Here is a 52,946-nt window from a genome sequence, read left to right as displayed (position 1 = left end):
CCTCCTAGATTCCGAAGGGCACCCCGGTCGTGCCTTGGGTGGCTTCGGTCAATCGATATGTTCAGTCCCTTAGGCTACCCCCCCACGGTGGGGTAGCGCGGATAGAGAGCTGATGGCTCAAGCATAGAAACTGTGTGGGTGCTGAGTCAAACACCCTCCCGAAAAACCGCCTGACAAGTGCCGATACCCCCTAGAGAACGCAAAAAGAGGGGCGACACCGCACGGTGCCGCCCCTCCTTTTAGGCATTAAATCTGCGCGCGTACAACGCGCGAAAGGCTATTACGCCTCGTGGCGCTCGCGGTACATGCCCAGCGGGCCCGCATCCGCGTACGCCTGAGCGTCGTTGTAACGGTACAGGCGCGGCGGGCGGTGACGGGTGCCCTCCACGCGGCGGCCGGTGTCAATAATCGACTTCGATGCCGCAATCTGGCGGCGGAAGTTCGCCGGATCCAGGGTGCGACCCAGAATCGCCTCGTACACCTCACGCAGCTGCGCCAGGGTGAACTCCTCGCCCAAGAAAGAGTGCGCAATACGCGAGTACTCGACCTTGTTCTGCAGGCGGTAGAGCGCGTACTCAATGATTTCGTTGTGGTCGAAGGCGAGCTCGGGCAGCTCATCCACCGGGAACCAGCGGATGTTCTCGTGCACGCGAGTGTTCGCGACCTCGGTGGCGGGAATCGACGCCCAGTACACCACGGAAACCACGCGCTCGTGATCAGTGCCGGGTGCCGGGTCGGGCTCGCCCACAACGCGGGCGGCGCGCGCCTCGGGGGTGCGCAGAACGTCACCGAATGCGTAGAGCTGCTCCAGGTAGCCGGGCTGCAGGTTAGTTGCGCGCTTCAGGGTCGAAGCGGCTGCCTCTTCGAGGGAAAGATTCGGGTTGAGCGGACCGCCAGGAAGCGCCCACTGGCCCTTATAAGGCTCGCGGAGGCGGCGAACCAGCGGCAGCCACAGGGGAGGGTGGGTTTCGTTTTCCTTGGGGCGCAGTGCCAGAATAACGGTCGAGACGGCGAGGGATACAGAGGTGTGGTCCACGTCGTTGTGCTCTTCAACGGCGACTGCGCCGGGAAGAGGCTGGGATGCGATGCTCATTCAGACCTCCTGTGCGAATGGGTATCGATAGGTGTGCATACTCTACCCATTTTAAGGGGTTAATAGGGTAAAAATGCACGCAAGGCACCCGCTGAGTCGAAAACCGGTACCATCCGCGTCGTGTCAAGGGGAAAAGTTCAGGTACCGGACACACCAAAGCGCCCCTCCTGCCTGTCCAATAGAACAGGCAGAAGGGGCGCCCAGAGTCTAACTATGCAATTCTAGGGTGCATGTCGGGGGTGCGGACTAGTCAATCTGCAGCTCGCCCATAGCGTCCCAGCCGTCGCCGTCAACTAGGCGAGAAACAATCTTCGGGGTTGCGGTCAGCATGGGGCGCATGTCCTTCAGAGCCTGCTGGAAGTGGTCAGAGTTCACGTGCGGGCCAGCTGCGTCGTCGTTGAAAGCCTCGAGCAGAACGAACTCGTTCGGGTCCTCGATGCTGCGGGACCACTCGAAGAACTTGTTGCCTTCCTCGGCGCGGGTTGCCTCGGTGAAAGCGCGGGTCTTCTCAATCCACTGGTCAGCGTATTCGGGCTTGACGGGGAACTTTACAGCAATGAAAATCATCGGAACTCCTTAGGTTGAAGAGTAGATACGTACCCTTCCAGTTTAAGCCCCGGGTGCTCGCCGGCGCTGAAGAATAGGGTTTGAGGTAGCGGTTTTAGCTTGTGGCTTTAACCGCTGTGTTGAGTGGCTTTTGTGGTTTAACGAGCCGCCGCCTTGAGAACCTGCAGGGCGCGTTCGAGTGCCGCACGGTCTGCCGTGATGGCGGCTGCCCTCTGCGGGTTGGCGGAGTCGCTTCCGAACGCCGCGTTGTAGTACATGCCGTCACCCAGAAGCAACACGGCGCGGGCAATCTGCTCATCACCCAGCTCAGCGAGGACGAGCGCATGCCAGCCATTCTGTACGCGGCTCATGGTCTGCTGGGCGAGCTCATTATTGTTCTGTGCCAGGCGGCTGAGGGCAATGAGGGCACGGTCGAAGGGGGTGTTATCCGGCGTGGAGGAATTGATGTAGTAGGCGCTTGCCCCCTCGGGTGCCTGCTCCATTGCCGCGAAGTCCTCTTCAGCCAGGGTGAGGATGCGTTCTGCGAGCGCCTCAAGGAGCGCCTTCTTGGATGAGAAGTGGTAGAGTAGCCCGCCCTTGGATACCTTGGCGGCGGTGGCGACGGCGTCGAGGGTTGCGGCGCGTTCTCCCGAGCGAATCAGCAGGTCGACGTAGGTGTCGAGGATGTGCTCGCTAGAGTTGTTGGCTCGTTGTTTGCGGTGGTTGGGGGTGCTCATGGATACCAGTCTAACCGCTTGAAACTATACCGTGCAGTTGGTATAGTTAATTTTCGTTTGTGGACCCACCCGGACACCTAAAACCCCCGGACAAGCCCCAAAACCTCACTAAAAGACTTACTAAAAGACCTAGTCCAAAAGACAGACCGAGCTGATGCCGCCGCGTCCGCCGCATCAGCCGATACCTTATAGACGCACGAAAACAACCCATGACGAATCACAACCCGCAGACCACGTCTCTGCCCATCCATGCCCCCGAGCAGAAGGCTAAGCGCTGGACCGCGCTCGCCGTCATCATGCTGCCGGTGCTCCTGGTCTCCATTGACAACACCGTGCTGGCCTTTGCCGTGCCTGCTATTGCTGAGGCGCTGCGCCCCTCCGCCGCTGAACAGCTGTGGATTGTTGACTCCTACTCTCTGGTTCTGGCCGCCCTGCTCGTGCCCATGGGTGCTATCGGCGACCGCATTGGTCGCCGCAAGCTGCTGCTCATCGGCTCGACCGGCTTCGCGGCCATCTCCGCGCTGGCGGCCTTTGCGCCCTCCGCGCTGGTGCTCGTGATAGCCCGCGCCCTGCTCGGTATTTTTGGTGCCATGCTCATGCCGGCAACCCTGTCGATTATCCGTAACGTCTTTGTGGATGCGAATGAGCGCCGCATCGCCATCGCCGTGTGGGCAACCGGCTTCTCCGCCGGTGCCGCGCTGGGTCCGATCGTGGGTGGCTTCCTGCTCGAGCACTTCTACTGGGGCTCCGTCTTCCTCATGGCACTGCCGATCCTGGTTCCCTTCCTGATCCTTGCCCCCATGACGGTGCCCGAATCGAAGGACCCGAACCCCAGCCCGGTCGACCCGCTGAGCATCCTGCTGATTATGGTCGGCATGACCGGCATTACCTACGGTCTGACCCACACCTCCGAGAATGGCTTTGACGCGGTGGCTATCAGCACCATCCTCGGCGGTCTGGTCTTCATTGTTCTGTTCGTGCTACGCCAGCTCAACCGCGAGAAGAACGATATTCAGCCCATGCTGGATGTGCGCCTCTTCCGCAACACCGTGTTCACCGGCGCGATTACCGCAAACCTCATCTCCATGATGGTGTACGTTGGCTTCATCTACTTCGCCTCCCAGCACCTGCAGTTGGTCTCCGGCCTGCCGCCCATGTACGCCGGTATGCTGCTGATTCCCGGTACCCTGGCGGCCATTATCGCCGGTCTGGTGATTGCGCGCGTGGCAGTGTACTTCCACCCGGCGCAGGTGGTGTCTTTCGGTCTGGCGCTCAACGCTGCCGCGTTCGCGGTGCTCGCCTTCCTGGGTGCGCACAACGACTTGGTGATTATCCTGATCTCCATTGTGCTCGGTACCGGCATCGGTATTGCGCAGACCATTTCGAACGACCTGATGCTCTCCAGCGTGCCGCCGCGTAAGGCTGGTGCGGCATCCGCGATTTCTGAGACCTCCTACGAGATGGGTGCGGTGCTCGGCACCGTCATTATCGGTGGCATGCTCACCGCCATCTACCGCGCGAACGTCGTCATGCCCGCCGGTCTGGATGAGACTCTCGCCGATAACGCCCATGAAACCCTCGGCGGTGCCGTGGCGGTCGCAAGCCACGTGGGTGGCGAGCAGGCAAACCAGCTGCTCTCCTCCGCATTCGCTGCCTTCGACTCCGGCGTGGTGGTTAGCTCCGCGTTCAGCGCCGTGCTCATGGGTGTTATGGCTGTTATCAGTTACCTCATGATCCGCAAGGCTCCTCGCGAAATGAAGCCTGCTGAACACTAATACAGCGCACTAAACCTCATAGATAAGCCCCGCCTGCCGTTGCTCTTAAGCATCGGGAGGCGGGGCTATTTTTACGCACCCACCTGCGCATTTAAAGGTTCAGCACAGGTGCCGGTGGTACGGTAAAACAGCGGGCATCAGCCCCGACCGCAGAGGAACCAGCGGCTCCACACAATCAAGGAAGAACGCCACCATGGGACTCAAAGACTGGATAGCACCCTTTATTACGCTACTCATTGGTGCTAGCACCATCTTCATCTCCTACAAGAACTACCAGGCGCAGGCGGCGGCAAAACCCTCCGAACTGGCGCGACTGGAACTGTGGAGCAAGCTCCTCACCGAAGCCGGCTTGGACCTCAACGCCCTACCCGACCCCGAAAAGCTCACCTCCGACCAGCGCGTCGTCCTCGAAAACTACCGGGTCTTCCTCAAGCGTGCGTCCCTCGAATCGAAGCTGCGTAAAGTTGGCATCGACAGCAACCGTATCTTCAGCCTGCTCATGAAGCGTGCGCACTCTTCCGTGAAGCCCACACCCATCCCCATTGGCGACTCGATTAGCTACTACCGCCTGATTCTACGTGCCCTGCTGTACATTTGGGTTCCGCTGGCCGTGATTTTCATCGGCGTGCCCATCATCGTGGTCACCATCGCCTACCTGATTGGCCTGTTCACGAACCACCGCGGCAATCTGTCTGACTTTGCACTCTCCCCGCTCGCCGTGGTGCTCCTGATTGTTGGTGCGGTCGCCGTCGGTGCCCTCGTGTACCTGCAGAACCGCATTATCTCCGCCATTATCGCGAACAATGTGTACTTTTACTTCTGGGATATTTACGGCTCCAAGAAGGGCGCTCGCGACTCCAAGGACGCCTACAGCGAGCGCCTGGCGGCTAAAACCTACGCCGACCAGCTGTTCCTCGGTCAGCAGGAGTTCGCTCACCAGTTCCGCGAGAACATGTACATGGCGGGTATTCAGGAGATTGATGAGTACCCGCGCGTGCTCAGCGACAGCGTGATGCTGCCGCGCAACTACCGGGTTGCGGAAACCACCGAGGGTGAGGACCGTATCGACCGCTTCGTGAACTGGGTGCGCTCCAAGATTGGTTTTGAGCGCCTGGAACCGCGCATCATCTACAGGCTCGAACATAAGGACGCGCACAAGGATGCGAAGAAGGAATCCGCGCACGGTGAGCCGGTAGCTACTGAGCAGGGTGTTTCTGAGCAGCCTGTAGAGACTCTGGCTCAGGATAAGCAGGAGGATGCGCAGAAGGCTCCGGAGGCGCCCGCCTCTGCGGAGTCCGCCTCGGATGAGCCCATCGTCGCGGAGGTGTCCGTCGAGGCTCCTGCCGAGGTACCTGCCGAGAATCTGGCTGAAGTACCCGTTGAGGATGCGCCCACCGAACCCGTCATCGGAGGCGCCACCGACTCTTCTGCCGCAGCTGGGGCAGACGACCCCACGGAGGCGTTCACCCGCATCCTGCACGATGCTGCCGGTCATGAGAACACCGGTGAAAAGAATGCCGCCGGAGAAAAACCCAGTACTGAGAAGCCTAAAAACTAAATAGCCCGCCCGAGGCACCGAAAACCGGGCATGAGAAAAGGGTCGCAGCCTACGAGTTCGCCATTGAACCGTAAGCGTGCGACCCTTTTCCTTTCCCTTCAAGGGCGAGCAGAATCGGAGGTACCACCCGACCAAGAAGAGCCAAATGATGCGCCCCTCCACCGGTAGAGGTTGCCTGGCAGAAGAACCCGCCGAAGCAGGTTGGCAGAGCGCCCGGCAGAGGGTGCATCACGCTTGAGGAACCGCCCCAGAGCCCACCGGAGAGGGGGCTGAGGGAACAGAAAACCCCGAGCTGGCGCATCTCTACATCTTCAGATTTCTTACATCATCAGAAAATAACTACATCTCGGGGTAGGGGAGGACGATTCGCGCTCCGGGTGGGACCTACCCACTCCCACCCGGAGGCGAATCCTAGGGATGTTCGCAGTGTCATGAATACATCCCACCGAAATCCCTCACAAACGTTCGGGGTTTCAGTATGAGCGGTATATGAGCCTACCGCAGTCTATGCCGCAACCTCCGGGTCGCGGGAGATAACAACCTTCACCACGTTGTGCTCAGCAGCGTGGGTGAACAGGTCGTAGGCTTCCTCGAACTGGTCGAACGTGAAGCGGTGGGTTGCCATCGCCTTAGCGTTCAGGCGGCCGGAGCGGACCATGTTCAGCAGGTTACCGACGGTGTTGCAGTTGACCAGACCCATGTTGATGCGAACGTTCGAAATCCACATGGTGTTCAGGGGCAGCTCAACGGGCTTGCCGTGCACGCCGGCGTTCGCGATGTTGCCATAGGGGCGAACAATCTTGGTGCAGGTCTCGAAGGTCTGCGGAACGCCCACAGCCTCAATTGCCACATCCACGCCCAGGCCGTCGGGGGAGAGAGCCTTAATCTTCTCGATGAAGTCCGGGTCGCCCGCGTTGACCTTATCGGTTGCACCCAGCTCCAGTGCCTTGTTCATGCGGTTCTCGTCGAAGTCGACGGTGATGACGCGGCCGGCACCGCAGAGGTTAGCGGTCATGATTGCGCCCAGACCCACGGGGCCTGCACCCACGACAGCGACGGTGTCGCCGGGCTTGGTGTTGCCGTTCAGAATACCGATCTCGAAGCCGGTGGGCAGTGCGTCGGTGAGGAAGAGGACGTCCTCATCGGTCAGACCCTCCGGAACCAGGTGGACCGAGGTCTCTGCGTAGGGAACACGCACGTACTCTGCCTGGGTGCCGTCAATCATGTAACCGAAAATCCAGCCGACACCACCAACGGTCTGGCAGTGCGAAGGCTGGTTCGCCTTACAGTAGGAGCACTTACCGCAGCTGGTCACGGCGGGAATGATGATGCGGTCGCCGACCTTCAGGTCAGTCACCGCGGAGCCAACCTCGGTAATGGTACCGACAGCCTCGTGGCCGAGGATGCGTCCGTGGTCCACCTCGGGGCAGTCACCCTTCAGGATGTGCAGGTCAGTACCGCAAATGGTGGTGGTGTCGACACGGGCGATAACGTCCGTGGGCTCAAGAATGGTGGGGTTCGGGACTTCCTCCCAGGCGCTTTTCTGGTCGGGGCCGTGATATACATATGCCTTCATGGTGACTCCTTCTTTGAAGCTCTAATGAGGGTGTAGTGACTGCTTTATCACTACATGTATCAACCCATAAGAAATATTTGATAGGTTGTATTTTCATTAAACCCGACGTGTTGAATTATGCGCTTTTATTACGCGGAGTGTATCTTTTGGTTCTTTAAACATGAACATGATTCACTTTGGGTATTTAAGACCTGTAAAAAACGCACGAGGCGCACCCCCCAAACAGGGATGCGCCTCGTGCGTTTACTCGTGCGTTTAATCGAGAAAAGTTGGATTGAGTCGAGGTTGAGCTGAGTTTAATTCTTCAGCTGGGCACGCGCTCGCGAACGAACCGCCGTCACCGCCCACACCAGCACAAAAGCCGCCACCATCGACAGCACAATCGTGCCACCAGTCGGCAGGTTAAACGCCCACGACAGGTACAAGCCAACAATCGAGCAGATACCGCCAAACACCGGCGAGAACACCATCATCGACCCCAGACGGCGGCACGCCAACCGGGCTGCCGACGCCGGAATCACCAGAAGCGCCAACACCAGCACATTACCGAGCGTCTGCAAACCCAGCACCACAGAAATGGTCACCAGAACGTACAGCACAATATCCAGGGCAAGCACCGGCAGGCCCATCGCGCGGGCACTCTCACGGTCCAGGCTGACCGTCACAATCTGGCGGTGGAACAGCCACAGCACCAGCAGAATAACGGCACCCATAATCGCGGCCTGGGTAATGTCCTCATTCGAAACACCCACAATCGAGCCGAACAAGAAATCCTGCACCGACCCCGAATAGCCCGGCGCCAACGAAATAATCACAATACCCAACGCAAAGGATGCCGCGAAGAAAATACCGATCACAGAATCCTCGCGTAGCCGCTGATTCTGGCTAAAAATAGCCACCAGAATAGCCGTCACCACGCCCGCAGTCAGACCGCCCATGACCAGGTTGCCGCCCAGCACGAACGCCACCGCAAGACCCGGGAACACCGAGTGCGCCACCGCATCGCCAATGAAGACCATGCCACGCATCAGCACGTGACAGCCCACCACGCCGGTAACCACCGACGCGAGCAGCACCGCCGCCAGGGCGCGCGGAAGAAACGCCAGAGACGGGTTGAACAGGTCGGCAAGAAAATCGATAGGAGTAATCAACGGGCACCCCCGGTAGAAGTAGTATGGGCGGGGGAGAGGGAAAGATCAGAAGCGCAGGAGTCGGGTAGCTCGTGGCCGTACTCATCCAGCGCACCACCGGCACAGGTGAAGCCCGTGCGGGCGTGACCCTGCGCCTCCTCAATATCGTGACCGTGCAACCACGTATGCAGCTGCTCCAGGCTAAAGGAGTCCGCCGGACCATCCAGGTGAATATTGCCGCGCACACCGCACAGACGCGAGCAGGACTCACGCGCCGCCAGCATGTCATGCGTAGACATCAGAATCGTGATGCCCTCGCCCGCCAACTCACGGTACAGGCGAGTCAGAGTGGTCTGAGTCGGCGCGTCCACGCCCGTAAACGGCTCATCCAGCAGCAGTAGGGAGGGGTTCGCCGCCAAAGCGCGCGCCAAAAGAACCCTCTGGCGCTGACCACCGGAAAGCTCCGCAATGGAAGCATCCTGCAGGTGCAGGACATCGGTGCGTTCCATCGCCGAAAAGACCTGCACCCAATCTTTCTTCGCCGGGCGGCGGAAGAACCCAATCTCACGCACGCGGCCGGTCATCACCGTATCCTTAACGGTCAGCGGAAAATCCCACTGGAACTGGTGTTTCTGCGGCACGTAACCGATGTGCGCACGCGCCGCGCGGGGCGACTCGCCCAACACGCGAACCTGCCCGGATGCGGGGCGAATCAGGCCCAAAATGGTGCGCAGCAGCGTGGTCTTACCGGCACCATTAGCACCAATCAGACCCGCAAACTCGCCGCGCTCCAGGGTCAGGGACAGATCCTTGAGGATGGAACGGCGCGCGTAGCCGGCGTACAGGTTTGAAATCTCTAGGACGGGCCCGGAGCTTACCGATGACTTAGTACCCGCTGTTACCGATGCGCTCACGAACGGTCACCGCGCACTTCATCCAGAGCCTCACGCTGAGCGGAGGCGCGGCGGCGACGGGAGGCGATGAACGCGCCCACGCCCACCACGACCACGATGCCAGCGACAATAGGACTCCAGGAAATCGTGAACTCAGCACGGAAACCGCTCTGGTCACTCGCTGCGGCGGCAGAAGAAGAACCGGACGCCTGAGTACCGGATGCCTGAGAAGCAGAAGAAGCCGAGTTCGAGGAACCGCGTGCCTGCGCCTCCATCGCGTACAGGGCATCAGCGCTCGCGGAGTCACCCACCGCAAACTTCAGGTAGCGGGTATCGGACACGGTCGAACCGTCAGAGAGCTCAGCGCTCGCGGTGACCTTCAGCAGGTACTCGCCGGGCGCGGTGAACACCCAGTTCGCGTGGGTGTGAGTGTTCTTCTCAACCCACAGCTTCTGCGGCTCACTCTTGGTCGAGGACCACAGCACCTGCGGCGCCGAGAAGTTGCCGTTCTCCAGGTACAGGCTGAACGTGCCGGGGCCACTCACCTGCTCCAGGGTCAGGTTCACGCCGCGGTTCAGCTTGGACACCAGCTGCGGATCCTGAGTGTTCCAACCCGGCCAAATCACGCCCTTAGTTTCGGTCTGCGGAATCACGTACACCTTAGAGCCGGCGGGCGCACCCACGAAGGAGTAGCGCGGGTCGTTCGGCACCTCAAGGATCGCCTGGTCGCTACCGCGGTAGATGACCTCGTCCAGGCTGCGCCAGACGGGGGTCTCGCCGTGGTCGTCGTGGAGCATGAGCTCAAACTTGCCGTTGTTGAAACGAGGACCCATATCCACGTGACCGGCAGAAATTTCGGTGCGACCGGATGCGACCGGCTGCTCCGCCGACAGGGTCTGGGTGAGGGCGCGATCGCCGCGGCTGAGGTTGCTGTCGCCCGGCTGAGCCGAGGCGCTCTCGGTGGTTGTCGGGGTGGTTTCCGCGTGTGCCATACCCAGGGGTGCGAGCATGAGGCTGGCGCCCAGAGCCAGGGCGGGCAGGGCGCGGCTACGTGAGGAGCGGGAGGGGGTGGTTGAGTTCATCATGAGGACTTCCTTGGATCATGACCGAAACGGTGTGTGAAAGATTATCTATATGCTGATACGACTATATAAGCTTGTGGGTAGCTTAAAACCGGGTTACGAGGTGCTTGCCTCCGAGCAGCTAGCACCCGAAGAATCGCCGCCAGAACTAGCCCCCGAGCACAGCGCAATCGTGTGAGCATTCGCCAACATCATCTGTGCGTAGTGAGGAGCCTGCGCATCCAGGGTGTCCGAATAGAGCACCCCGGTACGCACCTGAGCCTCCCGAGCCAGCTCCGTGAGAACCGGTGAACGCATCGCCGTGGACTTGTCCAGATAAATTGCTGGAACCTTCAAATCCTCGACCGTGCGACGCAGGCGCTGACGCTGCTGAATGCTCGGCTCGCCGCTGGCGCTGGCACTCACAAAACCGGCAATGTGCAACCCGTAGGTGCTCGCCAGGTAGCGGTAGCCGTCGTGCGTGGTGACCAGGTTGCGTGCCGACTCCGGCAGACCCCCGTACACCTGACGCAGCTGAGCGTCCAGGGCGTCAAGCTCCTTCATGACCTGCTCGGTGCGGGTCGCGTACTCGCTCGCACCCTCCGGGTCGGCGGAGATGAGCGCGTCACGAATGACCTGCACGCTCGCCTTCGCGTTCGGCACCGAATGCCAAATGTGCGGGTCGATTTCGCCGTGCACGTGCTTGCCCAGAACGGCCTGCGCCAACAGATACACCTGACCGCGATGCTCCGAAGCACCCGAACGCAGGAAACGGTAGCTGCCGCCGGCGGGCACCTCCTGCAGGGTGCGGGAGGGGACCGCGACCACGGTGCGGTTCAGTTCGTACTCTACGGCGCCCTGGGAGGAATCCGCGCGAAGCACGAGCCTGCCGTCGCCGGTGCGTGCCGTAATATCGGCGTGACCTGCGGAAAGAACCTTGATCTCGGCGGCAGAAACGTTCTGTTCTTTCGCCAGACGGTCCACCAGCTGTTGCGGGTCACGACCGACCGCGCAGTACAGGGTGCCGCGCGAAGAACGCACCGACTCCGGGGCCTTCACCGCGGTGGCGCTTAGCTCAATGGCGTACTCGCCGGCATCACTAAACGCCCACGACAGGTGCGTATGCGCCTGCAACGGAAGCTCCAGTGAACCCATATCGCCGGTGCGGATCGCGGTGTCCCCCTCACGGGTGAGGTTCACGCCGCGCGCATGCGAATCGCACAGCATCTCCACCGCGCCGAAGGTCTGCGTAATGAACGCCGCCAACTGCGCATTCGACGAATCGGTAGAGGTGCGCGCCCGCACGCTCTGCACCTCAAAGCGCATTCCTGCATCCGAAGAGTCGGCGGGGGCGGATTCGTTCTGCCCGCCCTCTTCAACACGCAAACCCAGCCAGATGGAGTCCAGGGAGGCATCCTCAACAATGGCTTCCAGCTTGCCGCCGTACTGCTCAATCTTCTCCGCAACCGCCACGGACACAACGCCTGCGGGCAGGTTCGCCTCAACCATTTTGCTGAGCTTACGCTGCTCCAGCAGCAGACCGTTCGTCAGGGCGCAGCGGGCGTAGGCGACATCGCGGATATCGCGCAGGCTCGGCTCATACGAGTGCGGGTCAGCACCGGCGGGCACCAGGGAGTGCACGCTGGCGCGCTCTCCTGCAATCTGCTGCGCTAAGTCCGCCAGGATCGGGGTCGTGGCGACCACGCGCATCCGGTCGGAGGAGGCGTTCACGGTGCTGGCGCATCCGCTCAGTGCGAAGGCACCAGCCCCCACCCCCGCACCCACCGCAATACGGGAGGCGAGGGTGAGGGCGGTACGCCGACTATAGGTGTGCGCGTCGGTATGCCCGCTATGCGGTGTCACCGCTGCGGCCCTTTCGGCGTGCCGAACGCAGAATCATGGCACCGAGTGCCAGCGCCAGAATGGAGGTGCTGACCATGAACGGGTCGATGACCACACCGGTGTTCGGCAGCTTGCCTGCCGCGGCTGCCTTCTGGGCGTTGGCGAGTTCCTGGCTGGTCAGGGCGCAATCCTCACCGGAGGCGGTCTTGCCGACGATGCGCACCTTGGATCCATCGGGCTTGGTGACGATGCCGGTGGCTTCGTCGACGGTGCCGTTGACGGGGTTCTTTGCGGTGCTCTTCTCGCTGCCGTTGTTGGCGCCGTTAGCGTTGTTAGCGTTGCCGCCGTCCTGCTTGGTTTCTGCCCCACCCTGTGCGTTGTTGCTTGCCGGGGCGTTATCGGGGTTGCCGACGGTGAAGTGCAGAACCGATTCGCTGCTGACCTGCTGGCCGTTCTTCAGGCGTGCAGTCCAGCCGATAGTCACGGTGTAGCGTCCCTCAGCGGTGAACACCCAGTTGCTGTGCTGGTGGGTGTTTGCGGGCACCTGGAAGGAGCCGCCGCTCCGCGAATCGAAGACCTGCTGACCGGCGGAACCGAAGTTACCGGAGAGGAAGGTGGACATCGTGCCGGGGCCCTCAAAACCGTTGAGGCTCATGGTGACGGGGCCGTCGAGCTGCTTGAGCAGTTCGGGGTCCTGGGTGCTCCAGCCGAGCCAGGGCACGCCCTGCTGCTGGGTTGCACCAATCATGTGCACGGGGGTGCCCGCCGGGGCGATGTTCTCCATGCCTGCGGGCAGGTTGATCTTCGCGGCGTCATTGAGCACGAACTCGAGGGTGCCGGGGGAGACGTGGCGGGCGGGGCTGGTGCGGTCGTCCTTCACGCTGCTGGTGAGGTTGCCGCCGTTGAGGATCGGGCCTACGTCGAAGTGGCCGTGGGTGACTTCTTCACGGCCGCTGTGCTCGGCGGTGTTGACCACGGCGAGGGTGGGGATGCTGGTCGGTGCCTGGGCTGCCTGGTTGCTCTGCTTGTTGTCCTTTTGAGCGTCCTTGGAGTCCTTGGCATCTTCGGCGGGAACCTCGGTGGCGATGCACTGCTGGTTCAGGCTGCCGGGCAGACCGGAGGATAGCACGCCGCTACCGGTAATGCCGCCTCCGTTGCTGGGGGCGCTGATGTTCTGGGCGTTGGAGCCCTTCACACTGGATCCCTTCGCGCTGGTGGCGTTGCCGTCCTTGTTTTCACCCTTGTCAGAGCCGTTATTGGTGTTGTCGGTGCCGCTGATAGCGGTTACACCGGATCCACCCTGGGATGCCTGCTCACCATTCGCTGCCGCCTTCGCACCGTTCGGGTCGGTCACCTGCGCGGCGTTCTGACCGTTCACGGATCCATCCACGCGGCGAATACCGGTGGATGCGCTCGCCTCAGCAGAAGCGCTCGCCTCAGCACTTGCGGAGGTAGATGCGCTGGGGCTGCTGGTGGCGCTCTCGGTGGCGGTGGAGGTTGCCTCGGGGGTAGTGGTTGCCTCGCTCGTGGCTTCCTTGGTCGCTTCCTTTGCGGCGTTCTGTGCGTTCAGGAGCTTGAAGCCGTCCTCAGCGTTAGTGCCCACGGCGATGGTGTAGGTCGCCTCGGAGCTGACCGGGGTGCCGTCGGCAAGGGTTGCGGTGGCGCGGAACGTCAGCTGGTAGATGCCTGCGCGGGTGAATGCCCAGCTGAGGTGCTCGTGACCGCCAGAGGTGATGGTGTGCGGTGCGAGCTTGTCGTTGGTGCTGAAGACGCGCGGGTTGTCGCGACCGGATTCGGTGAAGACTTCGGCGCGGCCGCCTTCGGGTACGCTGCTGCGCACGAGTTCAAGGTTGATGGTGTTGTCCTTGAGCGCGCCGGGGCGGATTCCTTCCGCGCCGAGGCCGGGGTAGAGCAGGCCGCGGGTGCGGGTGGAGGGAATGTAGAAGATGTCGGTGCCTTCGGGGGCAATGTAGTCGTAGCCTGCTACGACGTTGGTGTGTGCATCCTCGACGTCGGGCAGGTGGAAGACGGTGCGGGCGGGGTTGAATCGTCCCTGCTGGCCGGGGCCGGTGTCTGCGAGGGTGGCGAGGGTGAACTGGTTGCCGTCGAGGAATGCGTTGAGCATTTCGGTGTGTACGCCCGCGATGACGTAGTCGCCTTCGTAGTTGACGTAACCGCGCGACTCGGTGCCTGCCTGGGTGCCGGTCTGGTTTTCCTGCGCCTGGTTTTCCTGCGCCTGTGCGGCGGTGAAGGTGCCGACCTGGGGGAGGGCGAGGGGTGCCCCGAGTGCGAGGGTGCATCCGAGGGTGGTTGCGCTGAGTAGGCTCAGAGGTTTGGTGCGTCCTTGCATGGTGGCTCCTTGGATGACTGCTCGTTGGCTGGCGCGTTGCCCGTTGCTTTCGGGGCTTGCCCGGTGCTGGGCCCGGCGGCCTGTTGCCGGTTTCTCCCCTGCGTCCGGGGTGCGCTCTGCCGTGTTTTTCTCTTTGTGGATGTACGTGGTGTGCGTTTTTGGGCGCGCCTCGGCGCACACGTGTTTCTGAGAATCACTATACTCACTTAGGTTCTAAATGACAATTATTTGCAAAAGAGCTACCCTAGGAAATAGAAAAATGAGAAAGGTTGTCATGAACTCTCAGAAGCAGACCCAACGACGGGTCACCACACACACCCCCGCACTCTTCATCCCCGGCGGCAAGCCCGCCCTCCGCCGCGCAGCCGCATTCCTCTCCGCCGCAGCGCTGCTCGCGCTTGCCGGCGCTGCCCCCTCCCTGCCCGCTGCAGCAGGCCCCGACGACGGCAAAATCGTCACCACCAAGGGCCACGTTGACGCCCCCAAGGCATACTGGGACGAGCAGAACGGCACCTTCGTCCTCATGAACGAGGCGAACCCCTACAAGACCGGCGCAGACACCTACGAACTGGACAAGACCGTCAACTGGGTCGGCAAGGGCTACAGCACCAGGGACGGCAAGTCGCAGTACACCATGACCCTGGGCGACTCGCCCTCCCTGGCGTTCCTCGGCGAACCCGGCCAGACCCTCTACATGGCACCGCACCTGACCTACGGCAACCAGGACCCCATCTGGGCTGGCCTGGGCGCATCCACGAAGGTCCCCACTGAGCGTTTCCGTGATGGTGTGTTCGCCACTGACATTCTCTCCGTTGAGGGTCCCGGCCGCATGGAGCTCTTCCGCTACAACCCGGATGATGCCCCCGCTGACGTGTACCGCATGCTCTCCAGCAGCTCGAACGGTTGGCACTCCTGGCTGCTCGATAAGGGTAGCCACACGCACAACACCACGACCTTCACCCGCCCCGGCCGCTACGTGGTCACCTACCGCACCGTGGCGCGCTCCACCGACGGCCGCATCATCAGCTCCAAGCCGTCGAAGCTGGTCTGGCAGGTGGGCGGCATGCAGCCTGTGCTCGGTGACGGTACCCCCACCGCCGTGCCCACGGTCGACCGCTACAATGCGGCACCCGTCGGTGACCTGGACGCCGCAAAGTACGTGCTGTCCGTAGCACCGCACCGCCTGGACGCCGACCCGGCTAAGAACAAGGACGCTGACGACAAGCTCAGCGACATCACCTTCACCGCCGCGAATAAGAACCTCAAGGGCACCCTGACCCTGTACAACAACGGCTACTTCCTGACTGACCTGCCGGTCGTGAACGGTACCGCCACCTGGTCTGAAATGCTCGGTAGCGAGGGCTCCCAGCTGCAGGCGGTCTTCACCCCGGACACCTCCGACGAGAACAGCGCGGAGGCGTCCCGCTGGATCTCGCACAAGCTCACTTACGAGCCCGGTAAGGCTGAGAGCGTGTACAGCGACGACGGTAACGGCTCCTGGCCCGAAGAGATCCCGGATCAGGCGAACACCGTGCTCAGCACCGAGCAGTACACGCCGACCAGCATGGACTACGACGTGACCGTCACCCCGAACGGTAACGGCTTCAGCACCGTTGAGGTCCGCTTCAAGGACCCGAAGGTGCGCGGCTTCATGCGCGGCGGCTTCTACGCCCAGGATGACCCGGTGTACCCGTACCTCGACCTGGAAGGCTCCGTTGAGGATGGCGTGGCGCGCTTTACCTTCCGTGACGAGTCGTTCTACAAGGGCACGGCTCTGCGCGTGAAGATGCTGACCCACCCGGATATGAACGCTTCCGCCTCCACCACTGAGGTTGCGGCGAACTACGAGCCGGGCACCAAGTACACCGCGCACGGTGCGCTGGCTCCCGATAGCGCACCCATTAGCGATGCGCCGAAGCCTGCTCCGGTGGATCCGTCGCCGAGTGCTGAGCCCACCGTCGAGCCGACTGAAGCTCCTAGCGCTGAGCCGAGCGAGGCTCCTTCCGAGGCTCCTTCCGCTGAGCCCAGCACCGTTCCGTCGGTGTCCCCCAGCGAGGTTCCGACCGTGCCTGCGGTGCCGACCGCCTCCGCAGAACCGAGCGTACCTGCTCCGGCGCCCTCCACTCCGGCACCGTCTAGCCCCGCGCCCGCGAACCCGACCCCGAGCGCACCTGCTCCGACTAGCCCGGCACCGTCTGCGCAGCCGTCCACTCCCGGAACCCCCGGTAACCAGTGCGTGCCCGGCCAGATTGACGGCCGCACCAAGATCTCGCACGGCCACCTGGACATTCAGGCAACCCTGAAGGACCGCCAGCTGTCCGTGGGTCTGCGCGACGACAGCGGCATCATTGACGCCGATTCGACCGTGCGCCCGCTTGATTCGGTCGTGTGGACGGTCAGCGAGAACGCTCGCCGTGTGCGCACCGAACGTATGGCTGATGAGAAGCTGAACTTCATGGGCCCGGTCGGCACCGCCTTCTACGGCCTGCCGCAGACCCAGCAGAGCGGCCTGCCCTGGCCCGGCTACAACACGCAGGACATCGACTACTCGCAGCTGCGCGGCCCGGTGCGCCTGCACGTGGTTCCGAAGGTCATGCCTGAGGGTGCGCGCTTCGGCATGTTCACCGAGTCGCTGAACGGTGCGGATGTGCTGCTGGATTCGACGACCGGCAAGACCACGATCGACATTGATTACGCGACGCACGCGCACGCGAACTGGGTGTTCTCTGAGCCCGGCCAGTACATGTTTGACGTGCACTATTCTGCGACCCTGGCTGATGGTACTGAGGTGAACAGCCCGGTGCAGCAGCTTGCGGTTGCTGTGGGTAAGGACGCGTCGGATGCGTGCTCGTTTGAGACTGCCGTGCCGAAGGACCCGAACGCGGCTAAGGACGACTTTAGTGGTGTGCGCCGTGTGGATTCGGCAACCCCGGGCGGTACCGCTGGTGCTAACCAGCCCGGCTCCGCGCAGTCTGGTGCCGCGCAGTCTGGTCAGTCCGGTCAGTCTGGTGCTTCTGGTGCCGCTGGTGGCGTGAACGCTCAGGGCTCCTCTGACGGTTCGGCTGATGGTTCTGCTGGCGGCGTGTACCCGGGCGGTGTCTCCGGCGGTGGTACCGGTGGCGGCTCCCTGGGTCAGTCTGGTGTGTCTGCTGCGTCGGGTGGCGTGAGCTCCCAGCAGGGCGGCCTGGCGCGTACTGGTTTCGGTGCGGTGTCTGTGGCTGTGGGTGGCGCACTGGTGCTTGGTGCCGGCACTGTGATGGTGCTGCGTTCTCGCCGCCGCGCTTCGTAGCACTCGCCGCGTGAGGACACGCTGATACGATGAAGCCCCCGCGGCTGAGAGGATGACTCTCGGCTGCGGGGGCTTTGTTTTTAATTTATGAGGTTGTTATTCTTTGATTTCTTCAAAGCGGGTCGTCACAAAATCTCGATCTTTCTTAGGTGAACGATTGGACACATGGAACAGGTACTTTTTTCTAGGTTGCGCGGTTTTAACATATTCGGAAATCTTCCATCCTTCAGGGGGCTCAAACATCGTGAGTGTGCCGCACTCCTCCGTCTCAAAGACACCCTTCAAACCAATGTCAGTCATGCCACCAAGGTCCGTTCCGCGACGCTCTTGCGTGTACGCCGTAGTCACGGTGCAGGTGGCGGTGAAACCGTCACTGTCATCACGCAGATTTATAGGAATAATAAAAAAGATATATCCAACGCACATCGTCAGAAAAAGCATTGTTATTCTTTCCGACAATTTTCGATTAGATTCCATTGATTTCCTCATTTCTTGATCGATTTACATGTCGACGTCGGCAAGGTCGGTGACATTCTCGCGACTCCTGAAATAAGGAATGGTCATATAGCCATTGTCCAGCTTATCTACCTGAGCTACATCAGCGGGATTATTCATGTCAGGCCAACGTTCTTGCTCAATCCTGAACCGTACAATCGCCATGAGCCGGTAATTCTTGTGCGTCATGGGACCAAAAGCAGCAATCAGCTCACCTGATCGGGTGTAAAACCCCACCGTATCCTGGTCTTCAACATTCAGCGTTTCGTAATACACGATGCTGTCTATCGCATTAATGGGATAGCGGGTCGGGTTGGCTGACCAGACGCGCTGCTCAATACCCTCGGGAGAGAGGTTCACGTAAGCGACAAAAACATAGCGGGCATAAAGATAGCAGAAAAATACAAAAATAATATTTAATGTATTCAGCCAGATATTCACATTTTCACTTTGAATATTCGCTATAAAAGCAAGACAAGGGAACATTGGAATGAACAGGCAGAGTAGTGTCTCGGCGCGAGTTACTCGCTTAATGTAAATTCCCTGCGCTTCTTTTTTCTTATCTTGGTGTCGATTAATCTCATACCTAATAATGATGTAGACAACAGAGATAAATGACAGCACGAAAATAATTCCGGAAAAAATAATCAGGAAAATACGCATGGTGGGTTCTCGTTTCGTGTGGTTGGTGAATAGGGTTTGGTGTTTGGGTCTATCGTATCGGCTGCCCTGCGGTGTTACATCTTGATATCCGCTAGGCCGGTGATTTTGTTGCGTCTTCTGTACAGCTTCCTGAACAGGGGTCGGGTCCACTCGAGGCTATCCCACGTATCAACATACGCCAGATCCTGCGGGTCCCGCATATCGGGCCAGCGGTCGAACCCGAGCCTGAACCGTACGATTGCCAGCAGCCGGTGGTTCCTTCCAACGGGGTCAAGCTTGGCGATTTGCTTACCTTTCTTGGTATAGAAGGTGGCACTGTCGGTTTCTTCCCCATCCCAATCCTCCGCCTCCGCCGTACCTTGGAAGTAGAAAACCTGGTCGATAGCCCTAATCGGGTAGGGGGTCACGGTAGCGAACGGTGAGAGCTTCTGCTCCACAGTGTCGGGCGTGATTTTCGTGTACACCAGGTGAACGTGCAGAAGGTGGTAGAGGAAGACCAGCAGCAGGATGAACATCAGGAGGTTGAAGAGGATACCGACCTCTGCCTGCGTGTAGAGGTAGAACGCGAAGAAACCTGCCGGGAGTGTGGGCGTGAGAAGGCTTATGAATGCTTCACGGCGAGGCACGCGTGTAATGTAGATGCCTTCGTCGCGGAGCTCCATGTCCTGGCGCAGGTGCCTATCATGCAGGACAACGACAATGATGGCGCCGATGATTGATGCGAGGGTGCAGGTGCCCCAGAGTAGAAGGAAAAAGGTGTGCATGATGCGTGCTCCTCTTTCGCGGTGTTGGTGGTGTTCGCACCGGTTGTGGCTCTTTGGATGTAGGGGGTAGTCGGCGCTTATCGAGCGGGTTACATGTCGACGTCAGCAAGACCCGAAATCTCTTGATTATTCATGAAATACGGAATGACTTCATAACGGTTATCCAGCTGGTTCACCTTATCCACGTCAGCCGGATTATCTAGCTCAGGCCAGCGGCCATACTTAATCCTGAACCGGGTCATAAGCAAGAGATAGTACTCATCATAATTCGGGTTCAACGGGTTAATACGTGCACGCGACTTAGTGAGAAACCACATCCGGCTTGGGGTATCTTCATCCTTGGACTCGCTATAAACAACGCTATCAATCGCGCCGATGGGGCAGATCCTCGACCCGCGAACGGGGGTGTGCATATTAATACCCTCAGAAGAAATCTTCATGTACGTGGCGTTGACGTGCCACAGGTAGAACAAGAGGAAAGCAGTCATGAAGATGTAAATACCCTCTGCATAGGGGTTAGTCTCGGGGCCATTGAGCGACAAAAAATAGCGGATAATCGGGAAGCCCGGGATAAAGACAATAACGTACACCAGTAGCGCTCGCAGACGACTAATGTAGATGCCTTCACGCTTCTTCTTCTCGTCGCGGCGTCGATTGATGATGTAAGCGGCAAGGGTGAGAATCGTGAAAATAGTTGTGATGATGGAGCATACGCCCCAAAAGGTAATAGCAGATTCTTGAGACATCATTTTAGCTATTCGCTCCTTCGGTCGGGTTGGAGTCGGTGGTGGTAGTGGAGTGCGCATCAAGGATGCGCTGCAGATGCTCCGAGGCATACTTGCCGCCAGATGCTGAAGCACCCACGGAGGATACGGTTGAGGGGCGCCCGCAGGTGCGGCGACTGCCGCGTGAACGAACGCCCCTCCATCAGCGACGGCTAATCATGGAACCAAATAAACCGGTTTACTTATCCATCTCGTAGACCCAGCCGCCAGCGTTGCAGTAACGCTTACCATCCTTCTCAATGATGTAGTAGCCGGGCTCGTGGTTCTCGCACTTCTGGATAACTTCGCGAGCCTCTCGGTTAGACTTCTCAAGGTTCGCCGCACGAATCTGGAAGAAAGCAAACGTAGCAATATACGCCACCAGAACCAGCACGAGAGCAGCAATCGCCATGCCCTTACCCTTACCGGTGCCATTCTTGACCATAACCAGAGCGATCACAGCGAAAATAATGGTCGGGATGGTCAGGAACGAGCCGATCACAAAGATGCCGGTCAGGGCGGAGATAATGCCCAGGACTAGTGCGGTTACTGCCGCCCACTTCTTTTTCGGTGCCTCGACGGGTGCGCCGTATGCGGGCTGTACGGCGGGTGCCTGCTGGGTGAATTGCGGCTGCTGCGGTGCAGCCGGCTGCGGAGTGTTCTCAGACATGAAAGTCCTCATTTCGTATGTGGTTGGTGAATATCCGGAAGTGCACCACCTGCAGGTGGCGTACCTTTCCCAAGGATACTCTATGTGCTTGAAAGCTCTGACAAGTTGAATTGTCGAGTACTTTGATGGTCTATGGGTTAGGTGGCTAAAAAGTTAACTCGGTGCAAGGCTCGGGTGAAGACTGGGCGACCATTCACCGGCGGGTGGGATTGGACCCGTATCCGCCCGAGTTTCTTGGCTGACCCTGGTGTACGCAGAAAGCCTCTGGGCTGAGAGGTAATCTCTCAGCCCAGAGGCTTTCTCTATACGGTGCTACATATCAACGTCGGCGAGGCCGGTGACTTTCTCTTTTCCCCTGAAGTACGGGACTGTATCAGGGCCACTATCTAGAGCATCCACCCGAGCAATATCACTCGGATTATCCATATCAGGCCAACGCTCGTTCTCAATCCTGAACCGCACAATCGCCATGAGGCGGTAATTCTTGTGAATAATCGGGCAGAAAGCGGCAATGAGTTTTCCGGATTTACTGTAGAAAGACACAAGGTCCTGGTCGTCTGTAGAGGTTGCCTCGTAGTATTCAATGCCGTCAATAGCGTTGAAGGGATAGACGGTCGTGCGTGCTGACCACATACGCTGCTCGACGCCTTCAGGGGAAATCTTCACATAGGCAATGTGTACGTACCAGGCATACATCATGAGCCCGATTGACCCAAGTAATGCAATCGATTCATAGAAGATACCCGCAGAACCCTCGTCAACAAGATGAAGGTAAAGAAAAAGGCACGGGAATCCAGGGGTAAATATTGTTAGAAGAGCCTCTGCCTGATTGACTCGTCGGATGTACGCGCCTTGGCGGCGGCGCGCTACATCCTTCCAGCGCTGAATCTCATAGTTGGTAATGATGTAGAGTGTCCCGGTTACCGAGATGAAGGCCATAATGCCCCAGATAATAATCAGGAAAATGCGCATGACGGGTTCTCGTTTCGTGTGGTTGGTGAATATCCGGAAGCGCACCACCCGCAGGCGGCGTACCTTCCCCCAAGGATACCCCGGAGCGAATCATCCTAGACCGTGCGCTTGGCGCACAAGGCTCCTCAACCCGCGGGGCTCCACGGTTTAGCTTGCTGCAGGTTCAGCCTCCGGGTCCTCCTCATCTTCCTTCTCGGGGATAGCAACACCCACGGTCACGTACCTCTTCACCAGCAGGTACGAGGCGATCACCGGCACCACATACACCAGCGACAACCCGCTACCGGACTGCACAACATCAACGGCAAGACGGACCGCCGCCAAACATCCACCCAAACCCACCAGGGCTACGCAGAAGCCACGCAACACGCCATACCCGGCAGTGCCCTCCTCAAAGGTCGACGCCCACAGCTTGAACAGGGTGCGGCGCACAAAAATCAGGAAGACCGGCACCAGGCACAGCACCACCGAAACACCCACAGGCTCATAACCGGCAGTAGCGAACGAAACCACCGGAATAACCAGGCAGAAGAGCACCATCAGGGCGCTCACACCCAGCACCACCGCGCGCACATACCGGTTGATGCGCTCCATACGGTGCAGGTTAGGGATCTCCTCGTTCGGCTGCGCGGCATTGTAGAAGAACAGCAGCAGAACTAGCGCGGACGCCGCCACATACCAGGGTGCGAAATTGATGCCGTCCACCTGCGGGGTGGAGGCAACCGGCGGGACACCCACCAGGGAGAGAGCAGCGAGCAGAACAATTGCGGCAACGCAGAACGTGCCCACCGTCAGCAGAAAGTAATGGTACGCGCCGCCGTTCTTTGCATCCTGCACACCGTGCTCACGCGTGCCGTCAATCATCACGACGGAAAACAGCATCGCGGAGATGGATAGGATGCTCCACGCGTACTCGCCCGTCATGACGGGGACAAGCAGGAGGAGCAGGGACGCAGAGAACAGAATCCACAGGAGTACTCGCTGCAGTGTGGGTGAGGACGCGATGGCCTCTCCAATAAAGTCGATAATAAATTCGCCGATAAAGCTCACGGTGGGATCCTTTCTGCGGGGGTGGGGTTACTCTTTGATCTCTTCAAAGCGGAGGACGCTGAAGTCGAATTCATCGTTACGGGTATCGAAGGACTTGTACGCCCTATATTTCTTGCCCGTCTCAAAGTTCTGGAGGTATTTGCGGATGGGGATACCGTCAGGGGATTTGCTTGATTTGATGATTCCGCACTCTTCCGTTTCGAATTCGCCGGAGGTCCAGTAGGGGTCCTCATGTTCAACGATTTCGACGGAGGTGACAGTGCAGATAGCGGATTCATTGCTCGGGTTGTAGCTGGTCATAAAATGTAAGGACGCAAGGAACCCTAGCATGACTGCCACGAATATGATGACGTCGCGTGCATCCCACGCAGCTTTTGCCTTTTTGCGAAGATACTCTTTGAAACCGACTTTATTCTTCTTTTTCTTGGTGTATCTCTTTTTGCGGGTCTTCTTTATGGCCCCAGTTTCGGTAATGTAATTTACCTCTGGGTAACTCTTTTTCTTTGGGGTGTTCCTTTTCTTTGAAACGTTCTTTTTCCTTGGGGAGTTCTTTTTCACTGCTCTTCACCTTCTTTCTGGGTTGTGGGCTGTTATTCTGCGCTAGGTTTCTAGGCTTTCGTTGCCTTGTGCGCTTCGCTGCTTACCTTGGTTGTGCTCATGGTATGTACGTCCTTGTGCGGTAGTGGTTGGTGAATCGTGCTCGCCCCGGTGAGATGGCGGGCACATCCTTAGCCTATCGCACGGTATCTGACCAGAAGGTTAACTCGACGCAATGCTCCGGTGAAGACTCGGCAACCACTCCGCGGATAACGCGAATCTGGGCTTAACCACCCGAGTTCCTCGGCTACCCTGAGAACAAACCCGCTGACTTCCGCACCGTTGCCGGAAGGCCGCCGGTCACCGATAAAACAGAAAGGGTAGTTGACCACCATGATGATGAACTACACCATGATTGCCCTCTGGGGCGTAGTAAATGTCCTACAGACGTACAAGATGTTCCGGTCCATCATTGTCTACGAAATCAACCGACGCCGAGACAAGAAGCTGTACGCCAAAAACATTTACATTACTCGAGGCGACCGCCTTGAAATGATTGCGATGGTCGTTGTGCTTCCTATGACCCCTGCTCTGATGTTTATATTGCATTTGCTGGGCGACGTAGGAATCCATTTTCTAGATGTCGGAGCTTTCCTCATCACGTGTGCTCTTCTGTACTACTTCAATGAAGTTACTGGTTCTTACACCAAAATTTCGCCGGAAGGAGTCGAAGAGGACGATGGGCACGGCAAGAAAACCTTCTACCCGCTCAACGCGATTGATAAGGTCACATACAGGGAGAGTTGCGATAGCGAAATTCCAGACTCCGTCTCCTTCGATACAAAATCGGGTGAGCGTATTGCGCGTTTTGGGCCCATCTATGGGGGCTACCCCCTCCTCGCAATGACCCGATTCAAGATGGAAAACGACCGCTGGCCAGATATGAACAACCCCGAAGAAGCCGCCCAAGTCAAGGCGTGGATGAACTGGAGCTCCACCATCCCGCACATCAAGGACAAGGAAATTTCGGGCCTCGCCGAAGTAGACATGTAGCCCGCGATTCAGCCCGTATTGAGTGCGTTCCCGGCGTGTTTCTCAACCAATATTTCCGCAATTTTTCTGCCGGAAAAACGTTGACTAGCCCGCATGGTCTAACCCTCAACTAGAAGGTGCACTCTGCACATAAAAACATTAACGTTGAGGCTTACAATAAAAAAGGTTTAACGCACAGTCGCACGCCGTGCACACGCCACGTCACTTCACAGAAACACCGACCCCGAAAGGCACATCATGGCCACCAAGAAGCCCGCACGCCTCACCCGCCGCGCAGCACTCGCCGCCGCAGGCGCAGGCGCAGCAACCGCCCTCGGCGCACTGCTCACCCCCGCACAGGCAACCACCTACCGCCCCACCGTGCGCCGCACCCCCTACAACCGCTACTACTCCGACCGTTACGGCCGCCGCACCCGCATCGTCATTAGCGACTACTACGGCAGCTCCTACAGCCACTACTACTATTACGGCGGCTAAAAATACCAAGCTCAATAAACATATACTGGAAGACGGCACTACACTCACGTAGCGCCGTCTTCCCGTTAGATGCCGCAGGCATCACCCGCACCACGGCGCGGAAAATGCACCACAGATAGAGAGAACCCATGAAGAACGTAACCCGCCGATCCGCCCTCGGCCTGCTCGCAGCAACCGGCGGCGCAACCCTCCTCGCAGCCTGCGGTGCTCAGCCCCAGGCAACCAGCGGCAACGCATCCGGTAGCGCATCTGCTTCCGCAACGGCGTCCAAGACCGCACGCACCGACTACTCCGGCGTTGCAACCCTCGACGGCTACACCTCCAAGCCTTCCGACTACCAGCCCGCAACCCGCACCGAGCCGTCCAAGAACGCCCCCGTGCCAACCAAGCCCGCCGTCGCCAACGAGAACAGCGTAGAAGGCCTGTACCAGTCCATCGCATTCTTCGGCGCAGCCATTGAATACTACATGCGTACCGGCAAGACCGAACCCCTGCGTGAATGCGCGGTTGACAACTCTGAGCTGAAGAACATGCTCGAACCCGAAGAAGGCACCCTGGGTGCTGGCCTGCAGCAGGGCAAGATTTGGATGCAGGACCCGTCCGTCACCATCACCATGCTTACCGCACAGCCCGAGCGTGATGGCGACGCCTACAACTGGAATATCCGCCTGACCATGGACAGCGGTGAGTTCATCGCAAGCAAGGACCGTGTGGAGAACGCTTCCTCCGATTCGGACCGTAAGAACGATGTGGAGCGCACCCTGCACGGTGTCTACGAGAACGGTGCGTGGAAGCTGACCGGTATGCGTACTTCTTCCTCTTCGTCCTCGGCTTCTGCTTCCTAAAAGCTTCAGCCTAGAAGCGCGTAGCTTCTACACCTAAAAGGCGCCCGCCCCGTGGCTAAAAACCACGAGGCGGGCGCCTCTCTCATGCGGTGAAGGACCTACCCTGCTTTTACCTACGCAGAAGCAAGCTTCTCCTCAAGCTCCTTCACAATCTTCGCGTGTTCCTTCTCAGAGATAGAAACCTTGAAGAAGAAGGCGAGGAACGAGCACACAATAATGGCCAGCGGCACATAGAAAGCAGCCGTGTTGAACGTCTGAATGTTCTGCGCGGTGAGGCTATTAGCACCAGTGCCACGTAGACCAGAGCCAAGTTCTGCGGGAAAAGAATGAACAGAATGTAGGCAACAATCATCACGCCTTCCGGCATCCTTAAAGGGACCAAACAAAGATGTATACGAGAGGAAGGAAGACATGTCTTCCACCGAACAAACGACTCCCGTAGTCTCCTCCCAGTCACCCTCAGCAGCGTGGCTTGATGACCCCACCGTGTACGCTGTCAACAGGGAAGTAGCGCACTCCGACCATCACTCCTCAAACCCCCAGCAGAGCCTCAACGGCACGTGGGCTGTCCGCACTGCATGGGCCTCAGAAATTGACGTCACCACCGCAGAATTCGCCGCCCCCGCCCTCGACGAAAGCGACTACCAGAGCATCCCCGTCCCCGCCACCCTGGAAACTGAGGGACTCTGGCGCCCCGCCTACGTCAACATCCAGATGCCCTGGGACGGCCACGATAACCCCGAAGCTCCTCACATCCCCGAGAAGAACCACGTAGCCCTCTACCGCAAGCACTTTACCCTGGATGGCGACCTCAAGAAGATGCTGAGCGAATCGGGCCGCATCGCGCTCGCCTTCGAAGGCTTCGCAACCGCAATTTACGTGTGGGTTGACGGCACCTTCGTCGGTTACGCAGAAGACGGTTACACCACCACCACCTTCGACATCACCGATATCGTCAGCAAGGACGCAGAAGGCAATCACACCCTGACCGTCGCATGCTACGAATACTCGAGCGCTTCATGGCTGGAAGGCCAGGACTCGTGGCGTTTCCACGGCCTCTTCCGCGCTGTGAACCTGGTAGCCCGCCCCGCAGTCAGCATCTCCTCCCTCACCGTTGAAGCAGACTACGATGCACCCACCGGCGAAGCACACCTGGACGCTCTCGTCACCCTCAACGGTGAAGAAATCAAGGCGTACACCCTGCAGGCCAGCGTCCTTGACGGCACCCATGTCATCTGGTCTGGTACCGTCGCCGCCGAAGACGCATCCGTGCGCATCTCCTCCGACGCCCTTGAAGGTATCGCTCCCTGGTCGGCTGAATCGCCCTCTCTCTACACTCTGACGGTGGATCTGCTCCACGACGGCAAGACCGTAGAATCCACCAGCCAGCGCGTCGGATTCCGTCGCTTCCGCATCGAGAACGGAATCATGACCCTCAACGGTAACCGAGTCCTCTTCAAGGGTGTCAACCGCCACGAGTTCCACCCGCGTACCGGCCGCGTCCTGACCGTTGAAGACATGACTTCAGAGATTCTCTTCTGCAAGCAGCACAACATCAACGCTATCCGCACCAGCCACTACCCCAACGATTCACGCTTCTACGCCCTGGCCGACGAATACGGTATCTACCTGGTTGACGAAGCAAACCTGGAAACTCACGGCTCCTGGTGCACCCCCGGTGACATCCCCACCCCCGAGACCACGATCCCCGGCTCCCGCATGGAATGGGAAGGCGCCTGCGTTGACCGCGTAGAATCCATGATGCGCCGCGACTACAACCACCCCTCCGTAGTAATCTGGTCGCTCGGTAACGAAGCATACGGCGGCGAAGTATTCCGCTCCATGTACCGCCGAGTCCACGAACTGGACCCCAACCGCCCCGTACACTACGAAGGCATCACCTGGCACCGCGAATTTGATGACGTCACCGACATCGAATCCGGTATGTACACCCACGCTGACGTCGTTGAAAAGTACCTGTCGAACAACCCCCAGAAGCCCTTCATCATGTGCGAATACATGCACGCAATGGGCAACTCGGTCGGCGCTATCGACGAATACGTCGCACTGGAACGCTACCCCCACTACCAGGGCGGTTTCATCTGGGACATGATCGACCAGGCACTCTGGCACCCCGGTGAGAGCGAAGGCGCCCCCGAATACCTCGCCTACGGTGGCGCATTCGGCGAACGCCCCTGCGACTACGAATTCTCCGGTGACGGTATCCTCTTCGCCGACCGCAAGGTAAGCCCCAAGGCCGCTGAAGTGAAGGCAGTGTACTCCAACCTGCGCATCACCCCCGACCAGAAGAGCGTGACGGTTGTCAACGACAACCTCTTCACCTCCACCGCAGACTACACCTTCAAGGCTAGCCTGCTGGTCAACGGCGTTCCTCAGTGGCAGGAAGACTACTTCTTCGACGTAGCCCCGGAATCCACCCACGAGCTGGTAATTCCCTGGCCCCTGGAAGAATACGCTGCCGACAACGCAGAAGTAACCCTGGACGTCAGCCTCGTGCTCACTGAAGACGCCGCATGGGCTCCTGCAGGACACGAAATTGCCTTCGGTCAGTACGTCATCCCCGCATCGCAGGCTGAAGCAAACACCGCTGAAGACGCAGTAGATGCGACGGTGACCGTCGGCCGCTGGAACGTCGGTCTGCGCAACAACCAGGCTGAAGTTATTCTGTCCCGCACTCAGGGCGGCATCGTCTCCTGGGTACACAACAGCACCGAGCATGTTATTCGCCCCCCGAAGCTCACCACCTTCAGGCCCCTGACCGACAACGACCGCGGCGCCGGACACGGTTTCGAACGCGCCCAGTGGACCGTTGCAGGCCGCTACGCCCGTTGCGCTAACGTTGCTGTCGAGCAGCCCAGTGATGACAGCGTGGCAGTGACCTACACCTACGAGCTGGCAACCCCCGCTCACACCGCTGTTACGGTCCGCTACGAAGCACAGAGCACCGGCAACGTGCGAGTAGCCATCGACTACCCCGGCGAGAAGGACGCACCGTCCCTGCCCGCTTTCGGTCTGGAATGGGCACTGCCCGGCGAGTTCTCGCACCTGCGTTACTACGGCCTCGGCCCCGGCGACTCCTACCCCGACCGTTGCAGCGGCGTCCGCCTGGGCGTGTGGGAAAGCACCCCCGAGCAGGACTACGCACCGTACCTGGTACCTCAGGAAAGCGGTAACCACATGGGTGTCCGTTGGGCTGAAGTGACGAACGACAGCAACCACGGCTTCCGTGTCCGCCAGCTGCAGACTGCCGGTGAGGGCCTGCACGTATCGCTCCTGCCCTACTCCTCCTACCAGATTGAGGAAGCTTCCTACCAGTGGGAGCTGCCCGAAAACAACCGCACCTACCTGCGTATCCTGGCAGGTCAGCTCGGCGTTGGTGGAGATGACTCGTGGGGTTCGCCGGTACACAGCCAGTACCACATCGATGCAACCGAGCCGCTGCACATGGACATTGCGCTAGAAATTATCTAACGCAACGCTCTGCACAGTAGCAGTAGACGCCTACCTTCGTGTAGCGTCCACAGCTCTCTAGAAAAGAGGCGCCCGCCCCGTGGTTTTCAAGCCACGAGGCGGGCGCTTTTCTTATATGCGCAATAAAGCATATACCCTTATCGGGGTGCTACCAGATGCGCACTCGCTCCTCCGGAGCCAAGTACAGTGCATCGCCCTCAGAGACACCAAACGCCTCATAGAACTCATCAATATTGCGCACCACACCGTTCACACGGAACTCATCCGGCGAATGCGGATCCACCGAAATCATCACCTCAGCATGCTGCGGGCGGGACTTCGTGCACCAGCCGCGAGCATTCGAGAAGAAGAAACGCTGAATACCGGTCATGCCGTCAATCACCGGTGCGTCAGCCAGCGACTCAATGCCCTGCTTCTTCAAAGCCAGACGGTACGCCTTCAACGCAATCGACATGCCAGCCAGGTCGCCAATGTTCTCGCCCAGAGTCAGCTCACCGTTCACATGGAACTTCGGGTCCAGACCCACCGGAACGTACGCGTTGTACTGCTCCACCAGCGCGGAGGTGCGCTCCTTGAACTTCGCGTAATCCTCCTCAGTCCACCAGCTCTCCAGCTTGCCGTCACCGTCATAGCGGGAACCCTGATCGTCAAAACCGTGACCAATTTCGTGGCCAATAATCATGCCGATATTGCCGTAGTTCGCCGCATCATCAGCATCCGGGTTGAAGTACGGGGGCTGCAGAATAGCTGCCGGGAACACAATCTCATTCGCCGGCGGCATGTAGTACGCGTTCACGGTCTGCGGAGTCATCAGCCACTCCGACTTATCCACCGGCTGACCCTTACGGGCAATCAGCCAGTCAGCATCAAACGCACCGGTACGGCGCAGGTTCTCAAACAGGTCACCGGGCACCAGCTCCAGGGCGGAGAAGTCACGCCACTTATCGGGGTAACCGATCTTGGTGACGAACTTCGACAGCTTCTCCAGCGCCTTCTGGCGGGTTGCCTCAGTCATCCAGTCCAGCGACTCAATAGACTCGCGGTACGCCTCCAGGAGGTTGCCGACCAGAACCAGCATCTTCTCCTTGTGCGAAGGCGGGAAGTGCACAGCCACGTACTCCTGGCCAATCTCCTCACCCAGAGCCTTCTCAACAGCGCCCACGCCGCGCTTCCAGCGCTCACGAATCTGCTGGGTACCGGAGAGGGTCTTGCCGTAGAAGTTGAAGCTCTCCTGAACCAGTTCGTCGTACATGAACGGCGCACGCGAACGCAGAACGGTCCATACAGCCCACAGCTTCCAGCTCATCAGCGGGATGGAGGTGAACAGCTTAGCCGCACCCTCAAAGAAAGACGGCTGAGCCACAATAACCTGGCCCAGGGTCTCCGGGTCAGCGCCGAGAGCCAGCAGCCACTGGGAGAACGGGAAGCCGGGGAACTTCTCGTCCAGCTCGGTCGCCTGGTACGGGTTGTAGGTCGCCTCCGCGTCGCGGTTCTCCACGACGTTCCAGTGCAGGCGAGCCAGCTCCGACTCGTGGGTGAACACCAGCTGAGCCGCCTGCTCCGGGGTGAGACCGAAGCCCTCAGCCAGACCGGTCAGCTGGAACATGCGAGCAATATGCTCAACGTACGCCGCGCATGCAGCCTCGTGCTTCTCTTCACGGTAGTAGGATTCGTCCGGCAGACCCAGACCCGACTGGTACAGGAAGAACGTGTAATTCTTCGGGTCCTTCGGGTCGTTGCTGGTGTACCAGGCGAACAGCTGCGGCAGACCCGCACGAGACAGCAGCGCCAAGGTCACGGCAAGGTGGGAGGGGGTTGCCGAGTTCAGAATCGGGGCAATTTCCTTCAGCAGCGGCTCCAGGCCGTCCGCCTCAATCTTCTCAACGTCCATGAAGGAGTTGTACAGCGCGCCGATGCGGGACTCCGGCTGCTCCTTCGCAATCTTCTCCACCAGCTCACGCACGTGCTTCTCTGCGTTATCGCGGAGGGTGTACAGGCCGCCGTCCTTGGGGCGGTCCGCCGGGATTTCGTGGGTAGCAAGCCACTTGCCGTTGACGTGGCGGAAGAAATCGTCGCCCGGCTTGACGGTTTCATCCACCCATTCTTTAGTGATTCCAGAGTTAGTAGTCATGGTTCCATTCTATGTTCTTACGCCCGCAAGCCACAGGATGACCGGCATGCCGCCAGATGATGGCTCACCGGTACAGGCGCTTCTCAGAGGCGTTTTAGGCGGCAGAAAGGGGCAGGGTAGCCCCCCAGGATGCAGAAAAACCCGCCCGTACGGTGCAGAAGAAAAACCGTACGGGCGGGCCTGTTATCTATCCCCAAAAGCTCGGCATACAGTCGGTACGCATACCGGAACGAAGCCGAACAGCCGCCGCCTGCCGCAGGTTACCGCGAGCAAACCATCATCCGGTCAACCCGCAGCAGGCAGCGGAGCCAATAGGCGCCTCCTAGAGGGATGCGCGAATCGCCTTGGTGGCGTCCACCAGGTGACGCAGAGACTGCTTGGTCTCCTCGTAATCACGAGTCTTCAGACCACAGTCAGGGTTCACCCACAGGTCAGCAATGGTGCCGTAACCAATCGCAGCCTTCAGCAGGGACTCAATCTCATCCTGCGAAGGAACACGCGGGGAGTGGATGTCCCACACGCCCGGGCCCAGACCGGAAACGAAGCTCTCCGGAATGTCAGCCAGCAGCTCCATGTGCGAACGAGCCGCCTCAATGCTGGTCACGTCAGCGTTCAGAGCGTTAATCGAGTCGATAATCTCGTTGAACTCCGAGTAGCACAGGTGGGTGTGAATCTGAGTGGAATCCTTCACCGCGCTGGTTGCCAGGCGGAAGGAGTTCACCGACCAGTCCAGGTACTGCGGCTGCTCGTCGCGGCGCAGGGGCAGCAGCTCACGCAGAGCCGGCTCGTCCACCTGAATGATGCGGATGCCCGCCTGCTCCAGGTCGGCAATCTCGTCGGCAAGAGCCAGAGCCACCTGGTTAGCGGTCTCGCGGCGCGGCTGGTCGTCACGCACGAAGGACCACGCCAGAATCGTTACGGGGCCGGTGAGCATGCCCTTGACCGGCTTGTCGCTCAGCGACTGTGCGTGGGAGCTCCACGGCACGGTGAACGCCTCACCGCGCAGGCCCTCACCGTGACGCTTCACGTCACCGAACAGGATCGAGGGGCGGGTGCAACGCGAACCGTAGGACTGAACCCAACCGTGGCGGGTGGTGGCAAAGCCGTCGAAGTTCTCAGCGAAGTACTGAACCATGTCGTTACGCTCGGCCTCACCGTGAACCAGCACGTCCAGGCCCAGCTCCTCCTGCAGTGCGATGACCGAGGCAATCTCGTCACGCAGGAAGCCATTCAGCTCCTCAGCGGAAATCTTGCCCGCACGAGCCTCCGCACGGTGGCGGCGAATCTCAGCGGTCTGCGGGAAAGAACCGATGGTGGTGGTCGGCAGCTTCGGCAGGTTCAGGTCAGCCTGAGCCTCGCGGCGAACGTCAATGGTCGGGCGGTCGAAGTCCTCGGGAGTCACAGCTGCGGCGCGGGCACGAATCTCGTCGTTGTGCTTACGCGGGTCAGCAGCGAAGCGAGCCAGCGCCTCATCAGCAGCCTTCAGTTCCGGCTCAACAGCAGCCTCACCCTCAGCCAGGCCACGAGCCAGCAGAGCAATCTCAGCAACCTTCTGATCGGCGAACGCCAGGCCGTCCACGGGAACCTCGGCGGGGTCTTCCAGAGCCAGGTCGTGCGGCACGTGCTGCAGGGAAGTAGAGGAAGCCACAGACACGGCACCCTCGGATGCGCCGGGCAGCGCCTCCAGAGTCTTCAGAGCGGCGCGAACATCGGCACGCCACACGTTACGGCCGTTCACAACACCGGCAACCAGGTGCACACCAGCGGCAGAGACGGATTCCAGCTCAGCCTTCGAGTACACACCGTGCACCAGGTCAAGGTGCAGAGCCTCAATGCCGGTACCCAGCAGTGCCGGCAGGTTCTCACGCAGAGAACCGTAGGGGCTGGTCACCAGAATCTGCGGGCGCTTCTCGCCGGCAGCCAGGGTGCGGTAGGTGCGCTCGGCAAGCTCGGCAACCTTCGCGTTGTCGGCACGGTCCACGGTCAGGCCCGGCTCGTCCAGCTGAACCCACTCAACGCCGCGCTCAGCCAGCTGCTCCAGCACCTGAGCGTACGCTGCAACAAACTCATCCAGACGGTCAACGGGGGAGAAGTCCTCAGCGGAACCCTGCTCAGCCTTAGCGCCCAGCAGCAGGGTCAGGGGACCAACAATCTGCGGGCGAACCTTCACGCCAGCCTGCTTTGCGACCTCGAGCTGCTCGTCAATAGCCTCAAGGTTCAGCTTAATCTCGGTGCCCGCACCAATCTCGGGCACCAGGTAGTGGTAGTTGGTGTCGAACCACTTGGTCATCTCCAGCGGGGGCAGAGTCTCGGTACCGCGCGCCAGTGCGAAGTAACCGGGCAGATCCAGCAGGCCGCGTGCATCCTTAGCCTCAGCCAGACGCTCGGGAACCAGGGTGAACAGGCGAACAACGTCGAGCACCTGGTCGTAGTAGGAGAAGGTCGCCGGAATCGAGTAGTTATCAGCCTTCAGACCCGCAGCGGTCACGCGCTCGAAGTAGGTGCGCTGCACGTCAGCGGCGGTGTCCTGCAGCTCCTGCAGGGTGGCCTTGCCCTTCCAGAAAGCCTCCTGAGCCTTCTTCAGCTCGCGGAAGCGGCCCACGCGGGGGTAGCCAACAATGGTTGCGGCGGGGAATGCGGTGTTCGACATAATATTTTTTCCTTTACTGGGGATAGATAGGGGAGTCAGTTCCGGTATTTCGCCACCCAGCGGTGGGCGGTGAAACGGAGGTTGTAACTCCCGGAATATTTGCGGGGGAGACAATGGGAACGCATCCGACAAGGAGCGTTACGGGTTGGGTTAGGCGTATTCCAGTTCGCTCAGCGGCTGAGAGAAACGGTTGCTGTATCGGGGTAGGTCCAGCTGGTCCAGAACGTCCAGCACCGCCGCATGCTCGTTGAAGGTGAAGAAGTGCAGGCCCGGTGCGCCCGCATCCATCACGGCGCGGCACTGGTTCAGTGCGTAGTCCACGCCGATGCGGTGCAGCTCTGCGTTGCTGGTCGCCGTCTCTAGGGCGTAGGCGAGGTCCGTCGGGACTTCCATGCCCGCCATCTGGCAGAGGTTCCGCAGGCGCTTCAGGGAGGTCACCGGCATGATGCCCGGAATAATCGGAATATCCACGCCTGCCAGGTGCGCCGAATCGACCAGGGCGCTATAGCGTTCATCCTCAAAGAACACCTGAGTAATCGCGAAATCCGCGCCGGCACGCTGCTTCGACAGCAGAATCTCAATATCCTGCAGCAGGGATGCGGACTCGGGGTGCTTCTGCGGGTATGCCGCCACACCAATCGACACCTTGCCAGCTGCCAGGTGGGCGAAATCTTCACGCTCCACGCGGCGAATGAGCTCTACCAGGTAGCGGGCGAAAGGAAGTTCAGAAACCTGACCTTCCTGAATATCACCGCGAAGAGCCAGGAAACCGCGCACACCCAGACCCAGAATCAGGCGGACTGCACGCTCCAGCTCGTGCACTGAATGGCCTGCGCAAATCAGGTGAGCCAGGGGGGTGAGGGAGGTTTCGTGTACCAGGTGGTCGAGCAGCGCCAGGGTCTTCTGGCGGCGCTTCGCGTCACCGGCGTAGGTGACCGATACGTAGTCGGGGTTGGTGCCCTCAAGCTCGGCAATGGTGTGGAGTAGCGACTCGCAGCTTGCGTGTGAGCGGGGTGGGAACAGCTCAAAAGAAAGAGCCGGGTGAACTGTCGTCATAACCTTCCTTCGTGTTCACCCGATAGATACGCACCGGGAGGGTGCGTGAATTCTTCTGCAGGATGCGCTGTACCGGTTTGCGGGTGCACATCATCAAGGGGTGCCGAAGGGTATTCTTCTCTATCGGTTCTGGCGGGAGCACCTTGTCCGTACCCTGCACCGTGACGGTGGGGGATACTGGCGAGGTTGCTGCGACGTCGACGAGCCAGATCTCTCGGTCGCTCTTGATAGATAACGCTTTCACTTTACCCACTGCCTCCGAGGGTGCGCAAGGGATGCGGCGGTTGATGTCCTAATATTTCTGGACATGACATTGGGGAGAAATATGAACTTAATATGACTGACTATGACGAAGGGGGCTGGGGGTGTTGCGGGTAGAGCTGTAGGCTGACCCCTGAATGCCCGGAACTATCGCAGATATATCTGCTTAATATTCTTGGACACGCACGAATATATGTGTTTTATATTTCATCGAAGAGTAGGGTTAGTTAGTGAGGCACGGGTAGTGTTTCAATGTCCGCTCATCGAGGAGTTGTAGGGCTCAAAGATGAGTTCAGTATGACTTTGTGAGCGTGGTGAGAATGAAAAAGCTATTTTCTTCTATACTCTGGTCCTTCCGCCTAGCATGGAAAACCTGTCCCACAACCCTGGTGAGCGTCGCCCTATCGCTAGCCGTCATAGCCTGCATTCCCTTGAGCCAGTCCCTGCTGATCGGTAATACAGTATCAGCCTTGAGCGGTTCAAATGGTGGCGCAGCATGGATTTATATTATTGCTCTTGCCCTTGTTGTCGGAATTAATATCATTGCTCAACGCTGGGTCATAAGTAACATGCTTATCCTCAAATCAAAGATGAACTATCGGGTTCACCGCATGTTAAATACCAGGTTATCTAATTTTCCGTTGTCTGATATAGGTAGCACAAAATCACAGGAAGATATACGTGCTGCAAGAGAGGCAATATCGAAACAGGAATTGCAGGTTCACACCATGTCAGTTATGACACTGGTGAGTGCCTTCGCAATGGTGTTACTTCTCTGTCTTAATATTGCGAACGTCAGCATTGTGGCAGCAATTTTTGCGGCACTGTGTTCATTGCCCCTATCTATTGCAATGGTGATTCTCGCTAAACGTGATTACGCTATATACACCCTAATGTACGAGGACTATCGGGTAGAGAACTACTATCTAGACAATCTGATGGCTCAGAGCCGCGCCCAAGAACTTCACCTCATGAGAGCCTCCCGATTTTTCTCGCAACGCGTAGCGTCCTGGCGACGCCGGGCAGCCGGTAGGGAATTGAGCCTTGAAAGTGTTAGAGGAATCATCTCCATAGTTGCAGGGCTACTCTGCTCTGTCTTACTCTTTGCGTCCCTGTACTTCCTTGTGGATTCAGGCGCCGATATATCATATGTGGCCGGATCGCTGATTGGAATCATCGCCTGTGTTGATGCGACCCAAGAGGTGGGATATTCATTTGGTCAGATTATTAATGGAGCATTATCTGTTCAGCAATTCCGAAGGGTATGCGACTCTGATACTTACGACCATGTTTCTGAGATAAAAACTTCTAACCCTAACCATGAAAATATTTCAAAAATTATATGCAAAGATGTATCCGTTCAGTATGAGGGCTCGTCGTCTTTTGCGCTTAAAGATATTAATCTTGAGCTGATGAATAATCAAATGATTGCAGTAGTTGGTGCCTCGGGCGCGGGAAAAACAACGCTAATAAATGCAATTCTTGGAATTACACCAATTGCCCAGGGGAGCATAACGTATAAGGGTGCTTCTTCTGAGAGTAAATACAACATGTTGGCAAATGTTGGTTTGGTGAGTCAAGACTACGGCCGTTATGAACTGACTGTGCGTGAAAATCTTCTTCTGGGTTTGCCTCAGGAGGCGGTTGAGCGTCTTGGTGATGCTGATTTGTGGTCGGCTTTGTCGGTGGCTTGTGCTGATGATTTTGTGCGTGGTCTTGAGGGTGGTTTGGATGCTCAGTTGGGTGAGTCGTTTGGTGGTGTTGGTCTTTCGGGTGGTCAGTGGCAGCGTTTGGCGTTGGCGCGTGTGGTTCTTCGGGATGCGCCGGTGTGGGTGTTGGATGAGCCGACCAGTGCTGTGGATGCTGAGACTGAGGAGGAGATTTTTGCTCGGTTGAAGGTGGCTGCTGTTGGGCGTTTGGTGGTGTTGGTGTCTCATCGTGCGTGGACGTTGCGTGGTGTTGATTCTGTGGTGGTGTTGGATGGTGGGTGTGTGGTGGAGCAAGGAACCTACCGGGACCTAACGACCGACCCTACATCACGCTTCAGGAAGCTCTTCGCCTCCCAACTGGAGGGGAAATAACCACGCAACATACCCGCACAACGTAGAGTTAAAAACATGGAACGTATTGAATCCCCCGTCTACCGCAGGCTCGGCAACTCCGGCCTCGTCGTACCCAGCGTCGGCATCGGCTGCAACAACCTCGGCCGCCCCGGCACCCCCACCCGCACCCAAGAAGGCACCAACGAAGTCATCGCCGCCGCAGTCGACGCCGGCATCAGCTTCTTCGACATCGCCGACCTCTACGGCGCCGAACCCGGCCTCTCAGAAACCATGTTCGGCACCGCCCTCACCCAGCTCGGCCTCGATCGCGACGAACTGACCATCGTCACCAAATTCGGTCTGCCCGTCGGCGACCTCAACGGCAACGACCGCAACGCCCGCGGATCCCGCCGCTACATCATGCGCGCCGTCGAAGGGTCCCTCCGCCGCCTCGGCACCGACTACATTGACCTGTACTTCTACCACAGCCCCGACCCCAACACCCCCATCGAAGAAACCCTCAGCGCCCTCGACCAGCTCGTACGCGACGGTAAGGTCCGCTACCTGGGCCACTCCAACTTCTCCGGCTGGCAGCTCGCCCACGCCGAACACTGCGCCCGTGAACTCGGCACCGAACGGTTCATCGTCGCTGAAAACCACTACAACCTGCTCGACCGCCGCGCAGAACTCGAAATCCTGCCCGCCGCACGGCACTTCGGCATGGGTGTGCTGCCGTACTTCCCGCTCGCTAACGGCCTGCTGACCGGCAAGTACCGCCGCGACAACATTCCCGCCGGTTCGCGCCTGTCCCACTCCAAGAAGAACGTGCTCGACGCCGCCAACTGGGACCAGCTCGAAGCCTTCCACACCTTCTGCACCGAGCGCGGCATTACCGAGGTGCAGGCGGCGTTCTCCTGGCTCGCACAGCAGTCGCCGGTCACCTCCGTCATTGCCGGTGCAACCAGCGCCGAGCAGGTGCGCGCCAACGCACAGGCGGCATGCCTGCGCTTCGACGCTGAGGACCTCGCCGCCCTGGACGCCATCTTCCCGGCACCCGAGAAGATCGCGCTGTTCTAAACTCCGGCTCCCTCTCAAAGGGACACTCAGGCGGTCGCACGTGTCGGCCGTAATATACGCTGAAAAATGTCCGTGGTGAGAAATAAATATCACCCGCCGCACGTTTTCGCTAGGATTAGGTGAGGTGTGTCTAACCTGACGCACCTCACCTAGCCCACTGACAGTGCTGAAGAACCACCAATGTCGGTGTAATCTCACCTAACCCCTCGGCATAAAGGACACCATGAGCGCACAGAGCACCGCCTCCACCCTGCCCCCTCTGGGCACCGGGAAGCACAGCCGATACCTCGGCATCATCGCACTCATCGCCACCTTCGGAGGTCTACTCTTCGGCTACGACACCGGAGTGATCAACGGCGCGCTCGAACCCATGAGCCGCGAACTCGGCATGGACTCCACCGCCCAAGGCTGGGTCACCGGATCGCTCGCCTTCGCCGCCGCTATCGGTGCGCTCGGATGCGGCCGCATCTCTGACCGGTTCGGCCGCCGAACCACCATCATTGGGCTCTCCACCATCTTCTTCATTGGTGCCCTGGCGTGCGTCTTTGCACCCAATGTCGCCGTACTCATCACCGGGCGCACCCTGCTCGGCCTGGCGGTCGGTGGCGCCTCCGCCGTAGTGCCCGTGTTCCTCGCAGAGCTCGCACCCTACGAAATTCGAGGCTCCCTCTCCGGCCGCAACGAGCTCATGGTCGTGGGCGGTCAGCTTGCCGCGTTCATCGTGAACGCCCTTATCGGCAACGTATGGGGTGAGCACGACGGCGTGTGGCGCTGGATGTTCGCCATCTGCACCCTGCCCGCCATCGGCCTGTTCGTCGGCATGCTGCGTGTGCCCGAGTCGCCGCGCTGGCTGCTGCGCGTCGGCAATCGTGAGCAGGCGCTTGAGGTGATGAAGCGCATCCGCTCCACCGAACGTGCCGAGGCTGAGATCGCCGACATTGAACGCACCCTGCAGGCGGAGGCAACCACCCAGAACGACGCGGCGGGTAAGGAAAGCGTGGGCGTGCGCGGCTGGTTCGTGCGCATCCTGCTCGTCGGTATTCTGGTCGGCGCGGGCCAGCAGCTGACCGGCATCAACTCGATCATGTACTACGGCATTAAGGTGCTCAAGGAAGCCGGTTTCAGCGAATCCGCGGCGCTCATTGCGAACATTGCGCCGGGTACGATTGCGGTGCTTGGTTCCATCCTGTCGCTGCGCCTGATGGAGCGTGTACCGCGCCGCGTCATGGTCATTACCGGCTATGCGTCGACCGCGTTTTTCCACGTGCTGATTGCGGGCGCATCCATGCTGCTGCCCGCCGATAACGCGGCGCGTCCCTGGATTCTGCTGGTGCTCATCGTCTGCTTTGTGGGCGCGATGCAGACCTGCCTGAACGTGTCGACGTGGGTGATTATGAGTGAGCTGTTCCCGCTGCGTGTGCGTGCGGCGGGTATGGGCATTTCGGCGTTTAGCGGCTGGATGATGAATGGTGTGCTGTCGCTGGCGTTCCCCGTGATTCTGGGTGCGGTCGGTCTGACCGGCTCCTTCATCGGCTTTGCCGTGGTGAACGTGGTCATTGCGCTGCTGATGTTCCGCAACCTGCCGGAGACTCGCGGCGTGAGCCTGGAGCAGGTGGAGCGCGGCGTGATGGACGGCAGCATCTACCCCTCCGCAGGCAAGCGCTAGATTCGGCGGTTTTTAGGCAAGAATGAGGCGGGCGGCCCCTCCCCGGTGGAGGGGCCGCCCGCCTCGCAATATGCGTTGAAAGACTAGTCTGCAGGGTTCTCTGCGAGGAACTCGTCGAGGCCGATGCGGTAGCCGTCATCTTCGGCGCGTGCCTTGCGAAGAGCCTCAATGTCGAGGAGCTCTTCGTACTCTTCCAGCAGCTTCAAATCTTCGTAGGAGATGAGCGCGGCAACAGTCTTACCATTGCGGCTGATGAGGGGACGTTCGCCGGAGAACACGGCTTCGTTGACCTTGGTGCCGAGGTTGTCGCGGAGTTCTTTAAGAGTCGTGACATTGGAACGAGTCCGGTGAGTGGTGACAGTCATGACTGGTTCCTTTCTGGGGTTTGTCCGTTAGCTCCGAGGATAGTTCTTGTGCAGGTTCTATTCAAGGAGCTACAGAGTGAAGAAGGGTACAGGGCACGAGTAGGGAATTACCGCATTCTGTACACCATTGATAACGGTGCGGTTGTTGTTGAGGTCTTCCGAGTCGGTCATCGGCGAGAAGTCTATCGCGGCCTGTAGAGTGAACGCGGCGTGATGGACGGTAGCATCTACCCCTCCGCAGGCAAGCGCTAAACCTCGGTGGTTTTTAGGCAAGAATGAGGCGGGCGGCACCTCCCTGTGGAGGTGCCGCCCGCCTCGTGCGTCTCGTGACCCGCCGCCCCTCGCCGCACCGCACTGTTCGTTGAAGGAGAAGCAAGGAACCCCTACCCTGCGCCACCAACCCATAAGTGATACGGTCAAAGAATAAGTAATGGATTCACGTGCTGAAATGCACGCCCGACCCTGCCCCACACGCATCGCCCGGACGCCCGCATCCAGCACGCCACAACTCTATAACAAACATGGGTGAACAATGACTGAGAACGTACACAACGACTGGGACCTCCGAAGCGAAGAAGTGCAGAAAGACCAGGTAGCCGCCTACGACGCAATGCGCCGCCGCTGCCCCGTCGCCCACGACGAATTCATGGGCTACTCCGTCTTCAAAAACGCCGACGTACAGCACGTACTCGACCACCCCGAAATCTACTCCAACGTCGTCTCCACCCGCCACATCGCTGTCCCCAACGGCATGGACGCACCCGAACACACCACCTTCCGCGCCGTCAACGACAAGTACTTCACCCCCGAACGCCTCGAAAAGTTCGCACCCGTCATCCGCGACGCCGTGAAGAGCCTCATCGCAGAACTGCCCCGCGGCGAAGAAGTAGACGTCATGCAGGGCTTCGGTCAGGCATACGCAATGCGCGTGCAGAACGCCTTCATGGGCTGGCCCGCATGCCTCGAACAGCCCCTCACCGAGTGGATCGAGAAGAACCGCGTCGCCACCCTGCGCCGTGACCGCGAAGAAATCGCTAAGGTCGCCCTCGAATTCGACGGCTACATCCGCCAGCTCCTCGACGAACGCCGCGAGGACGATGCCGCCGGCAACCCTAAGGACGTCACCGCCGAACTGCTCACCGACACCGTGCAGCTGCCCGGCGAAGAACCCCGTACCATGACCGACGAAGAAATCGTCAGCCTCATCCGCAACTGGACCGTGGGCGAGCTGTCCACCGTCTCCGCAACCGTGGGCGTATTCGTCAACTTCCTGGCACGCAACCGCGCCGAGCAGGACCGCCTGCGCGCATCCCTCGCCGACGGCAACGCACTCGATGACCGCAGTGAAATCGCCCTCGCCGTTGAAGAAATCATGCGACTCGAAGACACCCTCGTCACCAACCGCCGCATCACCACCCAGGACACCGAACTCGGCGGCCGCACCCTGCCCGCCGGCTCCCGCGTGACCATCAACTGGGCAAGCGCCAACCGCGACGAGGACGCCTTCGAAGACGCCCTCACCTACAACCCGCACCGCGACCAGTCCCGCAACCTCGTGTACGGCGACGGCATCCACGTCTGCCCCGGCGCGCCCCTGGCACGCCTGGAACTGCGCATCCTGCTCGAGGAGCTGCTGCGCGGCACCGAGTCCATTGAGATCGCGGACGAGAGCGAGAAGCCCGCAACCGTAAACGCCGTGTACCCGGTCTCCGGCTACTCGGTCGTGCGCGCCATCTTCAACTAGGCACGCTCCAGCTCTAAAAAGTGCGAGGCGCCGAACCCCGAGAATAGGGGTCGGCGCCTCGCGCTGTTAAGAGTAAATATAAGAGTGAATAGTAGGGTAGTGGCGGCCGGTATCAGCCGCTCACTATAGATAAAGCGGAATATTCCCAGACGGCTATATAGCCTAGTGGAATACTCAATAAAGCTGAATCTAGCGGCCGGAACTCGTTGCCGAAGGCTTCACCGAAGAACCCGCAGAACCGCTCGCAGACGCACGAGCCGAAGCACTCGCAGAAGCAGAAGCCTCCGCCGCAGCCGATGCCGACTCCTCCGGGGACAGAACCGTACCATCCGCATGAACACCAGCCATCGCCGGAGTCACACCATTCACGAAGCTCAACTTCGCCTGCTTGAACTGGTACTCGGGAGAGCAGGTCAGCTTATACTTCGAATTCGCCAGCTCGCGAATCGACTTCACATAATTCTGAGTCTCCTCATACGGGGGAACACCGCCGTACTTCTCCACAGAACCCGGACCCGCGTTATAACCGGCGAGAACCACATCCTGCAGCTCATCCTCATTGGAAGCGTACTTCGCCAAACGAGTACGCAACTCAGCCAAGTAGCGTGCCTGCGCCGCAATCGCATCGTGCGGGTTCAGAACATTACCGCCATTGCCGAAGCTGTAGTGGCCGCCGCTCCACGCGTCATCAGTGAACTGTGCAATACCCTTAGCGCCCTGGTGGGACTCAACGCCCACACGCCAGTGGCTCTCGGTCTCAATCTGCGCCGCCAGTACGCCGGGGCGGAAACCCGCCACCTTAGAGCCCTCCTCAAAATCGGATCGGAGAGCCGCCGGAGCATACGAAAGCTCCGTCATGCCGCAGTAGTCGTCATAGGTGGCTGCCAGGCCGGCAACACCGCCACCCAGAAGGACCGCAGAGGCAATAATCTGCCAATGCGCAAGAACCCCGGCGAGAAAGCGAAGCGGGAAAGCTTTACGCTGCCGAGGAGAAATTTGTTGATCCGCCGGAACGGAAATGTGGTTGGAGGCGCTCGTAGCGTTACGCTCGGAAGGGGCGCCCGAAGTGCTATCTGCCATTCCTATAGACTAGCGCACCATCGCCGTTTATGGTGAAAAAACTCCCCTCCGTTGAGGTGAAAACCATAGTCAGAGAGTTCTTGGCGCGTCTTTACCGGAGTCAACATCAAGTGCAGGTACAGACTCCGTGCACGTGAAGGATGACCCCACCCGGTACACCTTTGACAGGGAGCACCAGGCGGGGTCAATCCATGATGGGGAGCTTCAGGAGTCCCTAACGGTTCGTCACCACGATCTTGCCGGCGGCACCGCGCTCCATCTCCGAGAAGGAGTGATTCACGAACGTGTACGTGCCAGACTCTAGGAACTGCATCTCCACGAAGCCGCCCTGAGCGGGCGCCAAATCGAGTGCCTGGCTGTGGCCGTCACGGCTACCGAACGCATCTGCGCCGCGGCGCATCAGGTAGCCGCCCTCCTTGTAGACCGTGTCGAACTGCGAACCGACCACGTGGAAGCTCGTGCCGTGGTTCGGGCCCGCAGCCATTACCCAAACACGGATACGCTCGCCCTTCTTCACCTGCAGCGGCTTCGCCTTGTACTGGGTTGCGTGGCCGTTGAACATGGTCAGCGTGGGGGTGCCCGCCGCAATCAGCTCCGGCGAGTTCTCCGCCAGCTTGTTACCGTCGGAGGCGGTCTTGCCGGTGTCGTGCAGGTACGCCTCGCCCTGAACCATCACGTACTCATGATCGACCGGGTCAAGGTCCGCCGGGTCAATGATGACCGCGCCGTACATGCCCTGGGTCATGTGCAGGCTCAGCGGGGCGGTGCCGCAGTGGTACAGCCAGATACCGGCACCCTTCGCCTCAAAACGGTAGACGAGACGCTCACCGGGGGCGATGGTCTTCATCGTGTTATCGGGGGACACCATGCCCGCGTGGAAGTCCAGCGAGTGGCCCATCGTGCCGTTATTGATGAGTGTAATTTCAAAAATATCGCCGACCTTGCCGCGCAGAATCGGTGCCATGTTCTGCCCGTTGAACGTCCACATGTGAACGGTCACGCCGGGCGCCACCTCGCGGTCGACTTCCTCAACTTCCAGGGTGACCTTGCGGACGGTCTTGCCGTTCACCTGCGTGGCGGTGTTCGGTGCCGGGATGTTCGGGTCGCGGTACTTGTAGCCGCTGCCGGGCGCTGCGGACATGTCAATCCTGCTGTTTGCAACGGTCATGAGGGTCGGGGTGCTACCCGACGCGGCGTGGTTGTGGGTGCCCGTAGAACCGTGGTTGTGGCCGCCCTGCGCCACCTGGTTTGCGGAGGCGCCGGTCGCCTTCACCTTGAACACCATGCCCAGGGAGCGGTGACCCGCCACGGAGCAGTAGCCTTCCTGGTCGGCGGTAATGACGCCGGCGTCAACGGTTTTCGTTTCGCCGGGGTTGATGGTGCCGGTGGTTGCGCCGTTGTCGAAGGTCAGGTCGTGGGTCATGCCCTCGTCGTCGTTGGTGACCTCGACGACCAGGCGGTTACCTGCGGGGACCTCTACCTCGGCGGGGGTGAAGCGGTAGTTGCTGGTCGCCTTCACCTGCACGGTGGTGGTCTGACCGGTCGCAGCCACAGAGCCCGCCGAGGAGAACGACGGCAGGTTCAACGCGGACGGGTTCACGGCGAAGCCCAGCAGGAACGCCATGGCAACCGCGAGTGCCGCCTGGAAGCTCTGCTTGGCGTGCGGGACGGGTTCGGGGGTGAGCGCCTCCTGGTTGAAGACGGGCTTCTCGCCGCGGGCGCGTGCTGCCATCATTTCCTTGCGGGTGTTCACGGACGCCTTCACGCCGCGCACCATGAGCGGAATGAACGCCATGAGCGCCAACGCACCCACGATAGCGACGGCAATCTTAATGGACTGGCCCACCATGGAGCTGGGCATCATGAAGATGAGCAGCGCCAGGTTCACGGCGGTTACGCGTGCCGCCGCGAAACGGCTGAACTCCTTGTTGGAGGCGCGCACCACCGCCGGGCCACCGCCCATACGCTGCGGCAGCAGGTAGCTCATCGCGCCGAGCAGCAGCTGCAGCAGGAAGCCGACCACAAAGATGGGGGTCACGGCGCGCATGTCCAGCTGCGCGAAGGGGACGGTCGCCACCAGGTAGGCGGTGGTCGCTACGCCAATAATCAGCCAGAGGAAGCCCATACCCACGCTCATGGGCGGGTACTCATTCGGGCGCTTGGTGCGCAGGGTACGCACCATCACCCAGGCGACAATCAGCAGGGCAACCAGGTAGACGACCAGACCCGCAGCAGCAAGCGGACGCATCCCTAAAATCGCGCCGACAACGGTCAACGCCAAGCCACCGCACATCAGGTACAGGGCGCGCAGGCTGTGGGTGAGCGCCTTATCCACCATCTTGGTGCGCAGCATGGTCGGCCAGAACGTCACCAGCGTACCCACCGCGGTAATACCGACGAAGCCGAGCACGTTCACTGCCTCGTGCGCGAGCAGGAACTGCGAATGCAGGGTGCCGGACAGGTTCGGGTAGGCAATCATGCCGCCAAACGCCGCACCGAGGGGCAGCAGCAGCGCCGCAACAATGTAGAAGCGAATGGTCACACCGAACCGCGACGGCAGAGCCTGACGCACCTGCTTCAGCAGGTAGATGCCGTGCCAGGCGACCATCGACCCGACAATGAGGGCGCCCACCACCGTGGCGGCGTAGAGGCCGGGCACGCTCAGCTGACCGACCATGCCGATCATGAGCACGAGAATACCGGCGTTCAGAATGAAGATTCGGCGCACCTGGGTTCCGCGGTGCTCGTCAGGAATCTTGATTTTCATGAGCGCTTCGGTGAAGTGCTGCGACCAAATCAGGATCGAGTTCGTAATCAGGCCGAGGGTGACAATGTGCACCATCAGCCAGCCGCTATTCGGGATAAACCTGTGCAGCAGAAGTACGCCGACAAGGGTAAACATCCAGTGGGAGACGGGCTTGGAGGCGCGACGATGCCACGTACCGCGACCGGATGCGCGGCGTGCAATCTCTTCGGGGGTGAGGTTTGCGCCGGGCACATCAGCCGGGCGCGCGCCAATGCTCAGGCCGGAGGAGCCGCCTCCGGAGACGTTTGCGGGCTTGCCGCTCGTGTTCTCGCCTTCGGGTGGGGTGCCGAGATGTTCACTCACGTGATCACTGCTTTCACTGCTGGTTGTTCGTGGACGTCGGTGTGCGGGTCGGCACCCGGTACCCCTGCGTTGGGGCGGGTGCCAATAAGCCCATTATATTGCCCGGATAGTACCAATTTTGAAGACATGACGTGCATATGAAGGCAGCTCATATCGTGATAGTTGTGCTTGTGTGCTCGAGCGGTTCTTCCCCTGCGAATCTCCCCCTGTGATTCTTCTCCCCAATGCATCCTTCACAGGTGCGCGCGATAAACTATTAGGATTCCAAAATCAGATGCCCGCCCACCCTACGCGCGCATCCGCCGGCACCAAGGTAAGGACAAACACCTCGTGACAAGGACTGACTCCACCACCCCCATCTGGGGAAAAATCGCTATTGTGGCACTCATCCTCATTGTTGGCGGTGGATACGTCGTCAAAATGCTCACCAACCCCTTCAGCGGTATGGACTTCTCCATTTACCGTCTGGGTGCGATGACCATTTTCGATAACGAGGGCTTTACCCAGGACCTATACTCCCCGACCCTGAACGATCACGGCGTGATTAAGCCGCCGTTCACGTACCCGCCGTTCGCGGCAATGCTGTTCTTGCCGTTTGCTTTTATTCCGCTGGAAGTTGGCAAGGTCATTATGGTGGTCGGTTCGGCTGTGGTGGCGTGGTGGATTTCCACGATCATTTACAACTATGTGAATGCGCGCGGCCGTGAACTGCCGCTGCAGCAGTACTTTGGTCGTGCGGGCACGATTGCGGTGCTGACTATTCTGGTGGTTTCGGCGGGGCCGTGGCAGCGCACCCTGGACCTGATTCAGATTAACCCGTTCATTACGGCGCTGATTCTTGCCGATTTTGTGCGCCCGGCAACCCGCGTGCCGCGCGGCGTGCTGATTGGTATTGCGGGCGGCGTGAAGCTGACCCCGCTCGTGTTTGGTCTGATTCTGCTGGTCCGCCGCGACTGGAAGGGCATCGCGACCCTGGGTGCAACGTTCTTCGGCACCATTGCGCTGGGTTTCATTCTGATGCCTAAGGACGCACTGGAGTTCTGGTTCTCCGCGCTGACGAACCCCTCCCGTGTGGGTGGACTGAACTTTGTGGATAACGTCTCGATTCAGGGTTGGCTGCTGCACTTCGGTCTCTCTGAGAGCGCCGCGAAGCCCGTCTACTACGCCCTGGCGCTGGTCACGATTGTGCTGACTGCCGCACTGCTGTACCAGCTGGAACGCCGCGGTGCCGCGCTGGCGCAGGTGGCGGTGACCGCCTCCTTGATGGTGGCGCTGTCGCCGATTAGCTGGTCGCACCACAACGTGCTGCTGCCCCTGCTGGCTGCCGTGTTCATCATGGACGCGTTCCCGACCTATTTTGCGGTTCAGCCTGCGTGGCTGCGGGTGACGGCGACGGTGTTCGCGGTGGTTGCGGTGCTGGGCCTGTACCTGTCGCCGATTAGGATTGCGTCGTGGTTCCACGGTAGCGCGGATGGTTTGGAGCAGCTGGCTCCGGGCGCGTTGGCGGTTTCGGCTATTCCCGCGTTCTGCCTGTGGATGACGATGACGCTCTGGTCTATTGCCGCCCTGAGCGCGCCGGTGCGTGGCGCGAAGGTTGAGCCCGTGCAGTACGGTTCCGTGCGTAGCGATGCGCCTCTGGGCTGGTGGGGCGCTCGCGCCCTGGTGACCGAGAGCGCCGAGTCTGTGCGCGCCGCCGCTTCCCGTGAGGCAACCGCGTGAGCCGCGACAAGAATCACGAGAAGAACGCCGAGGCGGCTGCGCCTATAATCCCATGGGCTTCGGCTGGCTCTACTACTGCACCGGTTGCGGAACCGGCTGCTGAAAGCGCTGTAGAAAGTGCTGGGCCCGCCGCATCCTCTGTAGCCACCGCGGAAAAAGCGGCAAAGGAAGAAGTCGCCGAAGAAACCGCGAAACAGCCCACAAAACCTGCGCGTCGCAGCTTCTTTGACCGCATCCCCGGCATGCGCAGCGGTGCTCTCTGGGCGCACCTGCTGTTCGTCCTGGTTGCCCTCTACGCCTTTGACTACGTGACTCACGCGGCGGCTGACGATATTTACGTGTACCGCCTGGGTGCTGTCTCCCTGGCGGACGGCCCGGACGGCTACCAGCTATACACCTTCCGCACGCGCGGCCTGCCGTTCACGTACCCGCCGTTTGCGGCGCTGCTCTTCTACCCGCTCGCGTTCCTCACCGAGCCGCAGAGCATGCTGCTGATTACCGCCATTATTTGCGCGCTCAGCTACTGGTGCGCGTACCTGCTGTACTCCTACGCCCGTAGCCGCTCGTGGCGTCTGCCGTTGCAGAAGCACCTGGGTCATTGGGGTATGGTGTCGCTGATTGCGGCGCTGATTTGGATGTGCGGCCCGTGGCGTTTGACCACGCATTTTGGGCAGATTAACGCCATCATTTTGGTGCTGATTCTCGCCGATTTTATGCGCCCGGCAACCCGTGTTCCGCGCGGTGTGCTGCTGGGTATTGCGGCGGGTATTAAGCTGACCCCGCTCGCGTTCGGTCTGCTGCTGCTCATGCGTAAGGACTGGAAGGGCATTGCGACCCTGGGCGCTAGCTTCGCCGCGACCGTGGGTATCGGCTTCCTGGTGATTCGTGAGGAGTCGCTGACGTTCTGGTTCCATGCGGTGCATGACACTTCGCGTGTGGGCTGGTTCAGCTACTTCGATAACGTATCGATTATGGGTACGCTGACCCACGCGGGCCTGCAGCATCACCTGACGGCTACCGCCCTGTCGGTGGTGCAGGTGGCGTTGACCCTGCTGATTGTGCTGGTCACCGCGGTTCTGTTGGTTCCGCTGATTCGTGCCCGCGCGCTCATGGCGCAGCTGGCGCTGACCGCGTTCATGATGCTGCAGATTTCGCCGATTAGCTGGTCGCACCACAACACCTGGTACCCGCTGATGCTCGCCGCCGTGGTCATGGAAATCTTCCCGCTCATGTACCAGAGGGTCAGCTCCTTCGTCTTCACGCTGGCTGTTATCTTGGCGACTGCGGCGCTGGTGGGCATGTACATTTCGCCGTTCTGGATTGTGCTGGCGTTCTCCCCGCACTTCAACGCGGATCAGATTCTGATGGTGCCGGAAGGCTCTCTGGGCCTGATGGCTGGCACCATGCCGTACCAGCTGATGTACCTGTTTATTCTGGTGACGTTCTTTGTGTACCTGGCGAATCGTCAGCTGGTGGAAAATGCGGCACGCGCCGCGGGCGCCGAACTGGCGGAGGCGAGGTACTCCCGCTAAAGAAACCGCCCGCTCACGGTTGCTACCCGCTCACGGTTGCTGCCCGCTCACGGTTGCTGCCCGCTCACGGCGGCGGGTGCCTCCAGCAGGTGCACAGGCCTCACCGGGCATAAAAGTATCCCCCGCACCCATCACGGATGCGGGGGATACTTTTATACCCAGCCTACTGACCTAGTCAGTCACGCTGTTAGTTAGTGCCGATGCTCCAAGTAATGTTGGAGTCGGTACGAACCTGCATGTAGCTCTTGTTGCTCTGAACCCACTGCATGCTGCTCTTCACGGTCGGAATGGTCGAGGAGAAGAACGGGTCGTTCTTGGTCGCGTTCAGAACGGTGAAGCCGCGGGTGGTCGGGCCGCTGGTCTGGAACTCCATGGTTGCCTCGGTGCCTTCGTAGGTGAAAGCGTAGAAGTTCATGGTGCTCTGGAACTTCTCACCCTTCTTGTAGTGGGGTGCGGAGTCTGCGTCGTAGACGCGGATGGTCCACTCGCCCTTACCGGTCAGCTCCAGCTTGCGGGTGGGGGTGGAGTGGCCGCTCGCGTCAATCCACGCGGTGCCCTTGAGCTCCTTGCCGTCGCGGGTGGAGTCGATAACGCTCACACCCGAGGCGATGTTGCCCTTATCGTCACGGCTGGTGATGAAGGCGTTGACCACACCGTCTGCGGGCTTGAACTCGTAGTAGAGCAGGCCTGCGGACACATCGCCCTTGATCTTCTCAATGTCGATGGTGTCCTTGTTGTCGGCGACGGTCTTCTTGTATTCCTTGAACTCACCCTCGGGCATCTTCGCTTCAGCAGCAGCAACCGGCGCTGCGGAAGAAGCTGAAGCCGCTGCCGCGCTCTCAGATGCGGGCGCTGCGGAAGAAGCCTCAGACGAAGCCGCCGCGGAGGACGCCTCAGCGGAAGTAGCCGCCGCGCTCGCCGACTCGGAAGAAGCGGAGGCGGGGTTCGAGCCGCCACGCGGAATCAGCATGACAATCGCCAGGATGATAACAATCAGCAGAGCCAACGCACCACCGATAACACCCCAAATCTTGGTGCCGGAGAACAGACCCTTCTTCTCGGAGTCGTCCTCGCCCTGACCTGCGGGCTCGGTGACGTAGGGGTTGCTCAGTGCCACGGTTGCCTGGTCCTGATCGGACACCTGACCTGCGTAGGGCTGAGAGTTGTACGGCTGACCCTGGTAGGGGTTGTTCTGGTACTGGCCGCCCTGGACGTTCTGACCGCCCTGCGCGTTCTGGCCGTCCTGGAAGCCCTGACTCTGGAAACCCTGGCCCTGGTACTGGCCACCCTGGAAGTTCTGGCCCTGGAAGCCTTCAGCCTGGTTCGGCTGGAAGCCGTTCGGTGCCTGACCCGCCGGGATGAACTGTGCGTTCTGACCGGGCTGCATGTTCTGACCGGGCTGTACATTCTGGCCGGGCTGTTCCGAGAGGTTCACGGTACGCTCGGACAGGTTAACGGTGCGCTCGGTTTCGGGGGTGTGGAACTCAACGAGCGGGGAGCTCTCAATAGTGTGGGGCGCCTCAGCAGCGGGTGCCTCAGCCGCGGGAGCCGCAGCAACCGGCTCGACTGCCGGCTCAGCGGCAGCGGGTGCCTCGGGGGCAACCTCGGCGACCGGCTCAACAACGGGCTCTGCAACAGGCTCGGAAACGACCGGCTCGGATGCAACGGGCTCAGAGAGCACGGGCTCAGCAACCGGCGCCTCAACAACGTGCGCCTCAACGGGCTGCTCGGAAGCAGCCTGCTCAGCAACGGGAGCCTCAACAGCGGGCTCTTCAGCCACAGCCTCTTCAGCAGAAGCCTGCGGGGTCAGAACCTGCTCGGGCAGAGCGGTACCGGTCAGCGGAACCTGAGTCAGGTGACGCATCGGCTTGGGCTCAGACTCCTCAGCGGACTCCTGAACGGACTCAACTGCGGGTGCCTCTACCTGCGGTGCTTCAACGTGGGATGCCTCAGCCTGGGGTGCGGGAGCCTCCGGAACCTCAACGATCTGCTCACCTTCGAGCTCAGCGGCGAGCTGCTCCAGGTCAACGTCCTCCACGGTCAGCGGTGCCGCGACCTCGGCGGGCTGCTCAGCCTCAACAGCGGACTCAGCCGCGGGTGCCTCAACAACGTGCGCCTCAGCGGACTGCTCGGAAACAACCGGCTCAGCGACTACGGGCTCAGCGGCAACTGCCTCAGCAGCGGGCTCCTCGGGAACCAGCGGCTCAATAGTAGCCTCTTCAACCTGAATGGGTTCGGGCTCGGGCTCTTCGACCCACAGCTGCCAACCTTCAGGAACGGGACCCCACGCGGGGTCGGGGCGCCACGTAGGAGTGGGGGCCCATCCGGCAGGAGGAGCGGGCCAGTTGGGCGGCGGATTGAAGACGAGTGCCATAAGAAAGTAGCCTTTCTGGTGCTGAAAAAACACCCCGGAAGAGCGGTCATCAGCGACTATGTATATGAGCGTATTATCGCTTCAAATTATGGCATAGGTTCAGAAAATGAACCCCGTGAATGGTGGGTTTTCAGCCGTATTCACGGCTTTTTCAATGGTTTTGAAACAATCCGTATCAATCAGCACTTGAAGGTTTCAGTATGCCCGGTCACCATCGAGCCCGCGAAAGCTAGGATTAAAGAATGAACACGACACCGCCCCCCGCACCCCCGCAGGTAACCCCCGGAACCCCCGCTGCTCCTGCGCCTGCCGGTCTTGCCTACCACCGTCTCTCTCACGCCGACCCGAAATCCCGCTGGTTCTCACCCCTGCTGGAAGGTCTGCTCGGCGTCGCCGTATTTCTTGGCCTTAACCTGATCATTTCAGTTGCCTTGGCTATGACGATTATGGGTTCGGGACTTTCCCTCCATGATGTAGCGACGAACCGTGCCGTCATTATGGAACACCC

The 52,946-nt window shown here is 59.8% G+C and carries 40 protein-coding genes and 1 riboswitch (1 of these 41 cut by a window edge); of the genes, 15 read left to right on the top strand and 25 right to left on the bottom strand.

The window, feature by feature from the left end; all coding sequences use genetic code 11:
* Nucleotides 1-280: 280 nt before the first annotated feature.
* The 3 genes from HMPREF2605_RS04380 to HMPREF2605_RS04370 form a co-directional block, all read right to left on the bottom strand.
* Nucleotides 281-1,093: an NUDIX hydrolase gene (locus HMPREF2605_RS04380; protein WP_070686869.1), complete on the bottom strand. Its 813-nt coding sequence runs from the start codon at nucleotides 1,091-1,093 to the stop codon at nucleotides 281-283.
* 246 nt (nucleotides 1,094-1,339) lie between these two features.
* Nucleotides 1,340-1,660, bottom strand: a complete 321-nt coding sequence (locus tag HMPREF2605_RS04375) for a putative quinol monooxygenase (RefSeq protein ID WP_005508062.1) — start codon at nucleotides 1,658-1,660, stop codon at nucleotides 1,340-1,342.
* 137 nt (nucleotides 1,661-1,797) lie between these two features.
* Nucleotides 1,798-2,376, bottom strand: a complete 579-nt coding sequence (locus tag HMPREF2605_RS04370; RefSeq protein WP_070634630.1) for a TetR/AcrR family transcriptional regulator — start codon at nucleotides 2,374-2,376, stop codon at nucleotides 1,798-1,800.
* Between the two features lie 209 nt (nucleotides 2,377-2,585).
* Here HMPREF2605_RS04370 and HMPREF2605_RS04365 point away from each other — a divergent pair, with 209 nt between their 5' ends.
* Both HMPREF2605_RS04365 and HMPREF2605_RS04360 read left to right on the top strand, forming a co-directional pair.
* Nucleotides 2,586-4,151 carry an MFS transporter gene (locus tag HMPREF2605_RS04365; protein WP_070847106.1) on the top strand — a complete coding sequence of 522 codons (1,566 nt, stop codon included), beginning with the start codon at nucleotides 2,586-2,588 and terminating at the stop codon, nucleotides 4,149-4,151.
* 193 nt (nucleotides 4,152-4,344) lie between these two features.
* Nucleotides 4,345-5,709 (top strand): NADH dehydrogenase, encoded by a 1,365-nt coding sequence (locus tag HMPREF2605_RS04360; RefSeq protein WP_049363766.1) that lies wholly within the window; start codon nucleotides 4,345-4,347, stop codon nucleotides 5,707-5,709.
* Nucleotides 5,710-6,214: 505 nt separating this feature from the next.
* On the opposite strand, the gene HMPREF2605_RS04355 is transcribed toward HMPREF2605_RS04360, so the two are convergent.
* The 6 genes from HMPREF2605_RS04355 to HMPREF2605_RS04330 all read right to left on the bottom strand — a co-directional run bounded on the left by HMPREF2605_RS04355 (nucleotide 6,215) and on the right by HMPREF2605_RS04330 (nucleotide 14,561).
* On the bottom strand, nucleotides 6,215-7,285 hold the full coding sequence (locus HMPREF2605_RS04355; protein ID WP_070847104.1) for an alcohol dehydrogenase catalytic domain-containing protein: 1,071 nt from the start codon (nucleotides 7,283-7,285) through the stop codon (nucleotides 6,215-6,217).
* Nucleotides 7,286-7,581: 296 nt separating this feature from the next.
* A complete protein-coding gene (locus tag HMPREF2605_RS04350) occupies nucleotides 7,582-8,436 on the bottom strand; it encodes an anchored repeat-type ABC transporter permease subunit (RefSeq protein WP_012904337.1) in 855 nt (284 codons plus the stop codon).
* The gene (locus HMPREF2605_RS04345) at nucleotides 8,433-9,329 is read right to left on the bottom strand and encodes an anchored repeat-type ABC transporter ATP-binding subunit (protein ID WP_070847102.1); all 897 of its coding nucleotides are present in this window, start codon (nucleotides 9,327-9,329) and stop codon (nucleotides 8,433-8,435) included. The genes HMPREF2605_RS04350 and HMPREF2605_RS04345 overlap by 4 nt, the downstream gene beginning before the upstream one ends.
* Nucleotides 9,326-10,393 carry a TIGR03773 family transporter-associated surface protein gene (locus HMPREF2605_RS04340; RefSeq protein ID WP_070677723.1) on the bottom strand — a complete coding sequence of 356 codons (1,068 nt, stop codon included), beginning with the start codon at nucleotides 10,391-10,393 and terminating at the stop codon, nucleotides 9,326-9,328. Before HMPREF2605_RS04340 ends, HMPREF2605_RS04345 begins: the two co-directional genes overlap by 4 nt.
* Nucleotides 10,394-10,486: 93 nt before the next feature.
* Nucleotides 10,487-12,232 (bottom strand): anchored repeat ABC transporter, substrate-binding protein, encoded by a 1,746-nt coding sequence (locus HMPREF2605_RS04335; protein ID WP_070665787.1) that lies wholly within the window; start codon nucleotides 12,230-12,232, stop codon nucleotides 10,487-10,489.
* Complete coding sequence (locus HMPREF2605_RS04330; RefSeq protein ID WP_070847100.1) at nucleotides 12,219-14,561, bottom strand: TIGR03773 family transporter-associated surface protein; 2,343 nt, start codon at nucleotides 14,559-14,561, stop codon at nucleotides 12,219-12,221. The genes HMPREF2605_RS04335 and HMPREF2605_RS04330 overlap by 14 nt, the downstream gene beginning before the upstream one ends.
* Before the next feature lie 274 nt (nucleotides 14,562-14,835).
* On the opposite strand from HMPREF2605_RS04330, the gene HMPREF2605_RS04325 reads away from it, so the two are divergent.
* Entirely contained in the window at nucleotides 14,836-17,850 is a 3,015-nt protein-coding gene (locus HMPREF2605_RS04325) for a choice-of-anchor M domain-containing protein (RefSeq protein WP_070847098.1), read from the top strand.
* Between the two features lie 96 nt (nucleotides 17,851-17,946).
* Here HMPREF2605_RS04325 and HMPREF2605_RS04320 read toward each other — a convergent pair whose 3' ends face one another.
* The 8 genes from HMPREF2605_RS04320 to HMPREF2605_RS04285 all read right to left on the bottom strand — a co-directional run bounded on the left by HMPREF2605_RS04320 (nucleotide 17,947) and on the right by HMPREF2605_RS04285 (nucleotide 23,786).
* Nucleotides 17,947-18,327: a hypothetical protein gene (locus HMPREF2605_RS04320; protein ID WP_141762274.1), complete on the bottom strand. Its 381-nt coding sequence runs from the start codon at nucleotides 18,325-18,327 to the stop codon at nucleotides 17,947-17,949.
* 24 nt (nucleotides 18,328-18,351) lie between these two features.
* The gene (locus tag HMPREF2605_RS04315; protein WP_246828163.1) at nucleotides 18,352-19,158 is read right to left on the bottom strand and encodes a hypothetical protein; all 807 of its coding nucleotides are present in this window, start codon (nucleotides 19,156-19,158) and stop codon (nucleotides 18,352-18,354) included.
* Nucleotides 19,083-19,772: a hypothetical protein gene (locus tag HMPREF2605_RS04310; protein ID WP_070847094.1), complete on the bottom strand. Its 690-nt coding sequence runs from the start codon at nucleotides 19,770-19,772 to the stop codon at nucleotides 19,083-19,085. The genes HMPREF2605_RS04315 and HMPREF2605_RS04310 overlap by 76 nt, the downstream gene beginning before the upstream one ends.
* An 89-nt stretch (nucleotides 19,773-19,861) precedes the next feature.
* The gene (locus HMPREF2605_RS04305; protein ID WP_070847092.1) at nucleotides 19,862-20,521 is read right to left on the bottom strand and encodes a hypothetical protein; all 660 of its coding nucleotides are present in this window, start codon (nucleotides 20,519-20,521) and stop codon (nucleotides 19,862-19,864) included.
* A gap of 214 nt (nucleotides 20,522-20,735) precedes the next feature.
* Nucleotides 20,736-21,206 (bottom strand): DUF4190 domain-containing protein, encoded by a 471-nt coding sequence (locus tag HMPREF2605_RS04300; RefSeq protein ID WP_044150876.1) that lies wholly within the window; start codon nucleotides 21,204-21,206, stop codon nucleotides 20,736-20,738.
* A gap of 312 nt (nucleotides 21,207-21,518) precedes the next feature.
* Nucleotides 21,519-22,178, bottom strand: a complete 660-nt coding sequence (locus HMPREF2605_RS04295) for a hypothetical protein (RefSeq protein WP_070847133.1) — start codon at nucleotides 22,176-22,178, stop codon at nucleotides 21,519-21,521.
* A gap of 147 nt (nucleotides 22,179-22,325) precedes the next feature.
* A complete protein-coding gene (locus tag HMPREF2605_RS04290) occupies nucleotides 22,326-23,228 on the bottom strand; it encodes a hypothetical protein (protein ID WP_070847090.1) in 903 nt (300 codons plus the stop codon).
* Between the two features lie 27 nt (nucleotides 23,229-23,255).
* Nucleotides 23,256-23,786 carry a hypothetical protein gene (locus tag HMPREF2605_RS04285; RefSeq protein WP_070847088.1) on the bottom strand — a complete coding sequence of 177 codons (531 nt, stop codon included), beginning with the start codon at nucleotides 23,784-23,786 and terminating at the stop codon, nucleotides 23,256-23,258.
* Nucleotides 23,787-24,158: 372 nt separating this feature from the next.
* Here HMPREF2605_RS04285 and HMPREF2605_RS04280 point away from each other — a divergent pair, with 372 nt between their 5' ends.
* The 3 genes from HMPREF2605_RS04280 (at nucleotide 24,159) to HMPREF2605_RS04270 (ending at nucleotide 26,140) form a co-directional block, all read left to right on the top strand.
* A complete protein-coding gene (locus HMPREF2605_RS04280) occupies nucleotides 24,159-24,818 on the top strand; it encodes a hypothetical protein (RefSeq protein WP_083324845.1) in 660 nt (219 codons plus the stop codon).
* Nucleotides 24,819-25,055: 237 nt separating this feature from the next.
* On the top strand, nucleotides 25,056-25,295 hold the full coding sequence (locus HMPREF2605_RS04275) for a hypothetical protein (protein ID WP_049354346.1): 240 nt from the start codon (nucleotides 25,056-25,058) through the stop codon (nucleotides 25,293-25,295).
* 128 nt (nucleotides 25,296-25,423) lie between these two features.
* Nucleotides 25,424-26,140, top strand: a complete 717-nt coding sequence (locus HMPREF2605_RS04270; protein WP_070847086.1) for a DUF6318 family protein — start codon at nucleotides 25,424-25,426, stop codon at nucleotides 26,138-26,140.
* Between the two features lie 113 nt (nucleotides 26,141-26,253).
* On the opposite strand, the gene HMPREF2605_RS04265 is transcribed toward HMPREF2605_RS04270, so the two are convergent.
* Complete coding sequence (locus HMPREF2605_RS04265) at nucleotides 26,254-26,553, bottom strand: hypothetical protein (RefSeq protein ID WP_246828162.1); 300 nt, start codon at nucleotides 26,551-26,553, stop codon at nucleotides 26,254-26,256.
* Between HMPREF2605_RS04265 and HMPREF2605_RS04260 the strand changes: the two genes are divergently transcribed.
* A complete protein-coding gene (locus tag HMPREF2605_RS04260) occupies nucleotides 26,552-29,632 on the top strand; it encodes a beta-galactosidase, LacZ type (protein ID WP_070847085.1) in 3,081 nt (1,026 codons plus the stop codon). The genes HMPREF2605_RS04265 and HMPREF2605_RS04260 overlap by 2 nt on opposite strands.
* Nucleotides 29,633-29,780: 148 nt before the next feature.
* On the opposite strand, the gene HMPREF2605_RS04255 is transcribed toward HMPREF2605_RS04260, so the two are convergent.
* From HMPREF2605_RS04255 to HMPREF2605_RS04245, 3 genes are all read right to left on the bottom strand, one after another.
* Nucleotides 29,781-31,763: a M13 family metallopeptidase gene (locus HMPREF2605_RS04255; protein WP_070614780.1), complete on the bottom strand. Its 1,983-nt coding sequence runs from the start codon at nucleotides 31,761-31,763 to the stop codon at nucleotides 29,781-29,783.
* Between the two features lie 322 nt (nucleotides 31,764-32,085).
* Nucleotides 32,086-34,413 carry a 5-methyltetrahydropteroyltriglutamate--homocysteine S-methyltransferase gene (metE, locus tag HMPREF2605_RS04250; protein ID WP_070847083.1) on the bottom strand — a complete coding sequence of 776 codons (2,328 nt, stop codon included), beginning with the start codon at nucleotides 34,411-34,413 and terminating at the stop codon, nucleotides 32,086-32,088.
* Nucleotides 34,414-34,563: 150 nt separating this feature from the next.
* The gene (locus HMPREF2605_RS04245) at nucleotides 34,564-35,469 is read right to left on the bottom strand and encodes a methylenetetrahydrofolate reductase (RefSeq protein ID WP_070847081.1); all 906 of its coding nucleotides are present in this window, start codon (nucleotides 35,467-35,469) and stop codon (nucleotides 34,564-34,566) included.
* A gap of 117 nt (nucleotides 35,470-35,586) precedes the next feature.
* Nucleotides 35,587-35,703, bottom strand: a riboswitch (SAM riboswitch).
* A 458-nt stretch (nucleotides 35,704-36,161) separates the two neighbouring features.
* On the opposite strand from HMPREF2605_RS04245, the gene HMPREF2605_RS04240 reads away from it, so the two are divergent.
* The 3 genes from HMPREF2605_RS04240 to HMPREF2605_RS04230 all read left to right on the top strand — a co-directional run bounded on the left by HMPREF2605_RS04240 (nucleotide 36,162) and on the right by HMPREF2605_RS04230 (nucleotide 40,515).
* The gene (locus HMPREF2605_RS04240; protein ID WP_246828161.1) at nucleotides 36,162-37,811 is read left to right on the top strand and encodes an ATP-binding cassette domain-containing protein; all 1,650 of its coding nucleotides are present in this window, start codon (nucleotides 36,162-36,164) and stop codon (nucleotides 37,809-37,811) included.
* Nucleotides 37,812-37,847: 36 nt separating this feature from the next.
* A complete protein-coding gene (locus HMPREF2605_RS04235; protein WP_005509045.1) occupies nucleotides 37,848-38,849 on the top strand; it encodes an aldo/keto reductase in 1,002 nt (333 codons plus the stop codon).
* A gap of 223 nt (nucleotides 38,850-39,072) precedes the next feature.
* Nucleotides 39,073-40,515, top strand: coding sequence for a sugar porter family MFS transporter (locus tag HMPREF2605_RS04230; RefSeq protein WP_070847078.1), 1,443 nt, complete (start codon nucleotides 39,073-39,075; stop codon nucleotides 40,513-40,515).
* An 83-nt stretch (nucleotides 40,516-40,598) separates the two neighbouring features.
* Here the strand turns inward: HMPREF2605_RS04230 and HMPREF2605_RS04225 are convergent, their stop codons facing one another.
* Nucleotides 40,599-40,880 carry a type II toxin-antitoxin system prevent-host-death family antitoxin gene (locus tag HMPREF2605_RS04225; RefSeq protein WP_005509047.1) on the bottom strand — a complete coding sequence of 94 codons (282 nt, stop codon included), beginning with the start codon at nucleotides 40,878-40,880 and terminating at the stop codon, nucleotides 40,599-40,601.
* Between HMPREF2605_RS04225 and HMPREF2605_RS09685 the strand changes: the two genes are divergently transcribed.
* Nucleotides 40,863-41,078, top strand: a complete 216-nt coding sequence (locus HMPREF2605_RS09685; protein WP_314849295.1) for a type II toxin-antitoxin system RelE family toxin — start codon at nucleotides 40,863-40,865, stop codon at nucleotides 41,076-41,078. The two genes, HMPREF2605_RS04225 and HMPREF2605_RS09685, sit on opposite strands and share 18 nt — an antisense overlap.
* A gap of 334 nt (nucleotides 41,079-41,412) precedes the next feature.
* Complete coding sequence (locus HMPREF2605_RS04220; RefSeq protein WP_070847076.1) at nucleotides 41,413-42,624, top strand: cytochrome P450; 1,212 nt, start codon at nucleotides 41,413-41,415, stop codon at nucleotides 42,622-42,624.
* Between the two features lie 189 nt (nucleotides 42,625-42,813).
* Here HMPREF2605_RS04220 and HMPREF2605_RS09705 read toward each other — a convergent pair whose 3' ends face one another.
* Entirely contained in the window at nucleotides 42,814-43,704 is an 891-nt protein-coding gene (locus HMPREF2605_RS09705; RefSeq protein ID WP_070847074.1) for a lytic transglycosylase domain-containing protein, read from the bottom strand.
* Between the two features lie 214 nt (nucleotides 43,705-43,918).
* A complete protein-coding gene (locus HMPREF2605_RS04210) occupies nucleotides 43,919-46,813 on the bottom strand; it encodes a multicopper oxidase domain-containing protein (RefSeq protein WP_070847072.1) in 2,895 nt (964 codons plus the stop codon).
* Between the two features lie 330 nt (nucleotides 46,814-47,143).
* Between HMPREF2605_RS04210 and HMPREF2605_RS04205 the strand changes: the two genes are divergently transcribed.
* Together HMPREF2605_RS04205 and HMPREF2605_RS04200 are read left to right on the top strand one after the other, a co-directional pair.
* Entirely contained in the window at nucleotides 47,144-48,532 is a 1,389-nt protein-coding gene (locus HMPREF2605_RS04205) for a glycosyltransferase 87 family protein (RefSeq protein WP_070686838.1), read from the top strand.
* Complete coding sequence (locus HMPREF2605_RS04200) at nucleotides 48,529-50,064, top strand: glycosyltransferase 87 family protein (RefSeq protein ID WP_070847070.1); 1,536 nt, start codon at nucleotides 48,529-48,531, stop codon at nucleotides 50,062-50,064. The genes HMPREF2605_RS04205 and HMPREF2605_RS04200 overlap by 4 nt, the downstream gene beginning before the upstream one ends.
* A gap of 187 nt (nucleotides 50,065-50,251) precedes the next feature.
* Here HMPREF2605_RS04200 and HMPREF2605_RS04195 read toward each other — a convergent pair whose 3' ends face one another.
* Nucleotides 50,252-52,438, bottom strand: a complete 2,187-nt coding sequence (locus tag HMPREF2605_RS04195) for a hypothetical protein (protein WP_070847068.1) — start codon at nucleotides 52,436-52,438, stop codon at nucleotides 50,252-50,254.
* 242 nt (nucleotides 52,439-52,680) lie between these two features.
* On the opposite strand from HMPREF2605_RS04195, the gene HMPREF2605_RS04190 reads away from it, so the two are divergent.
* On the top strand, nucleotides 52,681-52,946 hold the 5' end (the start) of the coding sequence (locus tag HMPREF2605_RS04190; RefSeq protein WP_070847066.1) for a CPBP family intramembrane glutamic endopeptidase. It continues 712 nt past the right edge of the window; the window shows 266 of its 978 coding nt (coding positions 1-266); its start codon is at nucleotides 52,681-52,683; its stop codon lies off the right edge, out of view.

Origin of the sequence: Rothia sp. HMSC065C03, from assembly GCF_001837295.1 — a bacterium.
Taxonomy (GTDB): Bacteria; Actinomycetota; Actinomycetes; order Actinomycetales; family Micrococcaceae; genus Rothia.
This window is presented reverse-complemented; position numbering and strand designations above follow the sequence as displayed.

Coding starts and splice junctions, on each gene's coding strand:
- HMPREF2605_RS04380 (WP_070686869.1), bottom strand. CDS start 1,093: ATGAGCATCGCATCCCAGCCTCTTCCCGGCGCAGTCGCCGTTGAAGAG.
- HMPREF2605_RS04375 (WP_005508062.1), bottom strand. CDS start 1,660: ATGATTTTCATTGCTGTAAAGTTCCCCGTCAAGCCCGAATACGCTGAC.
- HMPREF2605_RS04370 (WP_070634630.1), bottom strand. CDS start 2,376: ATGAGCACCCCCAACCACCGCAAACAACGAGCCAACAACTCTAGCGAG.
- HMPREF2605_RS04365 (WP_070847106.1), top strand. CDS start 2,586: ATGACGAATCACAACCCGCAGACCACGTCTCTGCCCATCCATGCCCCC.
- HMPREF2605_RS04360 (WP_049363766.1), top strand. CDS start 4,345: ATGGGACTCAAAGACTGGATAGCACCCTTTATTACGCTACTCATTGGT.
- HMPREF2605_RS04355 (WP_070847104.1), bottom strand. CDS start 7,285: ATGAAGGCATATGTATATCACGGCCCCGACCAGAAAAGCGCCTGGGAG.
- HMPREF2605_RS04340 (WP_070677723.1), bottom strand. CDS start 10,393: ATGATGAACTCAACCACCCCCTCCCGCTCCTCACGTAGCCGCGCCCTG.
- HMPREF2605_RS04330 (WP_070847100.1), bottom strand. CDS start 14,561: ATGCAAGGACGCACCAAACCTCTGAGCCTACTCAGCGCAACCACCCTC.
- HMPREF2605_RS04325 (WP_070847098.1), top strand. CDS start 14,836: ATGAACTCTCAGAAGCAGACCCAACGACGGGTCACCACACACACCCCC.
- HMPREF2605_RS04320 (WP_141762274.1), bottom strand. CDS start 18,327: ATGGAATCTAATCGAAAATTGTCGGAAAGAATAACAATGCTTTTTCTG.
- HMPREF2605_RS04310 (WP_070847094.1), bottom strand. CDS start 19,772: ATGCACACCTTTTTCCTTCTACTCTGGGGCACCTGCACCCTCGCATCA.
- HMPREF2605_RS04305 (WP_070847092.1), bottom strand. CDS start 20,521: ATGATGTCTCAAGAATCTGCTATTACCTTTTGGGGCGTATGCTCCATC.
- HMPREF2605_RS04300 (WP_044150876.1), bottom strand. CDS start 21,206: ATGTCTGAGAACACTCCGCAGCCGGCTGCACCGCAGCAGCCGCAATTC.
- HMPREF2605_RS04295 (WP_070847133.1), bottom strand. CDS start 22,178: ATGCGCATTTTCCTGATTATTATCTGGGGCATTATGGCCTTCATCTCG.
- HMPREF2605_RS04280 (WP_083324845.1), top strand. CDS start 24,159: ATGATGATGAACTACACCATGATTGCCCTCTGGGGCGTAGTAAATGTC.
- HMPREF2605_RS04275 (WP_049354346.1), top strand. CDS start 25,056: ATGGCCACCAAGAAGCCCGCACGCCTCACCCGCCGCGCAGCACTCGCC.
- HMPREF2605_RS04270 (WP_070847086.1), top strand. CDS start 25,424: ATGAAGAACGTAACCCGCCGATCCGCCCTCGGCCTGCTCGCAGCAACC.
- HMPREF2605_RS04260 (WP_070847085.1), top strand. CDS start 26,552: ATGTCTTCCACCGAACAAACGACTCCCGTAGTCTCCTCCCAGTCACCC.
- HMPREF2605_RS04265 (WP_246828162.1), bottom strand. CDS start 26,553: ATGTCTTCCTTCCTCTCGTATACATCTTTGTTTGGTCCCTTTAAGGAT.
- HMPREF2605_RS04255 (WP_070614780.1), bottom strand. CDS start 31,763: ATGACTACTAACTCTGGAATCACTAAAGAATGGGTGGATGAAACCGTC.
- metE (WP_070847083.1), bottom strand. CDS start 34,413: ATGTCGAACACCGCATTCCCCGCCGCAACCATTGTTGGCTACCCCCGC.
- HMPREF2605_RS04245 (WP_070847081.1), bottom strand. CDS start 35,469: ATGACGACAGTTCACCCGGCTCTTTCTTTTGAGCTGTTCCCACCCCGC.
- HMPREF2605_RS04235 (WP_005509045.1), top strand. CDS start 37,848: ATGGAACGTATTGAATCCCCCGTCTACCGCAGGCTCGGCAACTCCGGC.
- HMPREF2605_RS04230 (WP_070847078.1), top strand. CDS start 39,073: ATGAGCGCACAGAGCACCGCCTCCACCCTGCCCCCTCTGGGCACCGGG.
- HMPREF2605_RS04225 (WP_005509047.1), bottom strand. CDS start 40,880: ATGACTGTCACCACTCACCGGACTCGTTCCAATGTCACGACTCTTAAA.
- HMPREF2605_RS04220 (WP_070847076.1), top strand. CDS start 41,413: ATGACTGAGAACGTACACAACGACTGGGACCTCCGAAGCGAAGAAGTG.
- HMPREF2605_RS09705 (WP_070847074.1), bottom strand. CDS start 43,704: ATGGCAGATAGCACTTCGGGCGCCCCTTCCGAGCGTAACGCTACGAGC.
- HMPREF2605_RS04195 (WP_070847068.1), bottom strand. CDS start 52,438: ATGGCACTCGTCTTCAATCCGCCGCCCAACTGGCCCGCTCCTCCTGCC.